The following is a 57,671-nucleotide window of genomic DNA, read 5'->3' on the forward strand; positions in this document are numbered from 1 at the left end:
CTGAGCGCCTCGCAACTGTTCACGTGGCGGCGCCTGGCGCGTCAGGCTGGGAGGCACGACGACCAGACCCCACTGCAGTTCGTGCCGGCCGTGCTGAGTGTGGGCCGGCAAGAGCCGGCGTCAGCGCAGACGAGCTCCGCGCTGCGTGAGCCGCGCGGCTGTCACGGTATCGAAGTTGAGATCGCAGGCGCCACGGTCCGCATCGCTCAGGGCGCGAGCGCGGCTCAGATCGCCGCGGTGATCCGGGCGCTGAAGGCTCCCCTGTGATCGGGCCCTCCGGCGCGGTGCGCGTGATGCTGGCCACACGGCCGGTGGACTTCCGCAAGGGCATGGACGGACTGGCCGCTCTGGTCCGGGACGCGATGGGCGCGGATCCGTTCTCCGGCACGGTCTACGTGTTCCGCTCGAAGCGGGCCGACCGGGTGAAGCTCCTGGTCTGGGATGGAAGCGGGCTGGTCCTCGCGACCAAGCGTTTGGAGGCTGGTCAGTTCTGCTGGCCGAAGATCGAGGACGGCGTGGTTCGGCTGAGCGCGGCGCAGCTCGCGGCGCTCGTCGAAGGCTTGGACTGGAAGCGCGTCCATGCAGCGCGTCCCGTGAGCACGCCGGCGGTTGCAGGCTGAGCAAAAAGCCCGGCGGACGGGCTTCGTCGCGGTGGTAAGTCACTGGCGGATCTGCTCTAATCCGCTTCATGGTGGCGCCTGCTTCGCCCTCGTCCGACGACCCCGAGACGCTCAAGGCGCTGCTCGCCGAGGAGCGCGCCGAGAACGAGCGGCTGCGACAGATCATCCTGGCCATGCAGCGCCACCGCTTCGGCCGCCGCGCCGAGAGCCTGCCTGAGGATCAACTCCTGCTCGGGCTGGAGGAGGCCGAGCAGGTCGAGGCTGCGGGCTTTGCCGCCGAGGAGGGCGAGCCCGCCAGGAAGGAGGCCCGGAGGGTCAAGCGGCGCACGAACCGTGGGGCGCTGCCCGCCCATCTGCCGCGGGTCGAGTGCCTCGTCGACATCGACCGCACCGCCTGTCCGTGCTGCTCGGGTGCCCTGCACCGGATCGGCGAGGACGTGTCCGAGCGCCTCGACGTGGTGCCGGTGCAGTTCCGGGTGCTGGTGATCCGCCGTCCGCGCTACGCTTGCCGCGCCTGCGGGGACGCGATCGTGCAGGCCCCGGCACCGGCGCGGCTGATCGAGGGCGGTCTACCGACCGACGCTCTCGTCGCGCAGGTCCTCGTCTCCAAATACGCCGACCATCTGCCGCTGTATCGACAGACGCAGATCTTCGCCCGCCAGGGCGTCAGCCTCGACCGCTCGACGCTGGCCGACTGGGTCGGGCGCGCCGCCTTCCTTCTCCGGCCCGTCCACGGGCGGCTGCTGGAGACGCTGAAGCGCTCGGGCAATCTGTTTGCCGACGAGACCACGGCACCGGTGCTCGATCCGGGTCGCGGCCGCACCAAGACCGGCCAGCTCTGGGCGTATGCGCGCGACGACCGGCCCTGGGGCGGGACTGATCCGCCGGGAGTTGCCTACGTCTACGCCCCGGATCGCACGGCCGGACGGCCGATCGCGCATCTCAGTGGGTTTGCAGGCGTGCTCCAGGTTGACGGCTACGCAGCCTACGAGACGCTGGCCAAGGGCGGCGCGGTGCGGCTGGCCTACTGCTGGAGCCATGTGCGTCGGCAATTCTACGACCTAGCCGCGGCCTCGCCGATCGCGACGGAGACGCTGTCGCGCATCGCCATGCTCTACCGGATCGAGGCCGAGATCCGCGGTCGCCCGGCCGAGGAGCGACGGGCGGCCCGGCAGGAACGAAGCCGGCCCGTGGTCGAGGCGCTGGAGCCGTGGCTGCGCGAGAAGCTCGGCCTCCTGAGCCGCAAGAGCAACCTGGCGGATGCGATCCGCTACGCCCTGAGCCGCTGGGCGGGGCTGAGCCTGTTCCTCGACGACGGGCGCGTGGAGATCGACTCCAACACCGTCGAGCGCGCGATCCGGCCCCTGGCCTTGAATCGGAAGAATGCCCTGTTTGCTGGTTCGGACGGCGGGGGCGAGCACTGGGCGGTGATCGCCTCGTTGGTCGAGACCTGCAAACTCGTTGGCGTCGAGCCGCAGGCCTACCTGGCCGACGTCATCACCCGCATCGTCGACGGCCATCCGCAGCGGCGCCTCGACGAGCTTCTGCCCTGGGCCTACCCGAGCACACCCACGCTCCAAGCCGTGGCCTGAGAACGCCACGGCCCTGACGCGTCAGTCAGGGCGTGTGAACAGGCTCCGGAACAGCGCCTCGGATTGGCGCAATCCCTCGTCTGTCAGCACCACCGACTTGGCGCGTCCGACCGGATCGGCGATGAGCCCCTTGGCGTGGAGACGGCCAAGTACAGCCCAGTCGAAGCCCTTCCAGGCCCGACGCCCATCGTGGAGCGTCAGCCACAAAAGGGCGAGCACCGCCTCGTCGATGCGCTCCTCGTCGACCGCCATCTGAGCAGATTAGCACGCCGCGCTCAGACCGGGCGTGGTGCCAGCCGATCGGTTACGGTTCATCTCCTACCTGCGTGTGAGCACGGACCGGCAGGGTCGGTCCGGTCTCGGCCTGGAGGCGCAACGCTCGGCCGTCACGGACTATCTGAACGGCGGCGCCTGGAATCTGGTCGCCGAAGTGGTCGAGGTCGAGAGCGGCGCTAACAGCGAGCGGCCGGAGTTGACCCGCGCCCTGGCACTCTGCCGCGCGCACCGGGCGACGCTGGTGGTGGCCAAGCTCGATCGGCTGGCCCGCGACGCTCATTTCCTCCTGGGTCTCAGCAAGGCGGGCGTCGATTTCGTCGCCTGTGACATGCCTTCGGCGAACCGGATGACCGTCGGCATCATGGCTGTAGTAGCCGAGGAAGAGCGCCGAATGATCTCGGTCCGAACAAAGGCCGCGCTAGCCGCCGCCAAGGCGCGCGGGCAGGTTCTCGGTGGCTTCCGCGGCCGGGCCGGCACGGCTGAAGACACGGCCAAGGCGCGAGCCGCCCGCGGGCGCAACGTTGACGCGCAGGCCGAAGCGCTGGCGCCCATCCTGAAGCGCATCGATCCAGAGGGCACGGCGTCGCTGCGAGCAGTCGCGGCGGCATTGACCGCCGAGAACATCCCAACGCCGAGCGGACGCGGTACGTGGACGCCGACTGCTGTGGCGCGTCTGCGGGTCCGCCTCGCGACCGCCCGATGCGCAGATGCCAATGCATTCTCGCAGCCAACCAGCTACCGTTGAGATGATAACCTAATGTAAAATCAACGAGGCAGCGCAATCAGCACAGTCTGATCATCCGGGAACGTCTCTCTCCTCGGGCGGTTCGAGCACCGTCTCTGATGGATCCATCACAATAGATGGATTTGCGAAATACACTGTTGGCTTGGAGAATGACAATAATATATCGAGGCATGCCTGACGCAAAGCTCGATTAAGATCGAACAAGGTCGCCTGAGGAGCCTTCATCATCTTAATCTGATTGTGAACAATGACATTCCTGACTTTGTAAACCAGACTTGCCCAACCCTGATCTTCTAATTGGTCCTCAACGCCTACAGCTAAAAGGAAGATCTTGGAAGATTCCTTCAGCTCATCGAGCGATGAGCGAGAAGTCAGACGAGTCAGACATTTTGAATCAAGAACGCCAAGCCTAAATCTTTCACCAGTCACCTCGGAGAGTCTAGCTTTCATGTCCCAAGTGGTCAAACCGCCTCTCGCAAGTTCATGCATAGCCCATGCAAATATGTGATCTATGCAGAATTCAAAAGCCTGGTACATTAATAGAAAAGCACCGACACCTGTTATATCTGCGTCAGCGCTCTTAAATAATTGTCTAAGAACCACACTTTCGGATAAAATTATCTCGTCCGGAACTGAAATATTGATAGTGCTTCGCCAATTCTCCTTGCAAATTGCATGGCCGACTTCGTCTAAAGAGCGAACTATAGTGATGCCGTCTTTGAGAAGCAACAACTCAAGCATATCGAGCGTCATGCCCAATCTTTGCATTTGCTCGACTCCGACGACAAGAATACCTACTTCGTCTGAAATTACGTCGTCGAGGCAGAGAGTTTTCTCTTTGAATGAGTCAATGGACCCGGACTCGGAGAAGGCGGACAGCTTCTCTAGATTTGTGATCTTACGAAATCCGACCTCAGCATATCTGCGCGGCCAAACTCCCTCGATGTATTCTCCAGTTCTGAATGATGTCACAGGGAAAATGTATCCGATAGATTGGCTCGACAATTTTTCCTTCAGATTTATGATATTGGACTCGCCAGGAAACCCCGTGCAGCAAATCTCAACGAGATATTTGCTTTCGTCCCGCGGCTGATCAACCGTTACTCCATGAGTAAGGTCGAACACCCGGCTGCTGCTGGCTTTGATCGTAGCAGTTCTCTCGCCATGCTCGATCGTTATGCCAAGTTCGGCGACCTCGTGTCGCGTGAGTCCAAAGAACCGCTCTTGAGGTGACATTTCTAGTACATCATCTCAAAATCTTCCTGGCCTTTAAGCCAGCACTTTGAAAGATCTAAATACGCGTCGCTGCTGGGGAGCAGCATTGCGCGAAACGCGAACTGGAAATAAGCGCGCTGAGCATCTCCGATCCGCTTCGCCTTCTTAGCAATCTGGTCCAAAATCAACAGCAATTGATTCAATGAAGTACTAGGATCTTCGGAAAATCTCAGCTCTTCGATTGCCGCATCAATCGTGCTGATTTCTGGCACAGCACCAACCTTAATCAATCGCTTACATTCAGCACCGAAGCCAGCCATTGGCTGAGGTCGTGCCAGGATGGAGCAAACGTTAGAGCCAAAAGGTCTGATCAAACCTCCATCTTCTTGTGATTCCGCGGTCCAATCTCCCGCTCGGCTATCTATGATTTTGATAAGGTGATTGTACACCTCCAGAAGATGCTGCATATCATCTGCATCGGCCTTATAACGATAGCTTTCAAGGAAATTTATCTCCCTCAGCTCGCCGACTAATGCCTGCTTATCATACGGCATCGGCGTTCCGGTTGAGTACGCATAGAACATATCTACTACGTCAGCGTACTTATATCGCCCCACCCCCCGCGCTCTTTTCTCGTCAACTTCTTTAAGGATGCTGATTCCGTCTGGCAGGGCGTTGTTATCTATGTAGTCATAATAAAGAATTTCGAGCTGATGCCTGAACGACATCGGTGTTTGCCCAGTGTTCAATGTTAGCATACGATACAAAATGCCAGTCTTTGACAGACCGACATAGATCTCAACGCGAATCTTGTGGCCGAAGAACTCGGAAATTTTCTCTTTGCTTATTCCGCCGTCCTTATCTGTGCCAATACCCTCTATTGTTAAGGTTCGTTGCAAACCGTCCAAAATCAGCAACTCGCCGTCTTGTGCAGCTCGCTCGATAAAGGCGAAAATGCTGGCCCAATCGGTGAACGAGTCTTGTTCGATGATGGCACGGCGGACCAAATTTTCTAGTTCACTTCCATAAGCTGAGGTGACAGCCAATATTATCGGAGGCATTACGCAGCCTTCGATGAGATCTTTCCTAAGAAGCTCATATGTCCCAGAACTCTTTACACGCTTGCGCTGATATTCATTCTTAGAAAGTATAGCTGGCGCGATGCGCAGATACTCTCCAATGCTTAGCTCTGCGCCAACATTGACGCCCATTATCTTTGTATCTATGAGATGAGATGTAAATTGCACTTAAGCCCTCACACTATTTGCAAGCAAGAAAAACTCGAAATCTTAGTCGGTCCTCTCGGCGGCGCGTATCGGATGGCCGTCTCCTCAAGCCGATCAGTTGGCCTGCAAAGCGCATACAGAAGTTGTATGTTTGTTCAATCTCTACGTTCGAGATCGAGCCGGTGCACAGCCAGCCGCTCGCGCATGCCCAACGGGCCGGAAGCTGGATCTCCACTCCCAACTATGATGGATCGGCGCTGATCAGTAAGCGGGGCGCGAATCAGGGCTGGCTCTGTCACCGAGCAGACAAGCCTTCCAGCACCTTCAACAGACGTCGTGGCGGTACAACCCTCGGAGGGTTGCGCATAACGACGCTGCCACGCTCGTGCTTACGCTCGTTCCTCATTCGAACAGCCCTCCCGGTGCTGGCCGGTTCGGAGGATCGAACGTGGGCAGTTCCCCCAACCCCTCCGACTCCTCGCCTTCAATTACAGGTGCATCCAGTTCCGCAAGGTATGCAACTGCGCGATCACGGGCAGCGGCGAGCTCGGCGCGCGTCATCTCGTGGAGCGGCTTGATTAGACCATCGCCCTGGCGCAGCACGAGACCGTTCAGTTCGGTTAGGGTCCGAGATGCGGCCACACGCGCGCTCTTTGGCGCCGTGCGGTCACCGGAAATCTCCACCAGCGTTTCCAGCGCCACCCGCGCGCCCACGGTACGGAGCTTGTGCTCCACCTCATCCCGCGTGGCGCGAACCTGACGCGCCCTCTCAGCTTCATCCATCATCAAACCCTCCTAGTCGAACAGTCCGCCAATCGGCGGTTCATCGTCAGGGCTCGCGGCCATCTCAGCGTCGAAGCGCGCGATGTGGGCGCGCAGCTTTGTCCGGAGCGCATCCAGCTCAAGGAGGTCCGGTGTCGGTGCGCGTGGCGTCTCGCGCATGATCTCATCGAGCCATCGGGCCGCGTCGCGGTTCTGGCGGCCCCACGCCCGCTCCGTGGCACGGCCCGGTTTGTTCGCCCGCCGCCATGCCTCAAGCCGCGCCCGCTCGTCTGGCGTCATAGCCGCGATCTCGGCACGCCTCTGACGGCGCTTCCGGGCCTTATGGGCGTCGCTGCGCGGATTTCCCGTCGGGATGCCTTCAGGGAATCCCGGTGTGTGCCAGCCGGCCGGCCCGTCGCCCCGTGGCGTGGCACCTCCGTGAAATTTGCAGCGCGTCCGACCCCTGGCCGGCGTCCGCCGACAAGGCTCGCCGGTCGATTTAGCGAGCGCACCACAGAACGGATGAAGGTGTCGCTCGGCATGGTAGCGTCGAAGCGCCCTCGCGCCGATGGACGGAAAGTCCGGCGCGTAATGGCTGCCGCCACGGCGAGTGGCCCTTCGCGAGCTTTGAGGCGGGCGCCTACGCATAACGGCGTTCCTCCATGCGGTAGATCGGCGGGGCTTCCACACTCCCTGTTTGCCTCGCGCAGAGCCGTCGACAATGCCGCTCGCGTGCGCGCATGAAGATCGGTGAAGGGCAGAGGATGTGGAGAGAAGAGAAAGGAGGAAGAGAAAGACGCAATCTATCTATCACGCACGCGAGCGGCATTGTCGGCGCTTCCGATCTGTCACGCATCGTTCAGCTCCCGTTTTGCTGACATTGCCGCTGAAATCTGAGCTTGTGCACGCGCACGCTGCGCCTTTTCGCGCTCGGCTCGCTCGGCAAACCGCGCGTGAATTCTCGGGTTTACCGCCCACTTAGTCGGCCCGTCCGGCCCGCTTTCCGCCACAGCCACCCACGCAGCCCCCTCAAGCTCCCGCATCGCCGCGCGGGTGAGCCCCCGCTTACCGCTCAGGGTGCGTCGCGCCTTCTCGATGTCTCGGGCCGTCACGGACAGGACGTCCGGCCGCGTCAGCAGGTGCCCAGCGATCCAGCGCGCCTCAATCGTCCGCTCGGCCGGCTCGCAGAACTCGGCGTAGAACCGAAAGGCGTGCTTCACGAGGTACTGGACGAAGCGGGACGCGCGCCGTGCTGTCTCGGCTGTCACGCCTACTTCAGACCCTCCGACCGGTACCGTGTCGAGAAGCGTCCAAGTATCGAGGGCGTGGAACGTGAGGGTGATGCGGTAGATCAGGCCCTCCCATTTCGAGACGTGTCCCTCCCAACCGGCTGAGGCGCCCGGATAGTGCGCAAGGGCGCGCACGCGGCTCTCTGTCTCAGACAGGATCGCGCGGGCCTCGGGCGACAAATGCACCACGCTGGGCTTCGAGCGGAGCGCAAACATGCCCCGCACCGCGCGTTCATACTCGGCGACCGCCGCGGGATCTTCCGGCACGTCGAGATGCACCCGCTCCGCATCGTCGTCCGTCACGAAGATCAGGCGTTGCAGGAAGCCGTCGGTACCCAGGTTGCCCGCGTGCTGGCGGATCTTGTCGGGCTGCGTCGAGGCAATGAGGCCCATCAGAGCACTGTCGGCCCGCACGGAGCCGCCGACCCGATCGACGCTGATGTCAGTGCCGTCGAGCAGGCGAAGCATAGTGCTGCGGTCGCCGTCGCCGGAGCGCTTGTAGGCGCCGAAGCTCCCCAGGAAGGCAAACAGTTCATCAGGGGCTCGGATGATCCCGCACGGGTTATCCGCGTGGATGCGGACCTGCTTTTCCAGGGTGGCGTCGTCCACGATGAGCCGCCGAATGACGGGCGTTGGCGGCAGCGCTACCGCCGTGCCGTCGCGCTTGCCCTTCGCGGCCTGCTGCAAAGCATCCCAAGCCGCCTGCGTCTTGCAATTCTGCCGATGAAGCTCCCGGTCTATCTCCTTCAGCGGACGAAGCAGCGCGGAGATCGTCGGCGACTTCTTCCGACCGGGACGGGCGACGATCACCACCGGCAGTGTGGCCGGCACGAGGAAGCCGGCGCTGTGCTGCCTCACCCGAAGCTTGAGCGCGCTGCCGATCGTACCACCCAGCGCGGCCACGGCCGCAACGGCCACGAAGCTCTCAGGAACGCCCATCTGACGGCTGAGCGTGCGCACGATCGGCGCGATCACATCCGGCAGGCTCCCTACAGGTGGTGTGGAGAGGTCGGCCGGATCGTCATCACCGAAGATGTCTACCGGCTCGATGACAGTCGAAGTGGACGTCCCAGCGTCTTCCTCGATCACGTTGAAGAAGCGCTGAGGCCCAACCCGCGTAAGGGCTTTCGCGACCGTGTAAGCGAGGTAGCGTTCAGCCCGGTCGTCGCCGCGCTGCTCAGCTTCGTCCTGGAATTTGTCCGGCGAGTACGCCGCGACGATTGCAGCTATCTCCTCGAGGTCCAGAATGCCGCCTTCGATCACGTTGGCGGCAACCTTGTAGTCTCGATCCGAGCGCTCACCCTTCAATGCCGGCTCGGCGCTGAGCACCTTGTCGAGCTGCGGACGGTTCGCCCGGGCCGTCCTCAACCGCGCGAGCAGGTCCGGATCAAGCTTCTCCGGATCGCCGATCGCTTCCCATGCAGCCGACAGATCGTATTCGCCTGCCGCGACGGCCGCGGTCGCCTTATCCATTGGAGGCGCCTGGATCGCGAGGCTACGGAGCGTGTGCAGGCGCCGCGGATCGTCGAACACCTTCCCCTCGGTGAGGGCTGGCACACGGCCCTTTTCCCGCTTCGTGGCATTCGGCAGGTTAACGGTGAATGGGATGCGGAACGGGTGCGAGACATCGTGCGTGCTGTCGCCGCCGAAGATGTGCGCCAGACCGCGCGAATGCGCTTCCGCAGCTCGGACATTCTCCGGGGTCGCAGGTAGCGGCTCCCGTAACAGCCACACTCCTTGATATCCGCCGCCGCTGTCTATGACCGCGCTGGCCTCATACCGCTTGCGCCAGTCCAGTGCCTGATCCCAGAGCCGTTTGCGCTCGCGCTTGAGGCCGTCCGGTTCGGCCTCGATCTTCGGATGCGGATCGCAATCGATGACGACGCCGCGGATGCCCGTAATGTCCGCCTTGCACACCCTGCCGTATGCGCCCTGCTGTAGATCGCGCGGGACCGGCTCGTTCAGCGTGAAGTGGAGGTTATACTTGCCCTGGCGCGCCTCGATCCAAGCGGCTAGCTGATCGCGCTCGGCCGGTAGCGCGAAGGTTGCCCCGTGGCAGCTGCCCGCCTCTGGATCGATCGCCGCGACCGCGAGAAGCCCTTCGATCAAAGCGACCAAAAAGGCCACAGCCTTAGCTGTGTCACCCTTGGGCAGCTCGGGCGTGGCTTTCACGGGAGCGGTCTGAAGAGGCGCAGCCTGCGCCGGAGTTACGGCCTCGGAGGCTTCAACTGCGACAGGTTGTGGTTCGGACCGGCCGAGACCATAATTGCTTGCGTCCATGACACTTTCCCGGCGGACGGCGGTGCTGGCCGGCGTTCGCGTAGAGGGTTTGAGAGACGAAGCGGCGGCTTCTTGGTGGTGCGGAGGGCCGCCGCTTCGCATTCAGGCGGCAGTGTCATCGCGCCAGGTCATTACTTCCACGACCACGCTTCGCGCGAAGGCCAGCGGCTGCGGCCAATCTTCTCCCAGATCATCGCTGCAATGGACCTGTCGAAGGCGTCCACGCAGCGCATCGCTCGGACCACACCGGCTCGGTTGTTCTTCAAGAGGTGTGGCGGAACCCTGACGTACAGCGCCAGATCTGTGATGCCTTCGCCGCGAACCATGAGGATCGCGTTCGCCTTACGGCCTGCGCCGTTCGAGCACGTCTCGGATTTCCGCATAGGCCGGAGCTGCACGAGGCAGGCCGGATTGGGGTCCAAGAACTCCGCGTTGCCGGATTTGATGCCCGGGTCGCGGACCCACTGCATGTTGAAGGTGCCGTCGGTCTTGCCGCGGGCGAAGACGGGCATAAGCCCAGGTGCGGGCCCCCTCATCACGCGGCCCCAGCGCAGGTCGCTAGGAATGCGTCGGCGTCTGCGCGGCGGACTAGGGTACGTCGCCCTACCTTGAAGGGCTTGAGATCCCCGCGGGTGAATAGACGATAGACCCCGGTCCGCGAAATGCGCAGGTAGTCGGCGAACTCGTTGACCGTCATGGCGCCGGGTGCGGCGGGAGGTGCGGATTCTCTTTTGGACATCGTGGGCCTCAGCGGTTCGAAGTGCGCTGAGACCGTGCCTTCGGGCACACCCGAATAACCGAGCGCTGATGGGCGCTTTTATTCGGCGTCTGGATTTCGGCCGGCAGCCTCGATCGCGCCGGGCCACCAGTCAGGTTCCACATCCCCCTCATCCTCGATCTCATCGAAGAAGAGGTGCGGCCATTGCGGCCGGAACTTACGGTACGCGTCGGCGACCGCCTCGGCCGTCAGGTCCGGCTTGCTTCCACCTTTCCCGTGCGCTGTGCCTGGTAGACCAGCTCCGATCCCGCGCTTCTCCCGCAGCCGAGGATTGGCAAGATACCGAGGTGCCTCCTTGAAGGCTTGCTCTTCCGTCCGTCCGACTTCCATCAGGTCTCGAACGACCGCGTTGATCAGCAGCATCCGAGGCGTTTCCTTCGGACGACCTGGGCCAAACAGTGCCTCGCGCGTGAGCCCCATCTTTCTGAGAAGCATCCGGGCCGCAGGCGTGTTCTGCGCCAGGGAGCGCCGCAGGCCCTCGAACGATTCGCCGCAGCTCGTAGCCTCAGCGGCGAGAAAGTCGAGCGCATCCCTGCCGGCCTCGACCTTTCGGCCGGTCGGCCAACAAGCGGTAAGCTCAGGCTTTCGACGGCTCATCGTGCCGATCCGCAAGCAACGATTTCGACAACGAAACGCGCCCGGCCCGTACTCATCGCAACTAAGTGCTTGATTTTGTTGGCGCGCCCTACGGGAATCGAACCCGTGTTTTCGCCGTGAAAGGGCGACGTCCTGGACCGCTAGACGAAGGGCGCTTTGGCTAGGCTGTGGTTCTATAGTCGGAGCGGAGGCGCCCGGCAACCGCCGATGCGCTGCGGCGTGCGGGTTTGACCGCGGGGCGGGTTGGGGCGATGGAGAGGTATGCTGCAGATCCCGCCTCGCATGACCCTCGTCCTCGGCGGCGCGCGTTCCGGCAAGAGCGCCTACGCGGAGGGTCTGATCGAGGCCTGTCCCGGCCCGTGGCTCTATCTCGCAACCGCGCAGGCGTTCGACGACGAGATGGTCGCGCGCATCGCCCAGCATCGCGCCCGGCGCGTCGGGGCGTGGCGCACGCGCGACGTGCCGCTCGCCCTGCCGGAGGCCGTGGCGGAGGCGGAGGGTCCGGCCCTGGTCGATTGCCTTACCCTGTGGCTCACCAACCTGATCCTCGCGGGGGCCGATCTGGAGGACGCCGTGGACCGGCTGTTCGCCGCCTGCGCGCGCGTGCCGGGACCGCTGGTGCTGGTCGGCAGCGAGGTCGGGCTCGGGATCGTGCCCGACAACGCGCTGGCCCGCCGCTTCCGCGACGAGGCCGGGCGCCTGCACCAGCGGCTCGCCGCCCAGGCCGAAAGGGTCGTGCTCACCGTGGCCGGGCTGCCGCTGACCGTGAAGCCCGCGCCCCCCGCGCAAGGAACCTCCGCATGAGCGACGACGCGACGCGCCACCGCGAGAAGATGGAGAAGCGCAAGGCCGTGCAGGACGCCGAGGTGGCGGCCAAGACCCTCGAGAAGGGCCTGCTCCTCGTCCATACCGGCCCCGGCAAGGGCAAGAGCACGGCGGCCCTCGGGCTGATGCTGCGCGCGCTGGGCCGCGGCTGGCGGGTGGGCATGGTGCAGTTCATCAAGGGCGGCTGGGACACCGGCGAGCGCCACGCGGTCGGCGCCTTCGGCGACAAGGTCGCCTGGCACACGCTGGGCGAGGGCTTCACCTGGGAGACGCAGGACAAGGCCCGGGATATCGCCGCATGCCGCCACGCCTGGGACGTGGCCGAGGGGCTGATGGCCGATCCCACGATCCGCCTGCTCGTCCTCGACGAGTTGAACATCGCCCTGCGCTACGACTACCTCGACCTCGACGCGGTGCTGGCCGCCCTCACGCGCCGCCGGCCGGACCTGCACGTGGTCGTCACCGGCCGCAACGCCAAGCCGGCCCTGATCGAGGCCGCCGACCTCGTCACCGAGATGGGCAGCGTCAAGCACCACTTCGCGGCCGGCGTGAAGGCCCAGGAAGGGATCGAGTTCTGAGCCGGCCGCCCAAGAAGGCCCTGATGATCCAGGGCACCGGCTCCGATGTCGGCAAGTCGCTGATCGTGGCGGGGCTGGCGCGCGCCTTCACCGACCGGGGCCTGCGGGTGCGCCCGTTCAAGCCGCAGAACATGTCGAACAACGCCGCCGTCACCCAGGATGGCGGCGAGATCGGCCGGGCGCAGGCGCTCCAGGCCCGGGCCGCCCGGGTGCCCGCCTCCGTGCACATGAACCCCGTGCTGCTGAAGCCGCAGAGCGAGGTCGGCTCCCAGGTGGTGGTGCAGGGGCGGATGGTCACCACCGTGAAGGCGCGCGACTACCAGGCCTGGAAGCCGAAGCTCATGCCCGCCGTCCTGGAGAGCTTTTCGCGCCTGGCCGCGGAGGCCGATCTGGTCCTGGTCGAGGGGGCGGGCTCGGCCTCCGAGGTGAACCTGCGGGCCGGCGACATCGCCAATATGGGCTTCGCCCGGGCCACCGACACGCCGGTGGTGCTGGTGGGCGACATCGACCGGGGCGGGGTGATCGCCAGCCTCGTCGGCACCCGGGTCGTGATCGCGGCGGCCGATGCCGCGCTGATCGCCGGCTTCATCGTCAACCGCTTCCGCGGCGATCCGAGCCTGTTCGCGGACGGCATGCGGCTGATCGCGGAACGGACCGGGTGGGCGCCCCTGGGCCTCGTGCCGCATTTCCCCGACGCCGCGCGCCTGCCGGCCGAGGACGTGCTCGGGCTGGCGGGCTCCGGGCCGCGCGCTCCGGGCGCCGTCACGGTGGCGGTTCCGGTGCTGCCGCGCATCGCCAATTTCGACGACCTCGACCCGCTGCGGGCGGAGCCGGGCGTGTCGGTGGTGCTGGTGCGCCCCGGTACGCCGATCCCCGCCGACGCCGCCCTCGTGCTGCTGCCGGGCTCCAAGACCACGATCGACGACCTCGATGTCTTCCGCGCCGAGGGCTGGGACGTCGATCTGCGCGCCCATGTCCGGCGGGGCGGCCGGGTGCTCGGCCTGTGCGGCGGCTTCCAGATGCTGGGGCGCACGCTCGCCGATCCCCACGGGATCGAGGGGACGCCGCGCACCGTGCCGGGCCTGGGGCTCCTGGACGTCGAGACCGTGATGACGCCGGACAAGCGCCTCGCCGCGGTGACGGGCACGAGCCTGCCCGATGCCGTCCCGTTCTCCGGCTACGAGATGCATATCGGCGCCACAAGCGGCCCCGACGCGGCCCGGCCGCTGCTGCGCCTCGCCGACGGGCGCACGGACGGGGCGGTCTCGGCGGACGGTCGGGTGGCCGGGACCTACGTGCACGGGCTGTTCGCGCACGAGGCCCAGCGCGCGGCCTGGCTCGCCCGCCTCGGGACCGCCTCGGACGGCGCAGGCTACGAGGCCGGGGTCGAGGCGGCGCTGGACGGCCTCGCGCGACACATCGCAGCGCATGTCGATTGCGACCGTCTGCTGGCGCTTGCCCGGTAGGCGCGGCCGGGGCCGGTGACGAAGCTGCGACGATCAACGCCCCCCCGCGAAGGACCGCGGCGATCATGGGAATGCCCGATGCCCATGCAGCCCCGGGTCGGCGCGGATCCCGCTCCTGTCCGCCTGCCCCGCCGTGGGGCCGGGCTGATGTTCGTGGTGCTCTCCGCCCTGCGGCGGGACGCGGTGGGACGCGGCGAGACGCGCGGCGCCCGCGGCGGCGCGGACAGCCTGAACGCGGCGCAGGTTCATGCGTTATCATTCCCGAGGCCGACTTATCCGGCACGATGATGCAGCCCCACAACCCTGCGGGACATCATTCAGGAGGGCATTGCGATGAGCGACGGGATTCCGCTTCTGATCCTGGCCCTGGGGACTCTGGGCGGCGTCTGGTTCCTGGCCGCTGCGGCCCGGAAGCAGGTGGCCGACGCCAAGGGCGATCCACAGCGCTCCACCGTGATCCGCGATCACGGCGGCGCCCCGCGCCCCAACATGCCGGGGACCGAGCACTGACGCCATGAGCCAGCGCATCGCCGTCTTCCCGAGAGCCCGCGGCCGCCATTCGGCGCATGGCTCCATCGCTTCGTCAGCGGACGATATTTTCGGCGCGCCGGATGCGATTTCTCCGCATCCGGCTCCGAACACGCCCTGCCGCCGGGTCAGCCCGCGACGATGAGCCAGAGGGCGAGCAGCGCCAGGACGAGGCCGCCCTGGATGAGGCAGGCCGTGCGGTAGAGCGCGAGCGCCCGGGCGATGTCGTCCGCATCGGCCTCGGCGCGTCCGTCGCCCATATGGGCATCGGGGACGCGGGTGCCGCCGTAGACCCGCGGCCCCGCGAGACGCAGGCCCAGCGCGCCGGCCATCGCGGCCTCGGGCCAGCCGGCATTGGGCGAGCGGTGGCGGCCCGCGTCGCGGAGCATCGCCCGGAGGGCAGCGCGCGCGTCGGCGCCGCGCAGGGCCGCCGCCCCGGCGATCAGCAGGCCGGCGAGCCGCGAGGCCGGCAGGTTCACGCCATCGTCGAGCCGGGCCGCCGCCCAGCCGAAGGCCGCATGGCGCGGGGTGCGGTGGCCGATCATGCTGTCGGCGGTGTTGATCGCCTTGTAGAGCGCCCCCCCGGGCAGGCCGAGGCAGCCGATCCAGAAGGCCGGCGCCACGATCCCGTCGGAAAAATTCTCGGCGAGGCTCTCGATCGCGGCGCGGCAGACCGCCGGCGCGTCGAGGTGCTCGGGGTCGCGACCGACGATCATCGAAACGGCGCGGCGCCCGGCCTCCAGGCCGCCCGTCCGCAGGGCGGTCTCCACCGCCGCGACATGGTCGTGCAGGCTGCGCTGCGCCGGCAGGCTGGCGCAGAGGAGGCCGAGCAGCAGGCAGGCGGGCAGGGGACCGGCGAGGCCGGCGAGCGCGGTAAGGACACAGGCGGGCAGGGCGGTCGCGGCGAGCAGGATCGCCAGCGCGAGGCAGCCGGCGATCCGGCGGCGGCGCTCGGAGCCGCGGTTGAGGCCGCGATCCAGCCAGGCAATCAGCCGGCCGATCCAGGTGACAGGGTGGCCGAGCGCCCTGTAGAGCGCGTCCGGATAGCCGGCCGCCGCCTCGATCCCGAGGGCGAGGGCGAGGATGGCGAGCGTGTCGGGCGGATGGACCATCTTTTCTGGAATCCCGCTCCGGAGCCGGGGGCGATCCCACATGGCGGCGATCTCGGAGAACTCCGAAAGGCCTTTCCCGACGCGCCGGAGCCCTGGCTCGACCTCTCGACGGGGATCAACCCGGTCCCCTATCCCGCGCCGCCGGTGGAGGCCAGCGCCTGGACGCGCCTTCCCGGTGCCGCCGAGGTCCGAGCCCTCCGGGACGCGGCCGCCGAGGCCTATCGCGCGCCCGATGCCGCGCATGTCGTGCCCGCGCCGGGCACCCAGATCCTGATCGAACTCCTGCCGCGGCTCGTGGCGCCGACCCGGGTCGCGGTGGTCGGCCCGACCTATGCCGAGCACGCCGCCGCCTGGGCGCGGGCCGGGCACGCGGTGGCGGAGGTCGGCGGGATCCAGGCGATCGGCGACGCGCCCGTGGCGGTCCTGGTCGATCCCAACAACCCGGACGGGCGGACCCATCCGCTCGACGAGCGGCTCGCCCTGGCCGCGGCGCTGCGCGCCCGCGGCGGCCTGCTGGTCGCCGACGAGGCCTTCGCGGACCTGGAGCCGGGGGCGAGCCTGTGCCCGCACGTCCCGCACCCGAATGCGGGGCCGGCGCTCGTGGTGCTGCGCTCCTTCGGCAAGACCTACGGGCTCGCCGGCCTGCGCCTCGGCTTCGCGGTCGCGGATCCCGGGACGGCGGACCGGATCGCCACGGCGCTCGGCCCCTGGGCGGTGTCGGGGCCGGCCCTGGCGATCGGGCGGGCCGCCCTGGCGGACGCGGCGTGGCGCGCGCAGGCCGCCCGGGCGCGGGAAGCGGATGCGGGCCGCCTCGACCGGCTGATCGCCCGCGGGGGCGGGCGGATCGTCGGCGGCACCAGGCTGTTCCGCACGGCCGACTTCGCCGACGGGCCGGGCCTGTACCGGCGGCTCGCGGAGGCCGGGATCGCGGTGCGGCGCTTCGCCGAGCGGCCGGAGCGCCTGCGCTTCGGCCTGCCGGCCGGGAAGGCGGCCTGGTGCCGGCTCGCGCGCGTGCTCAAGCCGGAAGGATTCCGGCTGCAAGGCGGAGGCTGACCTTCATTCAACAGTCGAGGAGATGCGCTTATCCTGTTGTTTTATATCCATTTCATATACGGATAGGCACGTCGACGCGCCGTCCGGTCCGGCGGCTCAAGCCGGCGCGCGCCCATGGGGATCGCGCAGCGCGACGATCACCGCCAGCGCCGAGAAGGCGAGGCCCACCGCGCAGACCCCCGGCCAGCCGAGCAGCAAGAAGGCCTGCGAGCCGGCGAAGGCTCCGAGCGCCCCGAACACGAACAGGGTCGTGAACAGCACGGTGTTGATGCGCCCCCGCGCCCCCGGGACCAGGGCGTAGGCCCGGGTCTGGTTGGCGATGAGCGCGCCGTTGATGCCGATGTCGATGAGCAGGACGCCGAGCGCCACCGCGATGAGCGACCATGCGCCCGCGGCCCAGAGCACCACGAAGGACAGGGCGACCATCAGGCTGCCGCCGAGCACCACCGGCCGGGCGCCTCGGGTATCGGTGAAGCGGCCCGACATAGGCGCCATGAAGGCGCCGCAGACGCCGATCACCCCGAACAAGCCCGCCCCGGCGGCGGAGAGCCCGAAGGGCGGCCCCTCCACCAGCAGCGCCAGGGTCGCCCAGAAGGCGTTGAAGGCGGCAAACAGCAGGGCCTGCGACAGGCTCGCCGTGCGCAAGACCGGCTGCGTGCGGGCCAGATGGAGGATCGACAGCATCAGGGCGCGGTAGCGCAGGGGATGGGTCTGCGGCGTGTGCGGCAGGGTCGCGCGGGCGATGCCGGCCATGGCCAGGGCCAGGAGGGCGGCCGCCAGGAACACGGCGCGCCAGCCGAGATGCGCCCCCAGCAACCCGCTCACGGTACGGGCGAGCAGGATGCCGGTGAGCAGCCCGGTCATCACTTGGCCGACGATCCGCCCGCGGCTCGCATCCGGGGCGAGCTCGGCCGCGAACGGCACCGCCTGCTGCGCCGCGCAGGCGAGCACGCCGACGACCAGGTGGGCGACGGCGAGGCAGGCGAGGTTCGGGGAGAGGCCCACCGCGAGCAGCGCCAGGGCGAGGCCGAGGCACTGCCACACGATCAGCCGTCGGCGCGGCAAGGCGTCGCCCAGCGGCACGAGCCCGATGATGCCGAGCCCGTAGCCGACCAGCGCGGTGGTCGGCACCCACAGGGCGGCGCGGTCGCCGAACTCGGACACGATCAGCCCGAGCAGCGGCTGGTTGTAATAGATGTTGGCGACGGCCCCGCCGGCGATCAGCGTCAGGCCGAGCCGGGCCTTCGCGTCGAGGACGGTGGTCACGACAGGGTCGGGAGCGGGCAGGCGCGCCCTCGCGGGAGGGCCATCATGCGGGCCATCATCGGGTCCATGTACGGGAGGGAAGGGCGAGGCCGGACCGATACGGGCAGAGCGCGATGTCCGGCAAGCTGCGGCCATGCATCCCTGCCGGGCACGCCCGCGCCTCTTCACGGGGGGTCGTGCCGCACCATATGCGACCGATGCGGTTCAAGCCGTCCGCACGAGAGACGCCGCCGCGGGCCAGGTCCCGGGCGTCGCGCCGGCTTCGGGTTCCTCACCCGATGACGACCGGAGGGCCGGATTCGTTCCGCGTGGACGCGCCTGAAACCGCTGCAGCAGGAGTACGGGATGCCGAACTACCGCGTCGACTTCGCCAAGGAGATCCTCGGGGTGCCCTTCACCATCGGGTCCGTCGAGATCATGCGGGCGCGCGATCCGGAGCGCGCCCGCCGCGCGGCCGAACTCCGCTTCGCCCGCCAGCACGGCGTCGGCGACTGGCGGGAACGGGCCGACCTCGCCACCGTGGCGGAGCTCTTCTGATCCTGCGGGATCCGCCCGTCACACGACCTTCGTCCCAAGACCGCACGTTCAACACCCGGGGCGCCCCGCGACCGCTCTAGCTCTGGTCGCGACGGCCGCGCCGCCGTAGAGTGGCAGGCAGGATCGGGAACCTGATCCGCCTCACCTGTCCGGGGCCGACGGTTCCCGGATTCGCGGTTTCACGCGCCTCCGATCGACGAGCCGGCGTCACGGGGCCGGGTGCGCTTCAGGTCCGGGCCGGCGGAGGTCAGTGCGAGGGTCATGGCGGCGATCTCCTTCTTCGGCGACCTGCTTCAGACCATCAGCGAGCGCGGCCGCGACCTGATCGGCATCGGTCGCGGCGATCTGGCGAGCCGGGCCAGCGCGGGCGAGCTGGTCAAGCTGTGCGAGGACCTCATCTCCCGGCGCGGCGAGGCCTCCGGGGTGGCGCTGGCCCGGCTGATCCTCGACCGCTACGCGAGCTTCGGCCAGGGCGAACGCCACGCCTTCCTGCGGGCCATCGCGCTGGACTTCGATGCGGACGACGCGGCCGTCGACGCGGCGATCGCCGCCTACCGGGCCGACCCGACCCGCGCCCGCCTCGGCATCCTGCACGAGGCCGCCGAGCCGCGCAGCCAGGAGCTGATCCGCCGCCTCAACCTCGCCCGCGGGGGCACGCTCAGCCTCGTGCGGATGCGCGAGGACCTGTTCGACCTGCGCCGCGCGCTCCGCACCGGGGACGAGGCCGACCCGGCCCTGCTGGACGCCGCCGACAGCCTTGATTCCGATTTCGAGCATCTGTTCGCCTCGTGGTTCAACCGCGGCTTCCTGGTGCTGCGGCACATCGACTGGACCACGCCGGCGCATATCCTGGAAAAGATCATCCGGTACGAGGCGGTGCACGCGATCACCGGGTGGGACGACCTGCGCGCCCGGATCGAGCCGCCGGACCGGCGCTGCTTCGCGTTCTTCCACCCGGCGCTCGCCGACGAGCCGCTGATCTTCGTGGAGGTGGCGCTCACCGACCAGGTCGCGCCGGCCATCGCGCCGATCCTGTCGCGGGAGCGCAAGCCGCTGCAGCCGCAGGCGGCCACGACGGCGATCTTCTACTCGATCTCGAACTGCCAGAAGGGGCTCGCGGGCGTCACATTCGGCAACTTCCTGATCAAGCAGGTGGTCGAGGACCTCACCCGCGAGATGCCCGCGCTCAAGACCTTCGTGACCCTCTCGCCGGTGCCGGGCTTCTCCGCCTGGCTCACCCGGGAGCGCCGGGCCGACAGCCCGCAGGGCCTGCTGCCCGAAGACGTGGAAGTCCTGCGGGCGCTCGACGATCCAGACTGGCCTGCCGACAAGGCCCGGGCCGAGGCGGTGCGCAAGGCGCTGATCCCGGCGGCGGCGGCCTATTTCCTGCGCGCCAAGAACGAGCGCGGGCGCCCGCTCGACCCGGTGGCCAGGTTCCATCTCGGCAATGGCGCGCGGCTGGACCGGATCAACTTCCTCGGCGACACCTCGAAGAAAGGCCTGGCCCAGTCGCACGGCCTGATGGTGAACTACCTCTACGACCTCGCGGCGATCGAGAAGAACCACGAGACCTACGCCAATCTCGGCACCGTGGCGGCCTCGCCGGCGGTGACCCGGGAGCTGCGCGCCAAGCTGCCGCCGCCGCGGTCGGTGGTGCTCGCCGAGGCATGAGCGGACCGCCTTACGCGGAGGGTTCGGGCACGCCCGCCATCAGCCGGGCGAGATGCAGGGTGATCCGCCGGGCGACCGCCCCCGTCCCGCCGGCCTCCGGGGGGATCCGGCCGTCGAGGATCAGCGCGGCGAGCCCGTGCACCAGCGACCACGCGGCGAGCGTCAGGTCCTCGGCTGGCATCGCCGGGCCCGCCAGCGCGGCGGCCCGGGCCTCCAGGATCCCGTAGGCCCGGGGTCTGTCGGGTTTCCGGCAGGGGGTCATGAACATCAGCCGGAACAGGGCGGGGCGCCGGCACGCGAAGGCGACGTAGGCCGCCCCCTGCGCGGCCAGAGCCTCTGCGCCCGCCGCCGAGGCGTCGGCCGTGCCCAGCGCCTCGGCGAGATCCTCGAAGCCGCGGGCCGCGACCGCCTCCAGGAGGTCCTCCTTGCCGGCGAAGTGGCGATAGGGCGCCATCGCCGAAACCCCGCAGGTCCGGGCCACCGCGCGCAGCGACAGGGCCGCCTCGCCCCCGCCCTCCAGCAGTTCGAGCGCCGCCGAGACCAGGGCCGCGCGCAGGTCGCCGTGGTGATAGGCCTTCTCGGACCTCGATGTTGACACTGTACGCGCACCCTGTATGTTTACACCGCATACAAGCGCAGGAGGCCGCGCCATGCAAGCCGCACCGATCCGCCGCTCGGTGGACCTCTCCGCCCATCCCGACCTCGTGGTGGTGTATCTCGGCTTCCGCGTCACGCGCTGGCGCGGCCTGCTCGCCCTCATCGGGCTCGGGCGCGACATCGCAGGGGCGGTGCGGGCGCGGCCGGACGGGCTGCTCGCCCACGAAACCCTGCTCTTCGGACTGAATCACGTCGGCATGCGCCAGTACTGGCGCGACCAGGAGAGCCTGGAGCGCTTCACCCGCTCGGAGCCGCACCGCACCTGGTGGCGGGACTTCTCCCGGGATGCCAAGGGCTCCGGCTTCTGGCACGAGGCCTATGCGAGGGGCGGCATGGAGGCGATCTACGTCGGCATGCCGGCGCCCACCGGCCTCGGGCTGTTCGCCCCCGAGCGCGCTCCGGACGGCGCGTTCCTGTCCTCGCGGCAGCGGCTGGCCGCCTGAAATGGCCCACCGGCGGGGACCGGTCCGGTACCGGCGAGCGCGTGGAAGCCACGACGGCGAGCCGGCCCCGATTGCGACGCGATCGGAAACGGCTCTATGGGTGCCCGTGACCCGCGGCCCGTGATAGCTCAAGCCTCACGATGACGAACCACCTCTTCTCCCTGGTCCGGGACGGCGTCCCCGACCTCGCCAAGACCGTGATCGAGACGCCGGAGGGGCGCCGATACGCCTACGCGGACCTGATCGCCCGTTCCGGCGCCTACGCGGCGGCCCTGCGGGCGGCGGGGGTGCAGCCGGGTGACCGGGTGGCGGTCCAGGTCGAGAAGAGCCCCGAGGTGATCTTCCTGTATCTCGGGGTGGTCCGGGCCGGCGCGGCGTTCCTGCCGCTCAACACCGCCTACACCCCGGCCGAGATCGCGTATTTCCTGGGCGACGCCGAGCCCGCGCTCTTCGTCTGCGATCCGGGCCGGCGCGACGCCCTCGCGCGGGCCGCCTCCGGCATCCGCCAGGTCTGGACCCTCGACGCGGCGGGCGCGGGCAGCGCCGCCGAGGCCGCGGACCGGCAGACGGGCGATTTCGCGGACGTGCCCCGCGGGCCGGCGGATCTCGCGGCGATCCTCTACACCTCGGGCACGACCGGGCGCTCGAAGGGCGCCATGCTCACCCACGACAACCTCGCCTCGAACGCCCGCACCTTGGTCGACGTCTGGCGCTTCACCGCCGACGACGTGCTGATCCACGCCCTGCCGGTGTTCCACACCCACGGGCTGTTCGTGGCGACCAACACGGTGCTGGCGAGCGGCGGCACGATGCTGTTCCTGCCGCGGCTCGACCCGAAACTGATCCTGAGCCTGATGCCCAGGGCGACCACCCTGATGGGCGTGCCGACCTTCTATACCCGCCTCCTGAAGGAGGCGGGCCTGACCCAAGAGGCGGCGAAGGGCATGCGCCTGTTCGTGTCGGGCTCCGCGCCGCTGCTCGCCGAGACCCACCGGGACTGGCAGGCCCGGACCGGCCACGCCATCCTCGAGCGCTACGGCATGACCGAGACCAACATGAGCACCTCGAACCCCTACGACGGGGACCGGGTCGCCGGCACGGTGGGCTTTCCGCTGCCGGGCGTGTCCCTGCGGGTGGTCGAACCGGAGACCGGAGCGGAGCTGGGGCCCGACGCGGTCGGGATGATCGAGGTGAAGGGCCCGAACGTGTTCACGGGCTACTGGCGCATGCCGGAGAAGACGCAGGCCGAGTTCCGGCCGGACGGCTTCTTCATCACCGGCGACCTCGGCAAGATCGATGCGCGCGGCTACGTCCACATCGTCGGGCGCGGCAAGGACCTGATCATCTCCGGGGGCTTCAACGTCTACCCGAAGGAGGTCGAGACCGAGATCGACGCGCTACCCGGCGTGGTCGAATCCGCGGTGATCGGCCTCGCCCATCCGGATTTCGGGGAGGCGGTCACCGCCGTGGTGGTCGGTGGCGCGGACGCCCCGGACGAGGCCGGGGTGCTCGCCGCCCTGGAGGGACGGCTCGCCCGGTTCAAATGCCCCAAGCGCGTCCTGTTCGTGGACGAGCTGCCGCGCAACACCATGGGCAAGGTGCAGAAGAACCTGCTCCGCGCGGCGCATGCGGGGCTCTACGCGGCCTGAGCCGGACCGGCCGATCCGCCCTTGTCCAGCGGATCGGCGATGGACGTCAGAGGTTGTGCGCGGTCCGCTCGCTGGCGGGCGGCATGTGGTCGTCGGCATCCGCGACCTTGCGGACCGCCGCGTTGAGGTTGTCCGGGTCGAGGGCCGTCTGGACGAACTCCCGGCCCATGCTGGTGACCTCGCGGGCGTAGCGCAGGCCCTGGTCGCGGACCTCATCGGCCCAGGGGCCGATGTTCCGGTCCTCCTGGCGGGTGCGCGGCAGCAGCGCACCGAGCAGGAGGCCGGCGGCGACGCCCACCACGCCCACCAGGAGCGGGTTGTCGTCCACGAAGCGCTCGACCGCGCTGCGGCCGCGCTGGAGCCCGTCGATGCCCTTGACCGTCAGGTCGTCGATCGTGCGCATGTTCCGCTTGTGGATCGCGCCCACATGCTCCTGCGCCTCATCGTAGGCGGCGGCGGCGCGCTCGCGGACCTGATCGGCCGCCCCGCCGAGGCGCTCCTGAATGTCGCTCGCCAGGCCCGTGACCGTCTCGCGTGCCTGGCCGGCCAAGTCGGCAGCGCGCTCGCTCGCCGCGTGGACCCCCTCCTTCACCGCGGAGGCCGCCTCCGCCGGGCGCGGATCGCCGCCGTGCGGGCGGGGATCGTGCAGACCGAGCGGGTCGGGGCGGAGCGTGAAGTCGCCGGCCGCCTCCCCGGGGGCCACGTGCGGGTCGCCGTGGCCGGCCGGATCCGGCCGCAGGCTCGAACCCGTCGGCAGGCCCGCTGCGGCGGTGCGTTGCTCGGGGAAGCTGGTTGGGTTGGCGGGATTACCCGGTTTGTCGGTCATGGCGGTGTCCTCGGATGTCCGTCTCGGCGGCGCGCAGAACGCGCGGGCGGTGTCGCTCGTCCGGCCTTCCGGCCGGCCTCGGGTGGTCCGAGCGGAATCGGATCGGGCGATTCCGCTCATCGTCTTGTCCCGGCATCGTGCTGTCCGGCGAACCGGGGCCGCCTCGGCGCAGGATGCTTGGGTCTCGAGCCCGCGTCGGGCGGTCAGATGTCGGTCTTCTCCAGGGGATCGCGAGCCGGGTGCACCGTCGGGAGGTCGGGGTCGTAGCCGCGGGCCGTGCCGGTGTTGAGCGCGGCCACGCGCTCGGCCGAGACCTGGGTGCGGCGGCGCTCCGCATCCCGGGCCATGCGGTTGAACAGGAGCCCCACACCGGCGGCGATCAGCAGGACCGGAACGGGATTGCGGCGCACAGCCTCCAGGGCGCTGTCGTAGGCGCCGTTCAGGGCCGGCACGCGCCGGGCATTGCCCAGCATCTCGTCCACGATATTCGGCACCGAGAGCTTGCCCTGGATGCGGTCGATCGTGTCGTCGAGCCGGGCCCGGCTCTCCTCGATCTCCTTCTCGAGGTCGTTCATCGAACTCATCCGGACACGCGCTCCGACAGGGCCTGGGCATCCTGGCGAACCTGGCGCGTGGTGCGCGTCGGGGCCAGGGTGGAGAGAGAGAGGACGCTGCGCGCCCACAGGGCCATGCCGACGGCGATGACCAGCAGCACGCCGCCGACGATGAGGGCCGAGAGCCATTCGGACCCCACGATGGTGGCGAGCCACTTCACGAAGGCGCCGATCAGGATCAGCAGGGCGACCACTGCGAACACCGCCGAGCCGACCATGCAGGCGAGGCCCACGACGAGCTGGCGGACATTGCCGGCCATCTCGGCGCGGAACAGCGCGATCTCCTTGCGGGCGAGGTCGTTCGTCTCCCGCAGGGCATCGCCGATCAGGCTCTGGATGCTGGTGGCGCCGGCTTGACGCGGATCTTGGCGTGAATCTTGGCGCGGATCAGGGCCCTGGGTCATGATCAGGCCCGGAAGCTGTCGCGGGCGTCGCCATCCGGCGCCTCAGGCGGCAGGCTCGACGACTTGATGAAGCGGGCGGCGATCAGCCCGGCCACGAAGGTGCCGACCGCCACTGCCACCGGCGCGCGCCGGGCGAAGGCCTCGGCCTCGTTGTAGAAGTCGCCCAGGCTGCGCCGCTCGATCGTGGAGCCGAGCTGCTCCAGCCCGTCGGCGGCGCTGTCGAAGAAGGCGCGCACGTTCGGCTTGTCGCCGATGTCGCGGCCGGAATTGCGGATCGTCTGCGCGAGGTCCTGGACCGACTGCGCCGCGTCGCTCTTGCGCCGCTCGACGTAATCCTGAGCCTGCAGCCGTGCGGCGTCGAGAAGCCCGCGCCCGCGCTCGGCCGCCACGTCGGCCAGACCCTCGACGTCGCCCTGCAGGGCGCGCCAATGGGCGCGCTCGCCGCCGGCCACGCCCGGCTGGTCGTGGAGCGGATCCCGGATCGGAGCGTCGGGTGCACGCTGCGGAAACTCGTTGCCGGCCATCTCAAAAACACTCCTCGCGGCGCGGGGTACGGTGCCGCTCGCGGCGACCGCGGCCTCCGCGATGGCTGAGTAACCGGCTGGGCTGTCACCGGTTCCGGCGCCATCTCCGCGCCGGACGGTACCTGACCCGCGCCGCGCGCCGGAGCGGCTCGGGCAGGGCCCGGCCCGCCGCTCAGCCGGCGTTCAGGCGCGGTCTGACAGAACGGTCAAGCTCGCACAACGGTCGCCCGGCGGATCGCTCCCGCCGGTCCGCCTGGGCGGCGCGACACGTCCGCGGCACCGGACAGGGCGGCCGCCCCGTCCCGGCTCAACGGAGCCCTCGACTTGACCCGCGCCCGGCTTCACGCTTGGGTTGCCTCGACAAAGGATCGCGCAGGGTCTCCGCGCGTTCTAAACATACAGAAGTCCCGATGCAGGCGCGGCGAGATCCTCGACTTGACCCGCGCCCATGATCCGGAGCCGACCCGCGTGGCACGCCTTGTGATCGTATCCAACCGTGTCGCCATCCCGGAGGACGGCGGCAAGGCGGTGGCGGCGGGCGGCCTCGCCGTCGCAGTCAAGGAGGCCTTCACCGCCTATGAGGGGTTGTGGTTCGGCTGGAGCGGCAACATCACGGAGGAGCCCTCCGAGGAGCCGACGCTGATCGACCGGGGCCGGGTCCAGTACGCCGTCGTCGACCTCTCGCCGCAGGACCACCTCGAATACTACGCCGGCTTCGCGAATCGGGCGCTCTGGCCGATCATGCATTACCGGCTGGGCCTCGGCGCCTTCTCGCGCTCGGACTACGCCGGCTACAGTCGCGTCAACCGGACCTTCGCGCGGGCGCTGGCCAAGCTGGTCGAGCCCGACGACATCATCTGGGTGCACGATTACCATCTGCTGCCCCTGGCATCCGAGCTGCGCGGCCTCGGGCTCGACAACCCGATCGGCTATTTCCACCACATCCCCTGGCCCGCCGCCGACGTGTTCAACTCGCTGCCGGCGAGCGGGGAATTGCTGCGCGCCATCGTCGATTACGACCTGATCGGCCTGCAGACCGAGGCGGACGTGCAGAATCTCCAGCGCAACCTCGTCGATACCCAGCGGGCGATCCCGCTGGGCGGCGGGTCGCTGATGGTCGACGGGCGCCGCACCCGGATCCGCGCCTTCCCAATCGGCATCGATGTCGCCGGCTTCAAGGAGGCCGCCGAGAAGGCCAACTCCAACAAGGTCGTGCGCGAGACCATGGCGGGCCTGCGCACCCGCAAGCTGCTGATCGGCGTCGACCGGCTCGACTACTCGAAGGGCGTGTCCGAGCGGATGGAGGCGGTGGAGAGCTTCTTCGCCTCGAACCCCGACCAGCGCGGCAACGTCACCTACATCCAGATCACCCCGAAATCCCGCAGCGAGGTGCCGGAATACGAGCAGCTGGCTCGGGACGTGAACGAGAAGGTCGGCGAGATCAACGGGTCGCTGGGCGACCCCGCCTGGACGCCGATCCAGTACATCACCAAGGCCTATCCGCGCCCGGTTCTGGCCGGCCTCTACCGGGCGGCCCGGGTCGGCCTGGTCACGCCGATGCGTGACGGCATGAACCTCGTGGCCAAGGAATACGTGGTCGCCCAGTCCGAGGACGATCCCGGCGTGCTGGTGCTGTCGAAATTCGCCGGCGCGGCCAAGCAGATGCCCGAGGCGCTGCTGATCAACCCCTACGACCGGTTCGAGGTCGCCGAGGCGATCCGCGCCGCCCTGTACATGCCGAAGGCGGAGCGGGTCGCACGCTGGAAGCCGATGGTCGAGCGCATGACCCGCGAGGACGTCGATTGGTGGGCCCGCAACTTCCTGTCGGAGCTTGAGAATTTCCGCACCATCGAGCGCGAGTCGTCCACCGCCGCAGCAGCCGCCGAGTAGCCGGATCCCCCCGTCGATCGCATCTGGCCCCGGACCCCACGCATGATCGCCGTCGATGACGGGGTGCCGGCACCCCTCGGCGCGCATTTCGACGGGCGCGGCGTCAACGTCGCCCTGTTCTCCGAACACGCCACCGCGGTCGACATCTGCCTGTTCGAGCCGGGCGAGCGGCACGAGACCAGCACGGTCCGGCTTCCCTGCCGCACCGACGACGTCTGGCACGGCTACCTGCGGGGGGTGCTGCCGGGCCAGCTCTACGGCTACCGGGTGCATGGGCCGTGGGACCCGGCGAACGGCCACCGGTTCAACGCCTCGAAGCTGGTGCTCGACCCCTATGCAAGGGAGATCCGGGGCCGGATCCGCTGGCACGACGCGCTCTACGGCCATCGTCGCGGCCGCGAGGACCGGATCGACCGGCGCGACAGCGCGGTCTACATGCCGAAATGCGTGGTCACCGCCCCCGAAGTGCCCGACCTCGCCCTCGCCCCTGTGCGCCGGCCGCTCACCGAGACGGTGATCTACGAGGCCCACGTCAAGGCGCTGACCCGCACCCATCCCGACATCCCCGAACCTGAGCGCGGCACCTATGCGGCTTTGGCCCACCCGGCGATCATCGAGCATCTGGTCAAGCTCGGCGTCACGGCCCTGGAACTGCTGCCGATCCAGGCGTTTGCGGACGACCGCTTCCTGGTCGAGCGGGGGCTCGTCAACTTCTGGGGGTATCAGCCCCTGGGCTACTTCGCCCCGGACCCGCGCTACCTCGGCGAGGGCGGGCTCGGCGGCCTCAAGGCGGCGATCCGAGAGCTGAACGCCGCCGGGATCGAGACCTGGCTCGACGTGGTCTACAACCACACCGCCGAGGGCGACCATACCGGCCCGACCCTGTCGTTTCGCGGCATCGACAACGCCAGCTACTACAAGCTCGACCCCGCCGACCCGCGCCAGACCGTCGACTGCACGGGCTGCGGCAACACCTTCGACGCGAGCCACCCGCGGGTGATGCAGCTCGTGCTCGATTCCCTGCGCCACTGGGTCACCGCCTACGGCATCGCGGGCTTCCGCTTCGACCTCGCCTCGAGCCTGGGGCGGTCGCCGCTCGCCTTCACCCCGCAGGCGGCATTCTTCCAGGCGGTGGCGCAGGATCCGGTGCTCGCCCGGGTCAAGATGGTGGCCGAACCCTGGGACATCGGGGAGGGCGGCTACCAGCTCGGCGGCTACCCGCGCGGCTGGAGCGAGTGGAACGACAAGTTCCGCGACGCCGCTAGGGGCTTCTGGAAGGGCGATTCCGGCACCCTGGCGAAGCTGACCCAGGGGCTGACCGGCTCGCGCGAGGTGTTCGCCCCGTCCCGGCGCACGCCGCTCGCCAGCGTCAACTTCATCGCCAGCCACGACGGCTACACCCTGGCCGACACGGTCGCGTACGAGCGGAAGCACAACGAGGCCAACGGCGAGGACAACCGCGACGGCCACGGCCACAATGTCAGCTGCAATTACGGCGCCGAGGGCGACACCGACGACGTGGGCGTCCTGGCCCTGCGCGCCCGCCAGAAGCGCAACATGCTGGCGACCGTGATGCTGGCTCAGGGGGTGCCGATGCTGCTGATGGGCGACGAGCGCTCGCGCAGCCAGGGCGGCAACAACAACGCCTATTGCCAGGACAATCCGACGAGCTGGATGGACTGGACCAGCGATCCCGATCCCCTTCTCACCGGCTTCGTGGCGAACCTCCTGGCCCTGCGCCGGGCGCAGCCGGCCCTGCGCCGCCGCACCTTCTTCACCGGGGAGCTGATCGACCCGGAGGAGCCCCTGCGGGACGTGCACTGGCTCGCCCCCGAGGGCACCGAGATGGAGAACCACCACTGGGCCGACGACGGCCTCCAGGTGTTCGGCATGCAGATCGGCAACGACGGCAGCGCCGGCGACCGGCTGCTGATCCTGTTCAACGCCGGGGCGGAGCCTCGCACGTTCCACCTCGTCCCGGTGATCGGCGGCCCCTGGATGCCGGTCTTCGACACGGGCGAGGCCACCGGCACGGTTCCGCCGGGCGCCCCGTCCTACGAGGCCGGCGCCGCCGTGCCGCTGCCCGGCCGCTCGGTGCTGGTGCTCACCACGGCGGGCGTGGAGGCGGGGGCGCGGACCGGGTGGGTTCCGGGGCGCTGAGAGAACGGGCCGTCGGCCCTGAGCGCCCGAATCGAGCCGCGAGGCCTGTGACCGATACGACCCGTTGCCGAGTCGTCATGCTGCCATAGCTGCGCTGCGGGAACCGGATCGACCCCGGGGCCTTCTCCCACGACAGTGACCCCTGCCGCGCTTGCGCTCCGGTGTGCGCGGCCAACGACGAGGACGGTGGCCCGATGCGGCGCACCCACAGCATGGATTTCGGAGCCGAGATGGTGGAGGGCGGCGTGCGCTTCGCCCTCTGGGCGCCGACCGCCAAGAGCGTCGAACTCGTCGTCGACGGCACCGCTCATCCGCTGCCCGAATCCGGCGGCGGCTGGCGGCGCACCGCCCTGCCCGGGGTGAAGCCGGGGGCCCGCTACGGCTTCCGCATCGACGGCGACCAGGTCGTGCCCGATCCCGCCTCGCGCTTCCAGCCGGACGACGTGTCGGGTCTCAGCGCGGTGGTCGACCCGCGCGCCTATGCGTGGTCGGATGAGGGTTGGACGGGCCGCCCGTTCGAGGAGGCGGTGATCTACGAATGCCATGTCGGCACCGCGACGCCCGAAGGCACCTATGACGGCCTGCAGGCGCGTCTGCCCGACCTCAAGGCGCTCGGGGTCACGGCGATCGAACTCCTGCCCCTCGCCGACTTCAAGGGCTCGCGCAACTGGGGCTATGACGGCGTGCAGCCCTTCGCGCCCGACCACGCCTACGGCCGCCCGGAGGACCTCAAGCGCCTGATCGACGCCGCCCACGGCCTCGGGCTGATGGTCTATCTCGACGCGGTCTACAACCATTTCGGCCCGGCCGGGAATTACCTGCACGCCTACGCCAAGACGTTCTTCACCGAGCGCCACCAGACCCCCTGGGGCGCGGGCATCAACTTCGACGGCAAGGAGAGCGGCGCGACGGTGCGGCAGTTCTTCATCCAGAACGCCCTGTACTGGCTGGAAGAATACCATTTCGACGGCCTGCGCTTCGACGCCGTCCACGCGATCCTCGACGATTCGCCGCGGCACTTCTTGGCCGAGCTCGGCGAGACCGTCCGGCGCACCTTCCCGGACCGGCAGATCCACCTGATGCTGGAGAACGAGGCCAACCAGGCCCGCTGGCTGGAGCGCGACGCCGCCCGCCGCCCGAAGATGCACGACGCGCAATGGGCCGACGACCTGCACCATTGCTGGCACGTGCTGCTCACCGGCGAGGATGCCGGCTATTATGAAAGCTTTGCCGACAAACCTGTCGAGCGCCTGGCCCGCTGCCTGGCGGAGGGGTTCGCCTACCAGGGCGAGCCGTTCCCGACCCTCGACAACCATCCGCGCGGCGAGCCCTCCGGGCACCTGCCGCCGTCGGCCTTCGTGACGTTCCTGCAGAACCACGACCAGGTCGGCAACCGGGCGCTCGGCGAGCGGCTGTCCCATCTGGCAGATCCCAGGAAACTCGATCTCGCCCGGGCGGGCCTCCTGCTGGCGCCGCAGATCCCGATGCTCTGGATGGGCGAGGAATGGTCGGCCTCGGCGCCGTTCCTGTTCTTCGTCGACTTCGCCCCGGACGAGGATCTGAACAAGGCGGTGCGGGACGGCCGCCGCCGGGAATTCAAGAGTTTTGCCGCGTTTGCGGACGACACCTCGGTCATCCCCGACCCCACCGAGGCGCAGACCTTCGCGGATTCGAAGCTCGACTGGTCCGAGCGGGCACGCTCGCCCCACCGGGAGGTCCTGGCCGAGACGACGCGCCTGCTCGCCTTGCGCCGCGACGTGACCGTGATGCTGGCGAAGTCCGGCTACCAGGGGGCTGCCGCCACCCTGCCGCGTCCCGACGTGGTCGACTGCACCTGGCGCTTCGGCGCCGGCACCCTGCGGTTCGTCGCCAATCTCGGAGACGCGCCCTTCGCGGTGGATCCGGGGGGCGCCAGGATGGTCTGGACCAATGCCCCGGACGGGACCGGGAGGGCCTTGCCGTCCTGGACCGGCGTCGTCCTCACGGAGGCCCGCGCGTGAGCGACCTCGAGACGCTTGCCGACCTCGTCGGCGTCGCGGCCGGCTACACGGACGCCTTCGGCCAGCCCGTCGAGACGTCCCTGGAGGTGCGGCGGGGCCTGCTCGCGGCCCTCGGCTTCGCGGTCGAGGACGCGGCGGGGGTGGCGAAGAGCCTCGCCCAGGTCGAGGCCCTGCGCCGTGGCCTGGTGCCGCCGCTCCTGCCCGTGGAGGCCCGCCGGGCGGCCCGGGTGCCGGTGCGCAGCCGCGACGGCGCGCCCCACACGCTGGTCTGGCGCCTCGTGGACGAGCGCGGGACGGCCCGCGAGGGCCGGTCCAACATGCAGGGATCCGGACCCGGCCAGGACGCAGGTTTCGAGCTGCCGCCGCTGACCCCCGGCTACCACCGCCTCACCGTCCAGGCCGGCCGAGTCCGCGCCGAATCCTGGGTGATCGCCGCGCCCCAGCGCTGCTGGCGCCCGCGCCCCTACGCGGAGGAGGGGGCCTCCGACTGGGGCATGGCCGCGCAGCTCTACGGCCTGCGCTCGGCCACCAATATCGGCATCGGCACGTATGACGACGCGGGCGAGGCCGCCCGGGAGGCGGGCCTGCGCGGGGCGGCGTTCCTGGGGTTGAGCCCGGTCCACGCCCTGTTCGGCACCGACCGCACCAAGATCTCGCCCTACTCGCCCTCCTCGCGCCTGTTCCTGGAGACGCTGTTCATCGCGCCGCGCAGCCTGCCGGGACTGCCCGGCTCCCGGGCCGAGGCGCTCTTGGCCGAGCGCGCGGATGCGGTCGCCTCCTTGCGCGAGGCGGCCCTGGTCGACCACCAGGGCGTGGCCGACGTGCTCGACCCGGTGCTCAGGGCGCTCTGGGCGGAGTCCCCCGCCCGCGCCGGCACCGATGCGGGCTTCGAGCGCTTCCGCCGGGAGGGCGGCGCGGATCTCGAGGCGCACGCCGTGTTCGAGGCCCTGTCGGAGCATTTCCGCGGGCAGGGCGCGCACTGGCTGGGCGACTGGCCGGCGGATTATCGCCGCGCCGGCACCGAGGCGGTGCGCAGCTTCGCGGCCGGGAACGCCGAGGCGATCGGCTACCACGCCTGGCTGCAATACCTGGCCGACGGCCAGCTCGCCGCGGCCTCCGCGGCGGCCTTGGGCGCCGGCATGCGGGTCGGGCTCTACCGCGACCTCGCGGTCGGCGCCGACCGGGGCGGTTCCGAGATCTGGTCGCATCCCGAGCGCTTCGCCGAGAAGGTCTCGATCGGGGCGCCGCCGGATCTGCTCGCCCCCAGGGGCCAGAACTGGGGCCTGCCGGCCTTCGACCCGCTGGAGATGGAGCGCGACGGGCTTAGTGCCTTCCGGGCCCTGGTCCAGGCCAACATGCGCCATGCGGGCGCGATCCGCATCGACCACGCCTTCCAGCTCGCCCGCCTGTTCCTGATCCCGCTGGGCGCGGGCGCCCAGGCCGGCGCCTACGTGGCGATGCCGTTCGAGCCGATGCTGGCGGTTCTGCGGCTGGAGAGCCACCGCAACAAGTGCCTCGTCATCGCCGAGGATCTCGGCACCGCCCCGGAGGGTTTTTCCGACGCGCTGATGCGGGCCGGGGTGCTCAGCTACCGGATCCTCGCCTTCGAGCGGGAAGGGGACGGGCGGTTCAAGGTCCCGTCGGCCTATCCGCGGGACGCGCTCACCGCCATCACCACCCACGACCTGCCGACCTTCGTCGGCTGGTGGCGCGGGGTCGACACCGACACCCGCCAGTCGCTGGGCCTGTACGACCAGGACCGGGCCGAGGCCGAGCGGGCCGAGCGGGTGGTCGAGCGCCGCCGCCTCACCGAGGCGCTGGCGGGCGAGCAGCTGCTGCCCTCCGCCGAGCCGCCCGACGCGGCGCCGTTCGAGGCCGCCGCCCGCTACCTCGCCCGCGCGCCGTCGATGCTGACCGCCGTTCAGTACGAGGACGTGGTCTCCGAACTCGCCCAGGCCAACGTGCCGGGCTCCACCGAGGGCTATCCGAACTGGCGGCGCAAGCTCGACCGGGACCTCGTCGACATCGCCGCCCCCGGCGGCCCGCTGGCCAAGCTGGCGGCCGCGCTCTCGGCCGAGGCGCGGGGGCCGCGCTCGGGCGCCGCCCGGCTGGCGGCGCCGCCGCCGCACGCGACCTATCGGCTCCAGTTCCACAAGGACTTCACCTTCGCGGATGCCGCGCGCATCGTCCCCTACCTGAAGAAGCTCGGGATCAGCCACGTCTACGCCTCCCCGCTCCAGAAGGCCCGGGCCGGCTCGACCCACGGCTACGACATCGTCGACCACGGGGCGATCAACCCGGAACTCGGCGGCGAGGCGGGCTTCGTGGCCTTCTCCGAGACCCTGCACGTGCACGAGCTCAAGCTGCTCCTCGACATCGTGCCCAACCACATGGGCGTCGGCGGCTCCGACAACCCGTGGTGGCTATCGGTCCTGGAATGGGGCTCCCTGTCGCCCTTCGCCGATGCCTTCGACATCGACTGGCAGCGCCTCGGCGCCGGGCGCAACCTCGTGATCCCGTTCCTCGGCGACCGCTACGGCGAGGCCCTGGAGAAGGGCACGCTGGAGCTGAAGTTCGATCCCGAGACGGGGGCGTTCAGCGTCTGGCACTACGAGCACCAGCTGCCGATCCGGCCGCTCAGCTACCCGACGATCCTCAACCGGGTGATCGCCGCCATCGGGGCCGTGGACGACGACACCACCGCGGAGCTGCTCGCCATCTCCGAGCGCCTGCGCGCCATGTCGATCGACACCGACCCGGACCGCCGCCGGGGTTTCCCCGAGGAGGCCGAGGGGCTCAAGCGCCGGCTCGCCGAGATCTACGGCGTCTCGAGCCTGATCCAGGAGGCCACTGCGAACACCCTGGCGCTGCTCAACGGCTTCAAGGGCCGCCCGGACAGCTTCGGGCCGCTGCACCGGCTGCTGGAGGCCCAGGCCTACCGGCTGGCCCATTGGCGGGTCGCCTCCAGCGACATCAACTACCGCCGCTTCTTCGACGTGAACTCCCTGGCGGGCCTGCGGGTGGAGCTGTCCGACATCTTCCACCGCTCGCACGAGACCGTGTTCCGGCATATCCGCGAGGGCCGGATCGACGGGTTGCGCATCGACCATATCGACGGGCTCGCCGACCCGCTGGGCTACGCGCGGGCGCTCCAGGCCGCCGTGGGCCCGGGCTTCTACGTCGTGGTGGAGAAGATCCTGGAACCCGGGGAGCGGCTGCGGCCCTGGCCGGTGGCCGGCACCACCGGCTACGACGTGCTCAACCAGCTCGACGGCATCCTGGTGGATAAGGGCCGGCAGGGGAAGGTCAAGCGCCTCTACGAATGGGCCACGGGCTACGACGAACCCTACGGCTTCCAGCTCCGCGCCGCCAAGGCCGAGATCCTGGAGATCAGCTTCGCCAGCGAGCTGGAGGTGCTGACCACCGACCTGAAGGAGGTGGCCGATGCCGACCGGCGCACCCGCGACTTCACCGTCAACGCCCTGCGCCGGGCGCTGATCGAGATCATCGCGCGCTTCCCGACCTATCGCAGCTACCTGCCGCCGGAGCTGGAGGAGGGGGAGGTCGAGCCCGAGGACGTGCGCCTGATCGAGGGGGCGGTCGCCAAGGCCAAGCGCTGGTCGGGCCTGCCCGACCGCTCGGTGCACGACTTCGCCGCCAGCGTCCTGCTCGGGCGCGTCGAGACCGCGGGCCCGGGCCGCCCGGATCCGCGGGTGGTGCTGCGCTTCCGCCGCCGGTTCCAGCAGCTCACCGGCCCGGTCATGGCCAAGAGCCTGGAGGATACCCTGTTCTACCGGTACGCCTGCCTGCTCGGCCTCAACGAGGTCGGTGGCGATCCGGGAGAGTACGGCATCGACGAAGGCCATTTCCACGACCTCCAGGTCGCCCGCGCCCGCGACTGGCCGAACGCCATGATCACCACGGCGACCCACGACACCAAGCGCGGCGAGGACGCCCGGACCCGGCTGCTCGCCCTCTCGGAGATCCCGGAGGGCTGGGCCGGCGCCTGGGATCTGTGGCAGCGCACGGCCGGGCCGCACCTCGCCCGCATCGACGGCGAGCCGGCTCCCGATGCCAACGACCAGTGGATGTTCTTCCAGGCGATCCTCGGCGCTTGGCCGCTGGACCTGCTGGAGGGGGACGCGGCGGACGCGATCGCGGCGTTCCGCGACCGCCTGATCGCCTACGGCGAGAAGGCCATGCGCGAGGGCAAGCGCCGGTCGAGCTGGGTCAATGTCGACGCGGTCTACGAGGGCGCGGTCCGGAAGCTGTTCACCGCGCTGATCGCCCCGGGCTCGGACTTCTTGGCGGAACTCCGGCCGTTCGCGCGGCGGCTCGCCCATCTCGGCATGCTCGCCGGGCTGGGGCGGACGGTGCTGAAATGCACCCTGCCGGGCCTGCCCGACACCTATCAGGGCACGGAGATCTGGGATTTCTCGTTCGTGGATCCCGACAACCGCCGCCCGGTGGACTACCCCGCCCTGGAGCAGATGCTCGAACAGGGCGGCACCCCGGCCGCGCTGCTGCCGCACTGGCCGGACGGGCGGGTGAAGCAGGCGACGCTGGCGCGGCTGCTGGGCGAGCGGGCCGAGCGCCCGGCCTTCTACGCGAGTGCGGCCTACGAGCCGGTCGCCGCGAAGGGCGACCGGGCGGGCCACGTGATCGCGTACCGCCGGACCGATCCCGGCGAGGAGGGCGGCGACCTGTTCGTCGCGGTGCCGCGCCTGGTCGCGGATCTCGTCGGCGCGGGTGTCTGGTCGGGGGAGGCCTTCGCGGGCACCCGGGTCGATCTCGGGGCCGGCACCCGCTGGCGCGACATCGTCTCGGGCCGGATCGTCGAGGGGCACGGGGAGGGCGACGGCGTCGATCTCGGCCTGCTCCTGCGCGACCTGCCCTACGCGGTCCTGCGGCGCGCTCCGTGAGGAGCTTCCCACCGCGGTGCCAGCCCGTGCTTCGCCACGGGCGGTGGGAATTCGCAACCCGGTCCCTCGTTCCGGGCTCCCCTGCGCGGCCCCGGAACGACGGTGCGGATTTCGGACTCGGAGCGGGAGGCACGTCCGGCGACGAACGTGCGCTCGACCGGCGTGATCCCCGCTGCGACGCGGGCTTCCCCGTAGCCCTGTCATGCAAATCTGCTGAGGGAAGACCGGCGCGGGCCTGATCCGCGCCGGCCGCCGGACACGCCCGGGCGGTTCGGGCGTTACGAGACTCGAGACCAGGAGCCAGAGGCCAGCATGAACGCACCGACCAAAGCCGCTGCGACGACCGGGGCCGAGGCCGTCCTGCCGGCCTCCCTGGCGCCCCGGGCCGAGGGGCCGCGGATCTACAACCTGTTCCCGCTCCTGGTCGGGCGCGTCTCCGACTGGGCAGCCGAGCTGCCGCGGATCGCGTCCTTGGGCTTCGACTGGATCTACCTCAACCCGTTCCACCAGACCGGCGGATCGCGGAGCCTCTACGCGGTGGCCGACCCCGAGCGGCTCGACGAGCGGTTCCGGGATCCCGACGGCACGCCGGACGACGCGCAGATCCGCCGCTTCTGCGCCGCCGCGAAGGCCGCCGGCCTGTCGGTGATGACCGACCTCGTGATCAACCACACCGCCGACAACGCCCGGCTTGCCCTGGAGCGGCCCGACCTGTTCATGAAGGAGCCCGACGGCTCGATCATGCATCCGGCCGCGGTCGATCCGGACGATCCGTCGATCCGCACGGTCTGGGGCGACCTCGCCGAACTGGACTATCACACGCCGTCCGCCCGCGAGGAGCTGACCCGGATCTGGGGCGCCTACGTGGCCCGGCTGCAAGACCTCGGGGTGGCGGGATTCCGGTGCGACGCGGCTTACAAGGTCCCGCCGGAGACCTGGCGCATCCTGATCGGGGAGGCGAAGGGCCGCGATCCCGCCTGCCTGTTCGCCGCCGAGACCCTGGGCTGCACCTTCGAGGAGGCGAAGGCCACCGCGGGCGCGGGCTTCGACTACCTGTTCAACTCCTTCGCGTGGTGGGACCTGCAGAAGCCCTGGGCCCTCGACCAGTACGAGCGCCTGCGGGTGCTGGCGCCCTCGATCGCCTTCCCGGAAAACCACGACATGACGCGGCTCGCCGCCGGGATCGAGGGCGGCCCGGAGGCGGCGGCGGCGCGTCTGCGCACCCGCTACGCGCTGGCGGCGTTCTTCTCGGCCGGGGTGCTGATGCCGATCGGCTACGAGTGGGGCTACCGCCGGGCGCTGCACGTGGTCGAGACCACGCCGAGGGATCGCGAGAACGACACCGGCATCGACATCTCCAATTCGATCCGGGCGATCAACGCCCTGCGGGCGGAGCTGCCGGCCGCCAATGTCGAGGGCGCCCAGATCCGCATCTCGGCCCCGGACAGCGACCTCGTGGCCTTGGCCCGCTTCGACACCGGCCATCCGGCCTCGGCGCAGCACGGGCTGATCGTGCTCTACAACCCCTCGGACCGGCCGGTGCCGGTGGATGCCGGGACGCTCATCGCCCGCACCGGCGGCATGCTCGGGGCCTTCGTCGACCGGACCCCGGAGGCCGAGCCGATCGCGTTCCATCCCGGCAGCGCCATCGACCTGCTTCCGAGAGAGCTGCGCATCCTCAGTGCCGCCGCCGCCCAGGTCGCCCGGCAGCCGGAGCGCGGCGAGCCGGACGGCGAGGGCCGGGTGGTGATCGAGGCCGTGAGCCCGGAGATCGACGGCGGCCGCTCGGCGGTCAAGCGCGTCGTCGGCGAGTCCCTGCGGGTCGAGGCCGACATCTTCTCCGACGGCCACGAGATCATCGACGCGGCGATCCTGTCGCGGGTCGCCGGCACCGAGGCGTGGCGCGAGGACCCGATGGTCTTCGTCGACAACGACCGCTGGGGCGGGCACTTCCCCCTGGAGCGCAACGCCCGCTACGAGTTCACCCTGATCGCGTGGCGCGACCCGTTCTCCTCCTGGGTGCGCGACACCCTCAAGAAGCGCGCCGCCGGGATCGACATCCGCCTGGAGACGATCGAGGGCGTGACGCTGGTCGAGACCACGGCGTCGCTGGCCCGGAGCCACGGCCAGGGCCGCGACGCCGAGCGGCTCGCCGCCCTGGTGGCCGCACTCGCCGCCGAGGAGACCGGCTCGGCCGCCCAGCTCGACCGGATCCTCCGGCCCGAGGCGGCCAGCCTCGTGCGCCGCAACGCCGAGCGGGTGAATCTCACCCGCTATCCCGTGATTCTGCCGGTGATCGCCGACCGCCTCGCGGCCCGCTTCTCCGCCTGGTACGAGATCTTCCCGCGCTCGCAGTCGATGGACGTGAACCGCCACGGCACCTTCGACGACGTGATCGCCCGCCTGCCCGAGATCCGCGAGCTCGGCTTCGACGTGCTCTACTTCACGCCGATCCACCCGGTGGGCCGCACCAACCGCAAGGGCAAGAACAACACCCTCACGGCCGAGCCCGGCGATGTCGGCTCCGTCTACGCGGTGGGCTCGGAGGAGGGGGGCCACGAAGCCGTGCATCCCGACCTCGGGACGCTCGCGGATTTCAACCGGCTGGTGGCGGCCAGCCACGCCTACGGCATGGAGATCGCCCTCGACTTCGCGATCCAGTGCTCCCCCGACCATCCCTGGATCAAGAACCATCCCGAATGGTTCGAGTGGCGCCCGGACGGGACGCTGAAATTCGCCGAGAACCCGCCCAAGAAGTACGAGGATATCTCGAACGTCCATTTCTACGGCGGGGCCCTGCCCTCCCTCTGGATCGAGCTGCGCGACATCCTGCTCGGCTGGTGCGCCCGGGGCGTGCGCATCTTCCGGGTCGACAACCCGCACACCAAGCCGATCCCGTTCTGGGAATGGGTGATCGCCGAGGTCAACGGCCGCTACCCGGACGCGATCTTTCTCGCCGAGGCCTTCACCCGGCCGAAGATGATGAAGAAGCTCGCCAAGGCCGGCTACCAGCAGAGCTACACCTACTTCACCTGGCGCAACACCAAGCAGGAGCTGACCGAGTACGCCCTGGAGCTGGCCGGCGAGATGGGCGAGTACTATCGCCCCAACTTCTTCGCCAACACGCCGGACATCAACCCGTACTTCCTCCAGACCAGCGGCCGGGCCGGCTTCGTGATCCGGGGTACCCTCGCCGCCACCCTGTCGTCGGTCTACGGCATCTATAACGGCTTCGAGCTGTGCGAGGCGGCGCCCTACCCGGGCAAGGAAGAGTACCTCAACTCGGAAAAGTACGAGCTGAAGGCCTGGGATTACGACCGGCCCGGGAACATCCGCGAGCACATCGTCACGCTGAACAAGATCCGGCGCGAGAACCCCGCCCTCTGGGATTTCCGCAACGTGGTCTTCACCGGCGCCTCCAACGACCAGATCATCGCCTACGCCAAGGCGACGCCGGAGCGCGACAATTGCATCTTCACCATGGTCAACCTCGACCCGAAGAACCGCCAGGAATGCACCTACGAGGTGCCGCTCTGGCTGTTCGGCCTGCCCGATGACGGCTCCGTCGAGGTTGAGGACCTGCTCCAGGGCTACAGGTTCGAGTTGCGGGGCAAGACCCATCGCATCGCCCTCGATCCGGCCGAGCGATCCTGCGTGATCTGGCGTCTCCGGGCGCCACGGCGGGTTGCGGGCTGAGGCCGCGCATGGCACCTGACCATGACCCATGACCCCGGCGGCGGGCCTGCCCGTCGCCGACCATTGCCCCGCGCGGCCCACCGCTCGCGCCCCGGCCGGTCCCGACCGCCGGTCCCTTGACATTCGACCGATGAGGCAGCGACGCGATGATCGATCGCAGCGACCCGCAATGGTACCGTGACGCCATCATCTACCAGATCCACGTCAAGTCGTTCTTCGACTCGAACGACGACGGGATCGGCGACTTCGAGGGCCTGACCCGGCGGCTCGACTACGTCCGCGACCTCGGCGTCACGGCGATCTGGCTGATGCCGTTCTACCCCTCGCCCCTGCGCGACGACGGCTACGACATCGCCGATTACGAGGGCATCAATCCGTCCTACGGGACCATGGAGGACTTCAAGGCCTTCGTGGAGGCGGCGCACGCGCGCGGCCTGCGGGTGATCACCGAGCTCGTCATCAACCACACGAGCGACCAGCACCCCTGGTTCCAGGCGGCCCGCGAGGCCCCCCCCGGCTCGCCCGAGCGCGACTTCTACGTCTGGTCGGACACCGACGCGCCGTACAAGGATACGCGCATCATATTCCTCGACACCGAGGCCTCGAACTGGACCTGGGACCCGGTCGCCAAGCAGTATTTCTGGCACCGCTTCTACAGCCACCAGCCGGATCTCAACTTCGACAACCCGAAGGTGCTGGACGCCGTCATCGGGACGATGCGCTACTGGCTCGACATGGGCGTCGACGGCCTGCGGCTCGACGCGATCCCCTATCTGATCGAGCGGGACGGCACGAATTGCGAGAACCTCCAGGAAACGCATGATGTCATAAAAAAAATCCGCGCCGCCCTCGACGCCAGCTATCCCGACCGGATGCTGCTGGCCGAGGCCAATCAGTGGCCGGAGGAGACCGCCCAGTATTTCGGCGACGGCGACGAATGCCACATGGCGTTCCACTTCCCGCTGATGCCGCGGATGTACATGGCGATCGCCCGGGAGGACCGGCACCCGATCACCGACATCATGCGCCAGACCCCGGAGATCCCCGAGGGCTGCCAATGGGCGATCTTTTTGCGGAATCACGACGAGCTGACCCTCGAGATGGTCACCGCCGAGGAGCGTGACTACCTCTGGTCGTTCTACGCCGCCGAGCGCCGGGCCCGGATCAACCTCGGCATCCGCCGCCGCCTCGCGCCGCTCCTGGAGAACGACCGGCGCAAGATCGAGCTGATGAAGTCCCTCGTCCTGTCGATGCCCGGCACGCCGGTGCTCTATTACGGCGACGAGATCGGCATGGGCGACAACATCTATCTCGGCGACCGCGACGGGGTGCGCACGCCGATGCAATGGTCGCCCGACCGCAACGGCGGTTTTTCGCGGGCGAACCCGCAGCGGCTGTTCCTGCCGGCGATCCAGGACCCGATCTACGGCTTCGACGCGATCAACGTCGAGGCGCAGACCCAGTCGCAGACGAGCCTTCTGAACTGGACGCGGCGCATGATCGCGATCCGCAACAACAGCGTCGCCCTCGGGCGCGGCACGATCCAGTTCCTCTATCCCGGCAACCGCAAGGTGCTGGCCTGGATCCGCGAGCACGGGGACGAGCGGATCCTGTGCGTGGCCAACCTGTCGCGCGCGCCGCAGGCGGTGCAGCTCGACCTGTCGGAGCTGCGCACCGCGGTGCCGATCGAGCTGACCGGCGGCTCCGAGTTCCCGGCGATCGGCGACCTGCCCTACCTGCTGACCCTGCCGGCCTACGGTTTCTACTGGTTCTCCCTCAGCGCCGCCCGCTCGGGGGCGATCGGACCGCAGCAGGAGCCGCCGGAGCTGTTCACCCTGGTGCTCACCGGCGGCATCGAGAGCCTGATGAGCGGGCGCGAGCGCGTCGCCTTCGAGCGGACCGTGGTGCCGCCGTTCCTGACCAGCCGGCGCTGGTTCGGCGCCAAGGGCTCGCGGATCCGGTCCGTGAAGGTGGTCGACTGCGCCGCCCTGAAGGACGTGGACGGGAGCGCGCGCTTCCTCTTGCCGCGGCTGCAGGTGCAGCTCGCCAACGGCGAGAGCCACGAATACTTCATGCCGGTGGGCGTCGAGGAGGGCCGGGAAGACGAGACGCTGCTGCCCTTCGCGGTCGCGCGGGTGCGCCGCGGGCCGCGCACCGGCCTGCTCTACGGCGCGGCCGGCTCCAACGACTTCGCCGCCTGCCTGATCGACGACATGCGCCAGGGCCGGGAGATCCCAACGGAGAGCGGGCGGCTGGTCTTCGCCACCACGTCGGCCTTCGACGCGGGCGTCACGGTGGATCCCGCCGACATCCGCCGTCTCTCGGCCGAGCAGAGCAACACCTCGATCGCCATCGGCTCGAAGATGATGCTCAAGCTGCTGCGCCGGCTGCAGCCGGGCACGCATCCCGAGATCGAGGTCGGGCGCTTCCTCACCGAGACCGCCGGCTTCGCCAACACCCCGGCGCTGCTCGGCACCCTGGAGCACGTGGCCGAGGACGGCACCCGCACGGCGCTCGCCGTGCTGCAGAAATTCGTCATCAACCAGGGCGACGCCTGGACCCTGATGCTGGAGGGGCTGCGCCGGGACTTCGAGACCGTGGTGCTCACCCCCGAGAGCGAGGCCGCGAGCCCCGAGGAGGCGTTCCAGGCCCACGGGCCCTGGGCGGACCTGCTCGGCCGGCGCACCGCCGAGATGCACGCCGCCTTCGCGATGGAAACGGACGACCCGGCCTTCGCGGCCGAGCCCTTCGCGGAGGAGGACCTCGCGGTGCTCGCCCGGGACGCCCGCCACCAGGCCGAGCGGGCCTTCCGGGCCCTGAAGGGCCTCGCCGAGCGCGGCCTCGATGCGGGCAAGCCCGCCTGCGCGGCGCTGGCGGGGCGTCGGGCCGAGGTCGAGGCGCTGATCGAGGCGCTCACCACCGAGCCGCCGCGCGGCGCCCACAAGATCCGCATCCACGGCGACTACCATCTCGGGCAGGTGCTGGTCTCCGAGAGCGACCTGATCATCGTCGATTTCGAGGGCGAGCCCTCGCGGCCGGCCGACGAGCGGCGCGCCAAGTCGACGCCCCTGCGCGACGTGGCCGGGCTGATGCGCTCCTTCGCGTACGGGGCCGAGACGGTGACCCGCGAGATCGCCGCCCGGTTCGGCGATTCCGAGGAGCGGGCGCGGGGCGCCGCCACCGCGTGGCGGGGCATGATCGAGGCGGCCTTCCTGGCCGGCTACGAGGCCGCTGTCGCGGGATCGCGGGCGGCCGTGACCGATCCGGCCACCCGGGCCCGGCTGCTGCGCCTCTGCCTGCTGACCAAGGCGCTCTACGAGGTCGATTACGAGGCCAACAACCGGCCGGACTGGATCGAAATCCCCGCACGCGGGGTTCTCACCATTCTGGACACGGACGGACACGAGCCCGGAGTATCTGAATGACGGCGATCGACGAGACTTTCGCACCGCGGATCGACCCGGAAGCGGGGACGGCGCGGCACGCGGATGTCCCGGGTTCCGGGGCCGCCTCGGCGCACCCGAGCGTCCACCCGGACGCGATCGCCGCCCTGATGGCCGCCAATCACGGCGATCCCTTCGCGGTGCTCGGCCCCCACCGGGTCGGCCCCGACGCCTGGGAGGTGCGGGCCGTGCTGCCGGAGGCGCGGGCGGCCGCCCTCGTGATGGACGGACGCACCGTTCCATTCGAGAAGCGCCACCCGGAGGGCTTCTACGTCGCCCGGGTCGAGGGCGAGGGCCGGCCGCTCTACGAGATCGAGGTCGAGTTCTGGGACGGGACGAAGCGCCGGCGCTTCGACCCCTACGGCTTCGGCTCGTCGATCGAGCAGTACGACGTGGCGGCCCTGCGCGAGGTCGGCACCAACCTCGTCTACCGGATGCTCGGCGCCCAATCCGGGCAGCTCGACGGCATCGACGGCTTCCGCTTCGCGGTCTGGGCGCCGAACGCCCGCAAGGTCAGCGTGGTCGGCGACTTCAACGACTGGGACGGGCGGCGCCACCCGATGCGCCTGTGGCGGGACGGCGGGATCTGGGAGCTGTTCGTGCCCGGCCTCAAGGCGGGGGCCCGCTACAAGTTCGAGATCCGCGGCCCCGACGGCGCCCTGGCCCCGCTCAAGGCCGACCCGGTCGCCTTCGCGGCCGAGCACCCGCCGGAGACCGCCTCGGTCACGCACGGGGCGGGGGAGTTCGACTGGCGCGATTCCGGCTGGATGACCACCCGCGGCGCCAAGGATCCGCGTCACGCGGCGATCTCGATCTACGAGGTCCATCTCGGCTCCTGGGCACGGGTGCCCGAGGAGGGCAACCGCTACCTCACCTACAAGGAGCTGGGCGAGCGGCTGATCCCCTACGTCAAGGATATGGGCTTCACCCATATCGAGATGCTGCCGATCACCGAGTTCCCGTTCGACGGTTCCTGGGGCTACCAGCCGGTCTCGCTGTTCGCCCCGACCAGCCGCTTCGGCAGCCCGGAGGAGTTCGCGGCCTTCGTCGACGCCGCCCACGAGGCCGGCATCGGCGTACTGCTCGACTGGGTGCCCGGCCACTTCCCGCTGGACGCCCACGGGCTCGGCCTGTTCGACGGCACCCACCTCTACGAGCACGCCGATCCGCGCCAGGGCTTCCACCAGGATTGGGGCACCTACATCTACAATTTCGGGCGGACCGAGGTCGCGACCTTCCTGGCCGCCAACGCCCGGTTCTGGCTGGAGCACTACCACCTCGACGGCCTGCGCGTGGATGCGGTGGCCTCGATGCTCTACCTCGACTACTCGCGCCGCCAGGGCGAGTGGATCCCGAACCGCTACGGCGGCAACGAGAACCTCGACGCCATCGACTTCCTGCGCAAGACCAACGAGGCGACCTACAGCCACGCGCCCGGCACGATCACGGTGGCGGAGGAATCGACCTCCTGGCCGGGGGTCTCGCACCCGACCTACACGGGCGGCCTCGGCTTCGGCTTCAAGTGGAACATGGGCTGGATGCACGACACGCTGAAATACGTGTCGGAGGATCCGATCCACCGCCGCTACCACCACCACAACCTGACCTTCGGGCTGCTCTACGCCTTCTCGGAGAATTTCATCCTGCCGCTGTCCCACGACGAGGTCGTGCACGGGAAGGGCTCGCTGCTCGGCAAGATGCCGGGCGACCGCTGGCAGAAATTCGCGAATCTGCGCGCCTATTTCGGCTTCATGTGGGGCCATCCCGGCAAGAAGCTGCTGTTCATGGGCGGCGAGTTCGGCCAGGAGCGCGAGTGGAACCACGACATCAGCCTGGACTGGCACCTGCTCGACGATCCCCTGCACAAGGGGGTGAAGGACGTGGTGCGCGACCTCAACCGGCTCTACGTCTCGACGCCGGCGCTCTACGCCCGGGACGCCGAGCAGACCGGGTTCCAGTGGCTGGTGGCCGACGACCAGGACAACAGCGTGATCGCCTGGGCGCGCAAGGGCGCCAATCCCGGCGAGATCGCCGTCGTGGTCTCGAACTTCACCCCGGTGCCGCGCGAGGGCTACCGGATCGGCGTGCCGGAGGCGGGCTTCTACCGCGAGGCGTTCAACTCGGATGCGGGCGTCTACGGCGGCGCGAACATCGGCAACCAGGGCGGTCGCCACACCGAGGATCAGGCGAGCCACGGCCAGGGCCAGTCCCTGTCGCTGACCCTGCCGCCGCTGGCCACGATGATCTTCGTGCTGGAGGGGTAGGGGATCGTCCCCAAAGGTCACGGATCCAAAAGGTCCGTGACCTTTGGCGGGTCCAGGGCGGAGCCCTGGTGTCGGGCTTCGGCCGATCCGTCGGGGCTCCGCCCCGACACCCCGCCAAAGGGCTGAGCCCTCTGGAAACCCGGTTTGGCGCTAAGCGGCGCGCCAGCGGAGCGCCGCGCTGTTGCCCATGGCGCGGCTGTAGAGCCCGGCATAACCCTCAGCGGCCTGATCCCAGCCGAATCGCGCGGCCATGGCGCGGCGGCGCATGGCGTTGAGGCGCTTCTTCTGGCCGAAGGCCTCGAAGGCCCGGCGGACCGCCGATCCGAACGCGGAGGCCGTGGCCTCCGGGAAGGTGAAGCCCGTCACACCGTCCTCGACCGTGTCGGCCAGCCCCCCGGTCCGGTGCACGATCGGAAGGGAGCCGAAGCGCTGGGCGTACATCTGGGCCAGCCCGCAGGGCTCGAACCGCGACGGCATCAGCAGGAAGTCGCTGCCCGCGAACATCCGCCGGGCCTGCGCCTCCTCGAAGCCCACATGCACGCCGACGGCGTCGGGGTGGCGCTTGGCGAAGCCGCGTAGGGCCTGCTCGAACCGGCCCTCGCCCTGGCCGATCACCACGAGCTGGCCGCCCTCGGCCACGATGGCCTCGGCCGCCTGCAGGCTCAGGTCGATACCCTTCTGGTGCACGAGGCGCGACACGATGGCGAAGAGCGGCCCGCGCGAGACCGCCAGCCCGAACTGGCGGCGCACGGCCTCGGCATTGGCGCGCTTGCCCTTCCAGTCGTCGACCTCGAAGCGCGTCGCCAGGTGGCGGTCGGTGCCCGGGTCCCAGGTCTCGTCGATGCCGTTGAGGATGCCCGCCAGCCGGCCCTGGCCGGCGCGGGTGCGCAGGAGCCCGTCGAGGCCGCAGCCCATCTCGGGGGTCTGGATCTCGCGGGCATAGGTCTCGCTCACCGTGGTGACCTGCGAGGCGTAGAAGATGCCCGCCTTCAGGAAGGAGAGCTGGCCGTAGAACTCGGCGCCGTCGACCTGGAAGGCCGAGTCCGGCACGCCGAGACGGCCCAGGCTGTCGCGGGGGAACAGGCCCTGATAGGCGAGGTTGTGGATCGTCAGCACGCTCGGGACGCGCCGGCCGCGCCAGGCGAGGTAGGCCGGGGCCAAAGCCGCCTGCCAGTCGTTGAGGTGCAGCAGGTCGGCCGCCCAGTCGGCGTCGATGCCGGCGGCGATCTCGGCGGCCGCGAGGCTGAGGCGGGCGAAGCGCAGGTCGTTGTCGCCGAAATCGCCGTGCGCGTCGCCGTAGGGCGTGCCGTCGCGCTCGTACAGGTCGGGGCTCAGCAGGACGTAGATGCGCAGGCCGTCGGCCGCCTCGACCAGGCCGAGATCGCAAGGCGGGATGCCCGCGAAGCCCTCGAGCCGGGCGACCACCGGAATCTCGGGGAACGCGGCGCGGACCTGACGGTAGCCGGGGATCACGACGCGAATGTCATAGTGCGACGCGAGGGCCCGGGGCAGGGCGGCCGAGACCTCGCCGAGCCCGCCGGTCTTCACGAAGTCGGCCATCTCCGGGGTGGCGTAGAGGATGCGGCGGCGCAAAGATGCCGGCCAGGCCGGGTTCGTGGACGGTACGGCGGCTCCGCCACCCTCGCCGCAGGACCAGTCGACGAGGGAACCACCGCGGAACGCGTCGAGCATGGGCCTCGATCCTGACCGGGCGGGGGGCTGCCCCGGTCGGGCAGACGATCGGGCAGACACGGCTGTCACGACCTCAACCACGCGCGATGCTCCTCCGCCGCCACGGTTCCGCTGCGACGCACAAAATAGGCCATCGATAGCCTTAAGCTTCGGTTACGCCTGCCGCACTGCGGCAAGAGATGGCAGGCTCCCGCTTCCGCGCTCCGGGCCTTTGCTGTGACGCGCTCGCCGCCGAACCGGCGTCCACTTCGGCGACGAGCACTCTAGCCGTGGCGCAGGATCACCCCCTCGTCGGGCCGGAGGGCGAGCGTGGCGCGGGTCACCTCGCCCGCCCGCCCGGCCAGGGTCGAGAGCAGCACGGTCCAGTCACCCTCGGGCAGCGGCAGCGCCTGCCCGGCGGAGCCGAAGTTCAGGATCACCCGCAGGATCTGCCCGTCGGCGAAGCGCTCGTAGGCGAACACGTCCTCGGCCCCGAGAGGCACGCCTCGGTAGCCGCCGACCGAGAGGGCGGCGTGGTCCCGCCGCAGGGCGAGCAGCCGCCGGTGCAGGGTGAGCATCGAGGCGGGGTCCGAGCGCTGGCCCTCGACGTTGCGGACCGCCCAGTCCTCCGAGAGCGGCAGCCAGGGCTCCTCCGTCGAGAAACCCGCATGGGGCGCCTCGTCCCACTGCATCGGCGTGCGCTCCGGGTCTCGGCCGTGCCCCGGCTCGTTGCGTTCCCAGGGGTCGCGGGCGCGCCCGGGCGGGATCGGCACGTGCCCGAGCCCGATCTCGTCGCCGTAATAGAGGGTCGGTGTGCCGCGCAGGGTCAGCAGCAGCATCGCGGCGATGCGGGCCTGGGCCTCCCCCACCCGGGCGGCGATGCGCGGCTGGTCGTGGTTGCCCAGCACCCAGTTCGGCCAGCCGCCCTCGGGCAGTGCGGCCTCGTAGCTCGCCACGAGGTCGGCCACCGCGTCGGCGCGCCACGGGGTCTGGATCAGTTGGAAGTTGAAGGGCAGGTCGGCGCCCGTGAGGTCGGGTCCGTAATAGGCCACCAACCGCTCCACCGGCAGGTAGATCTCGCCGATCAGCACGCGCGCGCCGTATTGGCGCAGCACCGCCCGCATCCCGGCGATCACGTCGAACACCTCCGGGCGGTCGGCGGAGTAGACCTGGGTGAAGCGGTTGATCTCGGGGGTGCCCGGCGCGTAGTCGGGATTGGCCGGGTTGTCGCGGAATCCGGCATCCTTCATCAGGTGCCAGATCACGTCGACCCGGAACCCGTCGACGCCGCGCTCCAGCCAGAAGCGGAGCACGTCGTGCATCGCGGCCCGCACGGCGGGGTTGGCCCAGTTGAGGTCCGGCTGCTCGGCCAGGAAGGCGTGGTAGTAATACTGGCCGGTGGCCTCATCGAGCGTCCAGGCCGGACCGCCGAAATTCGAGATCCAGTTGTTCGGCGGGCCGCCCCCCGGGGCCGGGTCGCGCCAGATGTACCAGTCCCGCTTCGGGCTGGAGCGCGCCGACCGGCTCTCCGAAAACCACGGATGCGCGATCGAGGAGTGGTTGGGCACGAAGTCGAGGATCACCTTCAGCCTGCGCCGGTGGGCCTCGGCGACGAGGGCGTCGAAGTCGGCGAGCGTGCCGAAGAGCGGGTCGATGCCGCAGTAATCGGCCACGTCGTAGCCGAAATCGGCCATGGGCGAGGGGTAGACCGGCGAGATCCACACGGCATCGACCCCGAGCCAGGCGAGATAGTCCATGCGTGCGGTGATGCCGGGCAGGTCGCCGACCCCGTCGCCGTTCGTGTCCTGAAAGGAGCGGGGATAGACTTGATAGACGGTCCCGCGCTTCCACCAGACGGTCTCGGTCATGCGTGAGCCTCTCGAATCCTCGGCCCACGGTTAACCGCTGAGCCGCGGGCTGGCGACGGCCCGGATGCGCGCGGTACCGCTTGGCCGCGCGGGCCGATGTGTCTAGAATGTCACTCAGTCGCGCCATATCTGTCGCGGCGTGGCGGCGCGCTCCGGTGGGAGCGGCGCTGCCACGACTTCGCCCGGAAGCCGGCCGCACACTCGGCCGCTTCGGGGCACGGATCGTCCCGCCGTTCATGCGGCGGCAATCCGTCAAAAGAGATAATCCGCCCACGATACCCCTGGCGATAGAATCCGGGGAGCTGACTTTGGGGGACCCGCACGTGCTGAACGACGTTCTGACTCCGCCCGCGCCGCGAGACACCTCGCGCGAGGACAGCGTGTCCGAGATCCCGGCGGCCGCCTCCTGGAGCGCACAGGTTCTGTCCGAGACCGGCGACGCGGTGGTGGACCTGCGGGAATCGATCCGTGCCAAGCTCACCTTCGCGCTGGGCGTGGCGCCCGAGGCCGCCCGCCCGCGGGACTGGTTCGCGGCGACCGCGCTGGCCCTGCGCGAACGGATCGTGGCGGCCGCCATGGCCGCCGAGCGCACCGTTCCGAACAAGCGGGTCTACTACCTCTCGCTGGAATTCCTGATCGGCCGGCTGATGTCGGACGCGATGAACAATCTCGGCCTCACGGAGACGACCCGCGCGGCGCTCCGGGAACTCGGGGTCGATCTCGACGCCGTGCAGGACAGCGAGCCCGACGCGGCGCTCGGCAACGGCGGCCTCGGGCGGCTCGCCGCCTGTTTCATGGAGAGCATGGCCAGCATCGGCATCCCGGCCATCGGCTACGGCATCCGGTACGACCACGGCCTGTTCCGCCAGTCCTTCGAGGACGGCTGGCAGCGCGAGGCGCCGGAGACCTGGCTGGCGGAAGGCAACCCCTGGGAGTTCGCCCGGCCCGGCGCCACCTACACGATCGGCTTCGGCGGCACCGTCACGATGTCCTCGCCGGGCGAGGGCGTAATCCGGCGTCACTGGCACCCGGCCGAGACCGTGCGGGCTGTGGCCCACGACATTCCCGTGGTCGGCTGGCGCGGGCGCCACGTGAACCGGCTGCGCCTCTGGAAGTCGGAGGCCGGTGAGCCCGTCGACCTCGCCCGCTTCAACGGCGGCGACCATGTCGGCGCGGTCGCGGCGCGCATGCGGGCCGAGGCGATCTCCCGGGTGCTCTACCCGAGCGATTCGTCGGCCGAGGGCCAGGAGCTGCGCCTGCGCCAGGAATACTTCTTCACCTCGGCCTCGCTCCAGGATTTGGTGGCGCGCCACGTGGCCGAGCGCGGCGACGTGCGCTCCCTGCCTGACCACGCCGCGATCCAGCTCAACGACACCCACCCGGCCATCGCGGTGCCGGAGCTGATGCGCATCCTCATGGAGGACCACGACCTCTCCTGGGAGGATGCGTGGCACGTCACCACCAACACGCTCAACTACACCAACCACACCCTGCTGCCCGAGGCGCTGGAGACCTGGCCGGTGGAGCTGATGGAGCGGCTGCTGCCGCGCCACATGCAGATCATCTACCTGATCAACTGGATGCACCTCGAGGAGCAGGCCAAGCACGGCCGCCAAGGATCGACCGATGCGGCTGCCTACCTGGCCTCGATCTCGCTGATCGACGAGTCGCACGGCCGGCGGGTGCGCATGGGGCACCTCGCCTTCCACGGCGCCCGCCGGGTCAACGGCGTCTCGGCGCTGCACACCGACCTGATGCGGTCGACGGTCTTCGCCCCCCTGCACGCCCTCGATCCGGACAAGATCGTCAACAAGACCAACGGGATCACCTTCCGGCGCTGGTTCCACAACGCCAATCCGGGCCTCACCCGGCTGGCCGTCGAGACGGTGGGCGCGGGCGTGCTCGACGATCCCGAGCTGCTCCGGGGCCTCGAGGCCCATGCGGCGGACCCGGCCTTCGTGGCGCGCTACGCCTCCGTGCGCCGGCAGCGCAAGGAGGCGCTCGCGAAGGTCGTGACCGAGCGCACCGGCATCGACATCGATCCGGACGCGCTGTTCGACGTCCAGGTCAAGCGGATCCACGAATACAAGCGCCAGCTCCTCAACGTGGTCGAGACGGTGGCGCTCTATCAGGCGATCAAGGCCGAGCCGCACCGGGACTGGACGCCCCGGGTGAAGATCTTCGCCGGCAAGGCGGCGCCGAGCTACGTCCAGGCCAAGCTGATCATCAAGCTCGCCTGCGACGTGGCCAAGGCGGTCAACGACGACCCCGAGGTCGCGGGCCGGCTGAAGGTGGTGTTCCTGCCGAACTATTCGGTGAGCCTGGCCGAGACGATCATCCCGGCGGCCGACCTGTCCGAGCAGATCTCCACCGCCGGCATGGAGGCCTCGGGCACCGGCAACATGAAGTTCGCCCTCAACGGCGCGCTGACGGTGGGTACGCTGGACGGCGCCAACATCGAGATCCGCGACCATGTCGGGGCGGACAACATCTTCATCTTCGGCCTCGACGCCGCGGGGGTGCAGGCGCGGCAGGCGGAGCCGGACTACGCGACACGCGCGATCCAGGCCTCGCCGCGGCTTGCGGCGGCCCTCGACATGATCGCTGCGGGGCGGTTCTCGCCGGAAGAGCCGGACCGGTTCCGGCCGCTCACCGACGACCTGCGCCAGCGCGACCAGTACCTGCTCACCGCCGATTTCGACGCTTACTGGCGGGTGCAGCGGTCCATCGACGCCGCGTGGCGCGACAAGCGCAGCTGGTGGGCGAAGGCGATCCGCAACACCGCCCGCATGGCGTGGTTCTCCTCCGATCGGGCGATGCGGGAATACGCCGAGGAGATCTGGCGGGTCCGGCTGGGCTGAGGTCCCGACAAGGTCATGGATTCAAGAGGTCCGTGACCTGTTGCGGATGCAGGGCGTGAGCCCTGCATCATCACGGCTCACGCCCTCCGGAGCCCCTTCAGCTGCAGCACGGCGCGGCGCAGGTTGCGCCAGAGCCGGTGGCGCATCAGCGCGGCGCGCTCGGCGAGCCCAAGCCGGCGCCGGCAGAAGACATGCGACACGCGCCCGAGCCGGGGCCCCAGGTCCGGCTCGCCCTTGCGCAGGGCGATGTCCGGAAGCGCCGCCGATTGCGCGATCCTCAGGGAGCACGCCGCCGGGATGGTGAACGTGCGGAAGGCCGAGCGCGTGTAGTAGGAGAATTCGTCGTAGGCGACGATCGTGCGCGCCCGCCCGGTCGCCGGGTCCTGGACCATCATCGTGCCCGCCCGCGGCCCGTAGGTCACGAGGGCGCCGATCACGTGGCGCGGGCGCCCGAGGGGAATCTCGACGTTCTCGCCCTCGGGAATCTCCAGGAAATGCAGCGGGATGCCGTTGCGGCGCAGTTCGAACCCGCAATCCAGGCCGGGGAGGGTGCGCAGGGGCAGGGATTCGAACCGACCCGGCAGCCTCCGGAACCAGTCGGCATAGGCGCGGCCGGGCGGCGGCGCCCGCATGAAGGCGTAGACCAGGGTCCCGTAGAGGTCTGCCCCGGCCGGCGCGACATGGGTCCCGTCCTTCAGCAGGTAGGTGATGTCGCCCGCGCCTGCCGCCGCCACCGGGGCGGCGAGGTCGAGGTACGGGATGCCGTAGAGGGCGCGGTACTCCGCGAGCAGGCCGGCGACGCCCTCGGCCTCGTAATCGACCCCGCCCTGATGGAGGTTGAGGAAGGCGACCCCGAGGTTCCGCCGGGCGGTCCCCGCCAGGATGTCGTCCAGGTAGGACCGCATCGCGGCATCGTCGAAGTAGCGCACGTTGCCGGTGAACAGCTCCAGCACGACGTGGTCGCAGGGGACCGCGTCGAGGATCTCGTCGATCAGGCAGGCGATCGAGGGCAGCGAGTGGCCGCCCCAGCCGCTGCGCAGGAAGGCGACCGGGCGCCCCTCGGCCAGGGCGAGGGCGTTGGCCCGCTCGACATAGCCCGGCAGCTCCGTGACGCTGTAGCCGAGACAGAGCACGCGGAACATCGGGTCGGATCCGCTCGCGCATCGTCCCGAAAGGCGGTCCCCGGCTTTCGGAGAGAGACGATGCATCATCAAAGCCTTAGACCCGCATCCTGGATCCGGTATCCGGTATCCGGGACGCGGGTGTCGCGCACGGTCGGACTGACAAGCGCCGGCATCGGCAGATCCCGACCGCGTCGAGGCGGCGGGCCGCCGGGCTCAGTCGAGCACGATCGGGTAGCAGCGCGCGCCCACCGACGCGGCGAGGACCTGCACGGCACCGACGGTGGCGATGTCGCCCGCCACGTGGACGACGTCGGTGGCGCGCAGGCTCGGCAGATGGGCGGTCAGCGGGCCGGAGCGCACGTCCGGCGGCCGCTGACGCCCGCGATCGGCGCAGAGCACGATCCGGCCGACGCCGGTGCAGCGCAGCCAGTCCAGGCTCTCGCGCATGTAGAGGTCGAGGGCGTCGCGGGCGCCGACCGCGAGCGCCATCTCGCGGGCGGGCTCGATGTAGCGGGCCGCGCGGGCGATGGCCCAGATCGGGCCGAAGCCGGCGCCCGCCGCCACCAGCACGAGGCGGCCGCCGCCGGGGCGGTACTGGCCCCGGCCGACGGGCCCCTTCAGGCGCACGGGCTGGTCGAGCCGGATCGCGTCGAGCGGGTCGCCCTCCGGATCGCGGGCGAGGTGGAACACCGCCTCGTTGATCTCGGCCGCGCCGTCGATCCGCAGGGTCGGGGACAGCGTCATGGCGGGCAGGCCCGCGAAGGTGACGAGGGCCTGGTGGCCGGGTTCGAGGTTCGGGCGCCGGGTCAGGGTCGCGACGATCTCGACGATGCCGGGGCAGAGCCGGCGGATCTCCGTGACGGTGCCCTTGCGGATGGCGACGGGCGGCGGGGGCGCCTCCTCCCGGCCCTGGATCGGGGCGCCCGGAAGGCTCGGCCGCAGGGCCTCGGCCCGGGCCCGGCGCGCCGGCGGCCGGCGGCCGGCAGGCGCCGCACGCCCCTGGCCGGCGAGGTGGTTGACGTGCTGCGCCTGGAGCGGCGCGATCATGCCCTCGGCGAGGGCCGCCTCCAGAGGCGTGTCGCCGGTCGAGACGCGCACCGACCGGCCGTTGACGACGAGCGAGCAGCGCGCGCCCATGGCCGTACCCCGCTTGGTCTCGAGAGGGATCACCGGGCGCGGATCAGGAGCGTGTCGACGAGGGCAGCCCAGCGTTCGCGGGTCGCGCGGACATCGTCGCTCGCGGCGGATTCCGTGAGGAGCTGGCGCTGCGCCCGCAGCGCCTCGACCTCCTGCCGCTGGGCCCGCAGCACCGCCTTCATCACCTGAAGCTCGGTCTCGAGCCGGGCGATCTCGTCGGCCTCGTCCGGATCGTCGGACAGGTCGGCGGCCTGCGCCTCGGAGAGGCGCGGGTCGTGGATGGGCAGCGGCAGCCGGGTCCGGGCCTGCTGCTCCAGCCGGACCGGCCGGGCGATCAGGCGACGCACGAGATCCGAGCTGCCCGCCTGCTGGTAACGCCTCGCCGCCTCGGCCATCCGCCCATCCCCATCGCGGGCGCCGGAGGGCCCGCCTGTCAACAGGAGCTTGCGCGGACATGGTTAAGGGGGGCTTAAACTGATCGCCGGCATTAAGCCCAACGGCGGGATCGGGCGAAACATCTCAGATCCGAGCCTCCTGAAACCCATCCTTCGATGGACCGGTCTCAGGCCGGCGAAGGCGACGCTCAGGCGGCTTCCGGCGCGGCGCCGACGATCTGGCGGGCCTGGAGCATGGTCATCGGCTCGCCGAAGGCGGGCCCCAGCGCGTATTCGCAGCCGAGGCCGGCCAGCGCCTGCGCGTCGCCCTCCGATTCGCAGCCCTCCGCCACGATGGCGAGGTTCAGTTCGCTCGCCATCCGGACGATCGAGCGCAGGATCGCGGTCTGGCCGGTGCCGATCTGGCGCACGAAGGTCGCGTCGACCTTGATCGTGTCGAACGGGAAGCGCTGGAGGTAGGACAGGGCCGAGTAGCCGGTGCCGAAATCCGACAGGCACAGGCCCGCGCCGAGATCGTGGATCCGGGCCAGCATCTGGGCGGCGTATTCCGGATTCTCCATCACCAGGCTCTCGCTGAACTCCAGCTTGAGCGAGCCCGGGAGGACGCCGGAGCGGGCCAGCACGGTCTTCACGTCGTGCAGCAGGTCGTGGCGCAGGAGCTGTCGCGAGGAGAGGTTGCAGGCCGCGAAGATCGGCGGCTCCACTTCGAGGGAGCGCTGCCAGGCGGCGAGTTCCAGGGCGGTGCGCTCCAGGGCGAAGATGCCGAGGTTGACCACGAAGCCGCTCTCCTCGGCGAGCGGCATGAAGGTCGAGGCGGGGATGCGCCCGAGCTTCGGATGGTCCCAGCGCAACACGGTCTCGAAGCCCGCCACGGTGCGGTCTTCGAGCCGCACCACCGGCAGGAACAGCACCCGCAGCTCATTGCGCTCGATCGCCTTGCGCAGGTCGCTCTCCAGCATCAGCCGGTCGGAGCGGTCGGTGCGCATATGGGCGCGGAACACCTCGATCCGGTCGCCGCCGTTGCGCTTGGCCTGGATCATGGCGATCTCGGCGCTCTTGAACACCTCGTCGCGCTTGGGGTTCGACCCCGCCTCGTAGAGCGCCAGCCCGATCGAGACGGTGAGGAAGATCTCCCGGTCGGCATAGGTGATCGGCGTGGCGATGGCGCGCCGGATCATCTCGGCAAACGCCAGGATCCGGTCGGGGTCGCGCTCGGAGAGCAGGATCACCGCGAACTCGTCGCCCGCGACCCGGGCGAGCGTATCCTGCGGCCGCAGCAGGCGGCCCAGCCGCCGCGACAGGGTGAGCAGGATCGAATCGCCGGCCGACAGGCCGATCGCGTCGTTGATGCCCTTGAACCGGTCGACGTCCAGCACGATCACGGTGGGCTTGAGCCGCTGGTCCTGGCTGGCGAAGGCCAGCGCCGCGTCGAGACGGTCGCCGAACAGCTCGCGGTTGGGCAGGCCGGTGAGGCTGTCGTGCACGGCGTCGTGGAGCAGGCGCTCCTCCGCGGTCTTGATCTCGGTGACGTCCGCGATGGTGCCGACCACGCGGATCACCTCGCCGTCGGCGCCGATCACCGGGCGCGCCTTCAGCCGGTACCAGAAATAGGTGCCGGCGGCCGAGCGCAGGCGGAAATCGTGGACGATGCGCCCGCGCCGCTCCTCGATCACCGTGTCGAGGGCCGCCGAGTAGCGCTCCACGTCGAAGGGATGGAGCGTGCCCAGCCAGTTCGTGGCCGGCCCCTCAAGCGTGCCGCGGGCGAGGCCGAGCTGGCTCTCGATCTCCGGGCCGGCGAAGACCCGGTCGGCGGGCACGTCCCAGTCGAACACCACGTCGCCCGCTCCGGTGAGCGCCAGAGCCCGCCGCTCGGTGTCGGAGACGAGGGCGTGGCTCAGGCCGCCGCCCGCGAAGGCGTGCTGGAGCACCGTGAAGCCGATCAGCATCACGATCAGCACGAGGCCGCCGATGAGCGCCGGCTGCACGAGGTCGCTGCCGATCTGGCCGGTGACCGCGAAGCCCGCCGCCGTCACCCAGACCACCAGCAGCAGCCAGGTCGGCACCAGCAGGATGGCGCGGTCGTAGCCGTTATGGGCGGCGAGGTAGACGATCAGCAGCAGGCCGATCCCCGCCACGGCGGCGATGGAGATCCGCGCGACGCCGGCCGCCACCGGCGGGTCGAACACCGCGAGCCCCACGAGGCCCGCCAGGAAGGCGAGCCAGAAGAACGCCACGTGGCTGTAGCGCACGTGCCAGCGGGCGAGGTTGAGATAGGCGAACAGGAACACCAGCAGCGTCGCCCCGAGCACCGCCTCGGCGGAGGCCCTGTAGACCCGCTCGGCCAGCTCGGTGACCGGGAAGACCCGCTGGAGGAAGCCGAAATCGATGCAGGCATAGGCCAGCACCGACCAGGCGAGCGCCGCGGCGGCGGGGAAGATGATCGCGCCCTTGACCACGAACACGATGGTCAGGAACAGCGCCAGCAACCCGCTGATGCCGATGATGATGCCCTTGTAGAGGGTCAGGCCGGCGGTCTTGCGGCGGTAGGCGTCCTGATCCCAGAGGTGGAGCTGGGGGACGTTGGGGCCGCGCAGCTCGGCGACGTAGGTGATCGTCGTGCCGGGATCGAGGGTGATGGTGAACTGGTCGGCCTCGGGGTTCTCGTCGCGCTCCGGGCGGATGCCCTGGCTCGCCGTGATGGCGGCGA

At 69.7% G+C, this 57,671-nt stretch carries 43 protein-coding genes, 1 tRNA gene and 2 pseudogenes (1 of these 46 running past the window's edge); 22 read left to right on the forward strand and 24 right to left on the reverse strand.

Annotated elements, in window-relative coordinates; translation table 11 throughout:
* The 3 genes and pseudogenes from Q8W67_RS20220 to Q8W67_RS20230 all read left to right on the forward strand — a co-directional run.
* Positions 1 to 267: pseudogene (locus Q8W67_RS20220) on the forward strand (hypothetical protein); the annotation flags it as partial.
* Entirely contained in the window at positions 264 to 620 is a 357-nt protein-coding gene (gene tnpB, locus Q8W67_RS20225) for an IS66 family insertion sequence element accessory protein TnpB (protein WP_305541299.1), read from the forward strand. The pseudogene Q8W67_RS20220 and the gene tnpB, both read left to right, overlap by 4 nt.
* Positions 621 to 688: 68 nt before the next feature.
* Positions 689 to 2,212, forward strand: a complete 1,524-nt coding sequence (locus Q8W67_RS20230; protein ID WP_305541302.1) for an IS66 family transposase — start codon at positions 689 to 691, stop codon at positions 2,210 to 2,212.
* Positions 2,213 to 2,233: 21 nt separating this feature from the next.
* On the opposite strand, the gene Q8W67_RS20235 is transcribed toward Q8W67_RS20230, so the two are convergent.
* A complete protein-coding gene (locus tag Q8W67_RS20235) occupies positions 2,234 to 2,464 on the reverse strand; it encodes a DUF6429 family protein (protein ID WP_305541305.1) in 231 nt (76 codons plus the stop codon).
* A 34-nt stretch (positions 2,465 to 2,498) separates the two neighbouring features.
* Between Q8W67_RS20235 and Q8W67_RS20240 the strand changes: the two genes are divergently transcribed.
* Positions 2,499 to 3,233 carry a recombinase family protein gene (locus tag Q8W67_RS20240; RefSeq protein ID WP_305549215.1) on the forward strand — a complete coding sequence of 245 codons (735 nt, stop codon included), beginning with the start codon at positions 2,499 to 2,501 and terminating at the stop codon, positions 3,231 to 3,233.
* A 51-nt stretch (positions 3,234 to 3,284) separates the two neighbouring features.
* On the opposite strand, the gene Q8W67_RS20245 is transcribed toward Q8W67_RS20240, so the two are convergent.
* The 10 genes and pseudogenes from Q8W67_RS20245 to Q8W67_RS20285 all read right to left on the reverse strand — a co-directional run bounded on the left by Q8W67_RS20245 (position 3,285) and on the right by Q8W67_RS20285 (position 11,535).
* A complete protein-coding gene (locus Q8W67_RS20245) occupies positions 3,285 to 4,469 on the reverse strand; it encodes a hypothetical protein (protein WP_305549218.1) in 1,185 nt (394 codons plus the stop codon).
* A 2-nt stretch (positions 4,470 to 4,471) separates the two neighbouring features.
* Complete coding sequence (locus tag Q8W67_RS20250) at positions 4,472 to 5,659, reverse strand: hypothetical protein (protein ID WP_305549221.1); 1,188 nt, start codon at positions 5,657 to 5,659, stop codon at positions 4,472 to 4,474.
* A gap of 417 nt (positions 5,660 to 6,076) precedes the next feature.
* Positions 6,077 to 6,460, reverse strand: a complete 384-nt coding sequence (locus Q8W67_RS20255) for a hypothetical protein (RefSeq protein ID WP_305549224.1) — start codon at positions 6,458 to 6,460, stop codon at positions 6,077 to 6,079.
* Positions 6,461 to 6,469: 9 nt separating this feature from the next.
* Positions 6,470 to 6,736 (reverse strand): hypothetical protein, encoded by a 267-nt coding sequence (locus Q8W67_RS20260; RefSeq protein WP_305549227.1) that lies wholly within the window; start codon positions 6,734 to 6,736, stop codon positions 6,470 to 6,472.
* 141 nt (positions 6,737 to 6,877) lie between these two features.
* Positions 6,878 to 7,084 (reverse strand): annotated as a pseudogene (locus Q8W67_RS26890) (hypothetical protein); the annotation flags it as partial.
* Positions 7,085 to 7,284: 200 nt separating this feature from the next.
* Positions 7,285 to 10,005: a DUF3987 domain-containing protein gene (locus tag Q8W67_RS20265; protein ID WP_305549230.1), complete on the reverse strand. Its 2,721-nt coding sequence runs from the start codon at positions 10,003 to 10,005 to the stop codon at positions 7,285 to 7,287.
* A 131-nt stretch (positions 10,006 to 10,136) separates the two neighbouring features.
* Positions 10,137 to 10,517: a hypothetical protein gene (locus tag Q8W67_RS20270; RefSeq protein ID WP_305549233.1), complete on the reverse strand. Its 381-nt coding sequence runs from the start codon at positions 10,515 to 10,517 to the stop codon at positions 10,137 to 10,139.
* Positions 10,518 to 10,540: 23 nt separating this feature from the next.
* The gene (locus Q8W67_RS20275) at positions 10,541 to 10,744 is read right to left on the reverse strand and encodes a helix-turn-helix domain-containing protein (protein WP_370693917.1); all 204 of its coding nucleotides are present in this window, start codon (positions 10,742 to 10,744) and stop codon (positions 10,541 to 10,543) included.
* 78 nt (positions 10,745 to 10,822) lie between these two features.
* Entirely contained in the window at positions 10,823 to 11,380 is a 558-nt protein-coding gene (locus Q8W67_RS20280) for a hypothetical protein (protein WP_305549239.1), read from the reverse strand.
* Positions 11,381 to 11,459: 79 nt separating this feature from the next.
* Positions 11,460 to 11,535, reverse strand: a tRNA-Glu gene (locus Q8W67_RS20285).
* A gap of 127 nt (positions 11,536 to 11,662) precedes the next feature.
* Between Q8W67_RS20285 and cobU the strand changes: the two genes are divergently transcribed.
* From cobU to Q8W67_RS20310, 5 genes are all read left to right on the forward strand, one after another.
* Positions 11,663 to 12,184: a bifunctional adenosylcobinamide kinase/adenosylcobinamide-phosphate guanylyltransferase gene (gene cobU, locus Q8W67_RS20290; protein WP_305549242.1), complete on the forward strand. Its 522-nt coding sequence runs from the start codon at positions 11,663 to 11,665 to the stop codon at positions 12,182 to 12,184.
* Positions 12,181 to 12,783 carry a cob(I)yrinic acid a,c-diamide adenosyltransferase gene (cobO, locus tag Q8W67_RS20295; protein ID WP_305549245.1) on the forward strand — a complete coding sequence of 201 codons (603 nt, stop codon included), beginning with the start codon at positions 12,181 to 12,183 and terminating at the stop codon, positions 12,781 to 12,783. Before cobU ends, cobO begins: the two co-directional genes overlap by 4 nt.
* A gap of 23 nt (positions 12,784 to 12,806) precedes the next feature.
* Entirely contained in the window at positions 12,807 to 14,249 is a 1,443-nt protein-coding gene (locus Q8W67_RS20300) for a cobyric acid synthase (RefSeq protein WP_305549249.1), read from the forward strand.
* 78 nt (positions 14,250 to 14,327) lie between these two features.
* Positions 14,328 to 14,537 (forward strand): hypothetical protein, encoded by a 210-nt coding sequence (locus tag Q8W67_RS20305; protein WP_305549252.1) that lies wholly within the window; start codon positions 14,328 to 14,330, stop codon positions 14,535 to 14,537.
* Between the two features lie 45 nt (positions 14,538 to 14,582).
* Positions 14,583 to 14,759, forward strand: a complete 177-nt coding sequence (locus tag Q8W67_RS20310; RefSeq protein ID WP_305549255.1) for a hypothetical protein — start codon at positions 14,583 to 14,585, stop codon at positions 14,757 to 14,759.
* A gap of 146 nt (positions 14,760 to 14,905) precedes the next feature.
* Here the strand turns inward: Q8W67_RS20310 and cbiB are convergent, their stop codons facing one another.
* On the reverse strand, positions 14,906 to 15,889 hold the full coding sequence (gene cbiB / locus Q8W67_RS20315) for an adenosylcobinamide-phosphate synthase CbiB (RefSeq protein WP_305549258.1): 984 nt from the start codon (positions 15,887 to 15,889) through the stop codon (positions 14,906 to 14,908).
* Here cbiB and cobD point away from each other — a divergent pair.
* Positions 15,881 to 16,942: a threonine-phosphate decarboxylase CobD gene (cobD, locus tag Q8W67_RS20320; RefSeq protein ID WP_305549261.1), complete on the forward strand. Its 1,062-nt coding sequence runs from the start codon at positions 15,881 to 15,883 to the stop codon at positions 16,940 to 16,942. The genes cbiB and cobD overlap by 9 nt on opposite strands.
* Before the next feature lie 96 nt (positions 16,943 to 17,038).
* Here cobD and Q8W67_RS20325 read toward each other — a convergent pair whose 3' ends face one another.
* Positions 17,039 to 18,208, reverse strand: coding sequence for an MFS transporter (locus tag Q8W67_RS20325; RefSeq protein ID WP_305549264.1), 1,170 nt, complete (start codon positions 18,206 to 18,208; stop codon positions 17,039 to 17,041).
* A 345-nt stretch (positions 18,209 to 18,553) separates the two neighbouring features.
* On the opposite strand from Q8W67_RS20325, the gene Q8W67_RS20330 reads away from it, so the two are divergent.
* Entirely contained in the window at positions 18,554 to 18,745 is a 192-nt protein-coding gene (locus Q8W67_RS20330; RefSeq protein WP_305549267.1) for a hypothetical protein, read from the forward strand.
* A 261-nt stretch (positions 18,746 to 19,006) separates the two neighbouring features.
* Positions 19,007 to 20,416 (forward strand): malonyl-CoA decarboxylase, encoded by a 1,410-nt coding sequence (locus Q8W67_RS20335; RefSeq protein WP_305549269.1) that lies wholly within the window; start codon positions 19,007 to 19,009, stop codon positions 20,414 to 20,416.
* A 10-nt stretch (positions 20,417 to 20,426) separates the two neighbouring features.
* Here the strand turns inward: Q8W67_RS20335 and Q8W67_RS20340 are convergent, their stop codons facing one another.
* Positions 20,427 to 21,014: a TetR/AcrR family transcriptional regulator gene (locus Q8W67_RS20340; RefSeq protein WP_305549277.1), complete on the reverse strand. Its 588-nt coding sequence runs from the start codon at positions 21,012 to 21,014 to the stop codon at positions 20,427 to 20,429.
* 52 nt (positions 21,015 to 21,066) lie between these two features.
* On the opposite strand from Q8W67_RS20340, the gene Q8W67_RS20345 reads away from it, so the two are divergent.
* Positions 21,067 to 21,516 carry a monooxygenase family protein gene (locus tag Q8W67_RS20345; protein ID WP_305549280.1) on the forward strand — a complete coding sequence of 150 codons (450 nt, stop codon included), beginning with the start codon at positions 21,067 to 21,069 and terminating at the stop codon, positions 21,514 to 21,516.
* A gap of 140 nt (positions 21,517 to 21,656) precedes the next feature.
* Positions 21,657 to 23,165 (forward strand): malonyl-CoA synthase, encoded by a 1,509-nt coding sequence (locus Q8W67_RS20350; protein ID WP_305549283.1) that lies wholly within the window; start codon positions 21,657 to 21,659, stop codon positions 23,163 to 23,165.
* A 46-nt stretch (positions 23,166 to 23,211) separates the two neighbouring features.
* On the opposite strand, the gene Q8W67_RS20355 is transcribed toward Q8W67_RS20350, so the two are convergent.
* From Q8W67_RS20355 to Q8W67_RS20370, 4 genes are all read right to left on the reverse strand, one after another.
* Positions 23,212 to 23,991, reverse strand: coding sequence for a hypothetical protein (locus tag Q8W67_RS20355; protein WP_305549286.1), 780 nt, complete (start codon positions 23,989 to 23,991; stop codon positions 23,212 to 23,214).
* Between the two features lie 203 nt (positions 23,992 to 24,194).
* Entirely contained in the window at positions 24,195 to 24,566 is a 372-nt protein-coding gene (locus Q8W67_RS20360) for a DUF3618 domain-containing protein (RefSeq protein WP_305549289.1), read from the reverse strand.
* Positions 24,567 to 24,571: 5 nt separating this feature from the next.
* On the reverse strand, positions 24,572 to 25,009 hold the full coding sequence (locus tag Q8W67_RS20365) for a phage holin family protein (RefSeq protein WP_305549292.1): 438 nt from the start codon (positions 25,007 to 25,009) through the stop codon (positions 24,572 to 24,574).
* A 2-nt stretch (positions 25,010 to 25,011) separates the two neighbouring features.
* Positions 25,012 to 25,533, reverse strand: a complete 522-nt coding sequence (locus tag Q8W67_RS20370) for a hypothetical protein (protein WP_305549295.1) — start codon at positions 25,531 to 25,533, stop codon at positions 25,012 to 25,014.
* 468 nt (positions 25,534 to 26,001) lie between these two features.
* Between Q8W67_RS20370 and Q8W67_RS20375 the strand changes: the two genes are divergently transcribed.
* The 7 genes from Q8W67_RS20375 (at position 26,002) to glgB (ending at position 45,908) form a co-directional block, all read left to right on the forward strand.
* The gene (locus Q8W67_RS20375; RefSeq protein ID WP_305549297.1) at positions 26,002 to 27,423 is read left to right on the forward strand and encodes a trehalose-6-phosphate synthase; all 1,422 of its coding nucleotides are present in this window, start codon (positions 26,002 to 26,004) and stop codon (positions 27,421 to 27,423) included.
* Positions 27,424 to 27,465: 42 nt separating this feature from the next.
* Positions 27,466 to 29,583: a glycogen debranching protein GlgX gene (gene glgX, locus Q8W67_RS20380; protein ID WP_305549300.1), complete on the forward strand. Its 2,118-nt coding sequence runs from the start codon at positions 27,466 to 27,468 to the stop codon at positions 29,581 to 29,583.
* 194 nt (positions 29,584 to 29,777) lie between these two features.
* Positions 29,778 to 31,583 (forward strand): malto-oligosyltrehalose trehalohydrolase, encoded by a 1,806-nt coding sequence (treZ, locus tag Q8W67_RS20385; RefSeq protein ID WP_305549303.1) that lies wholly within the window; start codon positions 29,778 to 29,780, stop codon positions 31,581 to 31,583.
* On the forward strand, positions 31,580 to 36,505 hold the full coding sequence (locus Q8W67_RS20390) for a malto-oligosyltrehalose synthase (protein WP_305549306.1): 4,926 nt from the start codon (positions 31,580 to 31,582) through the stop codon (positions 36,503 to 36,505). The genes treZ and Q8W67_RS20390 overlap by 4 nt, the downstream gene beginning before the upstream one ends.
* Positions 36,506 to 36,817: 312 nt before the next feature.
* Positions 36,818 to 40,201, forward strand: coding sequence for a maltotransferase domain-containing protein (locus Q8W67_RS20395; protein WP_305549309.1), 3,384 nt, complete (start codon positions 36,818 to 36,820; stop codon positions 40,199 to 40,201).
* A 146-nt stretch (positions 40,202 to 40,347) separates the two neighbouring features.
* The gene (gene treS, locus Q8W67_RS20400) at positions 40,348 to 43,626 is read left to right on the forward strand and encodes a maltose alpha-D-glucosyltransferase (RefSeq protein ID WP_305549312.1); all 3,279 of its coding nucleotides are present in this window, start codon (positions 40,348 to 40,350) and stop codon (positions 43,624 to 43,626) included.
* On the forward strand, positions 43,623 to 45,908 hold the full coding sequence (glgB, locus tag Q8W67_RS20405) for a 1,4-alpha-glucan branching protein GlgB (protein ID WP_305549316.1): 2,286 nt from the start codon (positions 43,623 to 43,625) through the stop codon (positions 45,906 to 45,908). The genes treS and glgB overlap by 4 nt, the downstream gene beginning before the upstream one ends.
* A gap of 150 nt (positions 45,909 to 46,058) precedes the next feature.
* On the opposite strand, the gene glgA is transcribed toward glgB, so the two are convergent.
* Positions 46,059 to 47,600, reverse strand: a complete 1,542-nt coding sequence (gene glgA, locus Q8W67_RS20410) for a glycogen synthase GlgA (RefSeq protein WP_305549319.1) — start codon at positions 47,598 to 47,600, stop codon at positions 46,059 to 46,061.
* Positions 47,601 to 47,863: 263 nt separating this feature from the next.
* Complete coding sequence (locus Q8W67_RS20415) at positions 47,864 to 49,447, reverse strand: alpha-amylase family glycosyl hydrolase (RefSeq protein WP_305549322.1); 1,584 nt, start codon at positions 49,445 to 49,447, stop codon at positions 47,864 to 47,866.
* 323 nt (positions 49,448 to 49,770) lie between these two features.
* Here Q8W67_RS20415 and Q8W67_RS20420 point away from each other — a divergent pair, with 323 nt between their 5' ends.
* The gene (locus Q8W67_RS20420) at positions 49,771 to 52,308 is read left to right on the forward strand and encodes a glycogen/starch/alpha-glucan phosphorylase (RefSeq protein WP_305549325.1); all 2,538 of its coding nucleotides are present in this window, start codon (positions 49,771 to 49,773) and stop codon (positions 52,306 to 52,308) included.
* Between the two features lie 77 nt (positions 52,309 to 52,385).
* Here the strand turns inward: Q8W67_RS20420 and Q8W67_RS20425 are convergent, their stop codons facing one another.
* The 4 genes from Q8W67_RS20425 to Q8W67_RS20440 form a co-directional block, all read right to left on the reverse strand.
* On the reverse strand, positions 52,386 to 53,450 hold the full coding sequence (locus Q8W67_RS20425) for a hypothetical protein (protein WP_305549327.1): 1,065 nt from the start codon (positions 53,448 to 53,450) through the stop codon (positions 52,386 to 52,388).
* A 195-nt stretch (positions 53,451 to 53,645) separates the two neighbouring features.
* Complete coding sequence (locus Q8W67_RS20430) at positions 53,646 to 54,569, reverse strand: ferredoxin--NAD(+) reductase (protein WP_305549373.1); 924 nt, start codon at positions 54,567 to 54,569, stop codon at positions 53,646 to 53,648.
* Between the two features lie 29 nt (positions 54,570 to 54,598).
* Positions 54,599 to 54,964: a hypothetical protein gene (locus Q8W67_RS20435; protein WP_305549330.1), complete on the reverse strand. Its 366-nt coding sequence runs from the start codon at positions 54,962 to 54,964 to the stop codon at positions 54,599 to 54,601.
* Positions 54,965 to 55,152: 188 nt separating this feature from the next.
* Positions 55,153 to 57,671 carry the 3' portion of an EAL domain-containing protein gene (locus Q8W67_RS20440; RefSeq protein ID WP_305549333.1) on the reverse strand. Its footprint extends 412 nt past the window's final position, so 2,519 of the gene's 2,931 nt are visible here — the last part of the coding sequence; the start codon falls outside the window, past its right edge; its stop codon occupies positions 55,153 to 55,155.

It is taken from the genome of Methylobacterium sp. NEAU K, from assembly GCF_030700285.1.
GTDB lineage: Bacteria > Pseudomonadota > Alphaproteobacteria > Rhizobiales > Beijerinckiaceae > Methylobacterium.

Excerpts from the sequence above, each read along its gene's own strand:
- Q8W67_RS20230 (WP_305541302.1), top strand. The coding sequence starts at position 689 with ATGGTGGCGCCTGCTTCGCCCTCGTCCGACGACCCCGAGACGCTCAAG.
- Q8W67_RS20235 (WP_305541305.1), bottom strand. The coding sequence starts at position 2,464 with ATGGCGGTCGACGAGGAGCGCATCGACGAGGCGGTGCTCGCCCTTTTG.
- Q8W67_RS20245 (WP_305549218.1), bottom strand. The coding sequence starts at position 4,469 with ATGTCACCTCAAGAGCGGTTCTTTGGACTCACGCGACACGAGGTCGCC.
- Q8W67_RS20250 (WP_305549221.1), bottom strand. The coding sequence starts at position 5,659 with ATGGGCGTCAATGTTGGCGCAGAGCTAAGCATTGGAGAGTATCTGCGC.
- Q8W67_RS20255 (WP_305549224.1), bottom strand. The coding sequence starts at position 6,460 with ATGATGGATGAAGCTGAGAGGGCGCGTCAGGTTCGCGCCACGCGGGAT.
- Q8W67_RS20260 (WP_305549227.1), bottom strand. The coding sequence starts at position 6,736 with ATGACGCCAGACGAGCGGGCGCGGCTTGAGGCATGGCGGCGGGCGAAC.
- Q8W67_RS20265 (WP_305549230.1), bottom strand. The coding sequence starts at position 10,005 with ATGGACGCAAGCAATTATGGTCTCGGCCGGTCCGAACCACAACCTGTC.
- Q8W67_RS20270 (WP_305549233.1), bottom strand. The coding sequence starts at position 10,517 with ATGCCCGTCTTCGCCCGCGGCAAGACCGACGGCACCTTCAACATGCAG.
- Q8W67_RS20275 (WP_370693917.1), bottom strand. The coding sequence starts at position 10,744 with ATGTCCAAAAGAGAATCCGCACCTCCCGCCGCACCCGGCGCCATGACG.
- Q8W67_RS20280 (WP_305549239.1), bottom strand. The coding sequence starts at position 11,380 with ATGAGCCGTCGAAAGCCTGAGCTTACCGCTTGTTGGCCGACCGGCCGA.
- cobU (WP_305549242.1), top strand. The coding sequence starts at position 11,663 with ATGACCCTCGTCCTCGGCGGCGCGCGTTCCGGCAAGAGCGCCTACGCG.
- cobO (WP_305549245.1), top strand. The coding sequence starts at position 12,181 with ATGAGCGACGACGCGACGCGCCACCGCGAGAAGATGGAGAAGCGCAAG.
- Q8W67_RS20300 (WP_305549249.1), top strand. The coding sequence starts at position 12,807 with ATGATCCAGGGCACCGGCTCCGATGTCGGCAAGTCGCTGATCGTGGCG.
- Q8W67_RS20305 (WP_305549252.1), top strand. The coding sequence starts at position 14,328 with ATGCCCATGCAGCCCCGGGTCGGCGCGGATCCCGCTCCTGTCCGCCTG.
- Q8W67_RS20310 (WP_305549255.1), top strand. The coding sequence starts at position 14,583 with ATGAGCGACGGGATTCCGCTTCTGATCCTGGCCCTGGGGACTCTGGGC.
- cobD (WP_305549261.1), top strand. The coding sequence starts at position 15,881 with ATGGACCATCTTTTCTGGAATCCCGCTCCGGAGCCGGGGGCGATCCCA.
- cbiB (WP_305549258.1), bottom strand. The coding sequence starts at position 15,889 with ATGGTCCATCCGCCCGACACGCTCGCCATCCTCGCCCTCGCCCTCGGG.
- Q8W67_RS20330 (WP_305549267.1), top strand. The coding sequence starts at position 18,554 with ATGCCGAACTACCGCGTCGACTTCGCCAAGGAGATCCTCGGGGTGCCC.
- Q8W67_RS20335 (WP_305549269.1), top strand. The coding sequence starts at position 19,007 with ATGGCGGCGATCTCCTTCTTCGGCGACCTGCTTCAGACCATCAGCGAG.
- Q8W67_RS20345 (WP_305549280.1), top strand. The coding sequence starts at position 21,067 with ATGCAAGCCGCACCGATCCGCCGCTCGGTGGACCTCTCCGCCCATCCC.
- Q8W67_RS20350 (WP_305549283.1), top strand. The coding sequence starts at position 21,657 with ATGACGAACCACCTCTTCTCCCTGGTCCGGGACGGCGTCCCCGACCTC.
- Q8W67_RS20355 (WP_305549286.1), bottom strand. The coding sequence starts at position 23,991 with ATGACCGACAAACCGGGTAATCCCGCCAACCCAACCAGCTTCCCCGAG.
- Q8W67_RS20360 (WP_305549289.1), bottom strand. The coding sequence starts at position 24,566 with ATGAACGACCTCGAGAAGGAGATCGAGGAGAGCCGGGCCCGGCTCGAC.
- Q8W67_RS20365 (WP_305549292.1), bottom strand. The coding sequence starts at position 25,009 with ATGACCCAGGGCCCTGATCCGCGCCAAGATTCACGCCAAGATCCGCGT.
- Q8W67_RS20370 (WP_305549295.1), bottom strand. The coding sequence starts at position 25,533 with ATGGCCGGCAACGAGTTTCCGCAGCGTGCACCCGACGCTCCGATCCGG.
- glgX (WP_305549300.1), top strand. The coding sequence starts at position 27,466 with ATGATCGCCGTCGATGACGGGGTGCCGGCACCCCTCGGCGCGCATTTC.
- treZ (WP_305549303.1), top strand. The coding sequence starts at position 29,778 with ATGCGGCGCACCCACAGCATGGATTTCGGAGCCGAGATGGTGGAGGGC.
- Q8W67_RS20395 (WP_305549309.1), top strand. The coding sequence starts at position 36,818 with ATGAACGCACCGACCAAAGCCGCTGCGACGACCGGGGCCGAGGCCGTC.
- treS (WP_305549312.1), top strand. The coding sequence starts at position 40,348 with ATGATCGATCGCAGCGACCCGCAATGGTACCGTGACGCCATCATCTAC.
- glgB (WP_305549316.1), top strand. The coding sequence starts at position 43,623 with ATGACGGCGATCGACGAGACTTTCGCACCGCGGATCGACCCGGAAGCG.
- glgA (WP_305549319.1), bottom strand. The coding sequence starts at position 47,600 with ATGCTCGACGCGTTCCGCGGTGGTTCCCTCGTCGACTGGTCCTGCGGC.
- Q8W67_RS20415 (WP_305549322.1), bottom strand. The coding sequence starts at position 49,447 with ATGACCGAGACCGTCTGGTGGAAGCGCGGGACCGTCTATCAAGTCTAT.
- Q8W67_RS20425 (WP_305549327.1), bottom strand. The coding sequence starts at position 53,450 with ATGTTCCGCGTGCTCTGTCTCGGCTACAGCGTCACGGAGCTGCCGGGC.
- Q8W67_RS20430 (WP_305549373.1), bottom strand. The coding sequence starts at position 54,569 with ATGGGCGCGCGCTGCTCGCTCGTCGTCAACGGCCGGTCGGTGCGCGTC.
- Q8W67_RS20435 (WP_305549330.1), bottom strand. The coding sequence starts at position 54,964 with ATGGCCGAGGCGGCGAGGCGTTACCAGCAGGCGGGCAGCTCGGATCTC.